This is a genomic window from Deinococcus detaillensis (assembly GCF_007280555.1).
Lineage (GTDB): Bacteria > Deinococcota > Deinococci > Deinococcales > Deinococcaceae > Deinococcus > Deinococcus detaillensis.
In genome coordinates this window covers 1-55,500 of the sequence record NZ_VKDB01000017.1, presented here as the reverse complement: position 1 = coordinate 55,500, position 55,500 = coordinate 1, and the positions used below count along the sequence as shown (strand labels likewise).

General features: G+C 61.4%; 56 protein-coding genes and 1 riboswitch (1 of these 57 only partly in view). Of the genes, 27 read left to right on the top strand and 29 right to left on the bottom strand.

Annotated elements, in window-relative coordinates; all coding sequences use genetic code 11:
- Positions 1–2,091 carry the 3' portion of an endopeptidase La gene (lon, locus tag FNU79_RS13880; protein ID WP_143721404.1) on the top strand. 354 nt of this gene lie to the left of the window's left edge, so only the last 2,091 of its 2,445 coding nucleotides appear in the window; its start codon lies beyond the left edge, outside the window; the stop codon is at positions 2,089–2,091.
- A 127-nt stretch (positions 2,092–2,218) separates the two neighbouring features.
- On the opposite strand, the gene FNU79_RS13875 is transcribed toward lon, so the two are convergent.
- Genes FNU79_RS13875 through FNU79_RS13865 form a run of 3 tightly spaced genes read right to left on the bottom strand, consistent with a single transcriptional unit; the run spans position 2,219 to position 3,996 of the window.
- Positions 2,219–3,109: a ribokinase gene (locus FNU79_RS13875; protein WP_143721403.1), complete on the bottom strand. Its 891-nt coding sequence runs from the start codon at positions 3,107–3,109 to the stop codon at positions 2,219–2,221.
- A complete protein-coding gene (locus FNU79_RS13870; protein ID WP_143721402.1) occupies positions 3,106–3,645 on the bottom strand; it encodes a nucleoside deaminase in 540 nt (179 codons plus the stop codon). Before FNU79_RS13870 ends, FNU79_RS13875 begins: the two co-directional genes overlap by 4 nt.
- A gap of 9 nt (positions 3,646–3,654) precedes the next feature.
- Positions 3,655–3,996, bottom strand: a complete 342-nt coding sequence (locus FNU79_RS13865) for a hypothetical protein (protein WP_143721401.1) — start codon at positions 3,994–3,996, stop codon at positions 3,655–3,657.
- Between the two features lie 130 nt (positions 3,997–4,126).
- Between FNU79_RS13865 and FNU79_RS13860 the strand changes: the two genes are divergently transcribed.
- Positions 4,127–5,215: a pyridoxal phosphate-dependent aminotransferase gene (locus FNU79_RS13860; protein ID WP_143721400.1), complete on the top strand. Its 1,089-nt coding sequence runs from the start codon at positions 4,127–4,129 to the stop codon at positions 5,213–5,215.
- Between the two features lie 97 nt (positions 5,216–5,312).
- Here FNU79_RS13860 and FNU79_RS13855 read toward each other — a convergent pair whose 3' ends face one another.
- Positions 5,313–5,768: a hypothetical protein gene (locus FNU79_RS13855; protein ID WP_225430074.1), complete on the bottom strand. Its 456-nt coding sequence runs from the start codon at positions 5,766–5,768 to the stop codon at positions 5,313–5,315.
- A gap of 121 nt (positions 5,769–5,889) precedes the next feature.
- Between FNU79_RS13855 and FNU79_RS13850 the strand changes: the two genes are divergently transcribed.
- The 7 genes from FNU79_RS13850 to FNU79_RS13820 all read left to right on the top strand — a co-directional run bounded on the left by FNU79_RS13850 (position 5,890) and on the right by FNU79_RS13820 (position 10,993).
- A complete protein-coding gene (locus tag FNU79_RS13850; protein WP_124871528.1) occupies positions 5,890–6,534 on the top strand; it encodes a response regulator transcription factor in 645 nt (214 codons plus the stop codon).
- Positions 6,527–6,772, top strand: a complete 246-nt coding sequence (locus tag FNU79_RS13845) for a hypothetical protein (RefSeq protein WP_143721399.1) — start codon at positions 6,527–6,529, stop codon at positions 6,770–6,772. The genes FNU79_RS13850 and FNU79_RS13845 overlap by 8 nt, the downstream gene beginning before the upstream one ends.
- Positions 6,769–7,638: a serine hydrolase gene (locus FNU79_RS13840; protein ID WP_318636150.1), complete on the top strand. Its 870-nt coding sequence runs from the start codon at positions 6,769–6,771 to the stop codon at positions 7,636–7,638. Before FNU79_RS13845 ends, FNU79_RS13840 begins: the two co-directional genes overlap by 4 nt.
- A 192-nt stretch (positions 7,639–7,830) precedes the next feature.
- Positions 7,831–8,712 (top strand): c-type cytochrome, encoded by an 882-nt coding sequence (locus FNU79_RS13835; RefSeq protein ID WP_185974720.1) that lies wholly within the window; start codon positions 7,831–7,833, stop codon positions 8,710–8,712.
- Between the two features lie 55 nt (positions 8,713–8,767).
- Positions 8,768–9,421, top strand: a complete 654-nt coding sequence (locus FNU79_RS13830; protein ID WP_143721398.1) for a Rieske 2Fe-2S domain-containing protein — start codon at positions 8,768–8,770, stop codon at positions 9,419–9,421.
- Complete coding sequence (locus FNU79_RS13825) at positions 9,418–10,719, top strand: cytochrome b (RefSeq protein WP_124871537.1); 1,302 nt, start codon at positions 9,418–9,420, stop codon at positions 10,717–10,719. Before FNU79_RS13830 ends, FNU79_RS13825 begins: the two co-directional genes overlap by 4 nt.
- Before the next feature lie 79 nt (positions 10,720–10,798).
- The gene (locus tag FNU79_RS13820; protein ID WP_143721397.1) at positions 10,799–10,993 is read left to right on the top strand and encodes a hypothetical protein; all 195 of its coding nucleotides are present in this window, start codon (positions 10,799–10,801) and stop codon (positions 10,991–10,993) included.
- Between the two features lie 39 nt (positions 10,994–11,032).
- On the opposite strand, the gene uvrB is transcribed toward FNU79_RS13820, so the two are convergent.
- On the bottom strand, positions 11,033–13,048 hold the full coding sequence (gene uvrB, locus FNU79_RS13815; protein WP_143721396.1) for an excinuclease ABC subunit UvrB: 2,016 nt from the start codon (positions 13,046–13,048) through the stop codon (positions 11,033–11,035).
- A gap of 134 nt (positions 13,049–13,182) precedes the next feature.
- Between uvrB and FNU79_RS13810 the strand changes: the two genes are divergently transcribed.
- On the top strand, positions 13,183–13,782 hold the full coding sequence (locus tag FNU79_RS13810; RefSeq protein ID WP_143721395.1) for a YIP1 family protein: 600 nt from the start codon (positions 13,183–13,185) through the stop codon (positions 13,780–13,782).
- Positions 13,783–13,849: 67 nt separating this feature from the next.
- On the opposite strand, the gene FNU79_RS13805 is transcribed toward FNU79_RS13810, so the two are convergent.
- The 10 genes from FNU79_RS13805 to FNU79_RS13760 form a co-directional block, all read right to left on the bottom strand.
- Entirely contained in the window at positions 13,850–14,683 is an 834-nt protein-coding gene (locus tag FNU79_RS13805; protein WP_143721394.1) for a transglutaminase family protein, read from the bottom strand.
- Positions 14,684–14,882: 199 nt separating this feature from the next.
- Positions 14,883–15,818, bottom strand: a complete 936-nt coding sequence (locus tag FNU79_RS13800; protein WP_143721393.1) for an alpha-E domain-containing protein — start codon at positions 15,816–15,818, stop codon at positions 14,883–14,885.
- Complete coding sequence (locus FNU79_RS13795; RefSeq protein WP_143721392.1) at positions 15,818–17,689, bottom strand: circularly permuted type 2 ATP-grasp protein; 1,872 nt, start codon at positions 17,687–17,689, stop codon at positions 15,818–15,820. The genes FNU79_RS13800 and FNU79_RS13795 overlap by 1 nt, the downstream gene beginning before the upstream one ends.
- 242 nt (positions 17,690–17,931) lie before the next feature.
- Entirely contained in the window at positions 17,932–18,591 is a 660-nt protein-coding gene (locus tag FNU79_RS13790; RefSeq protein WP_124871559.1) for a response regulator transcription factor, read from the bottom strand.
- Positions 18,592–18,646: 55 nt separating this feature from the next.
- Positions 18,647–19,018 carry a hypothetical protein gene (locus tag FNU79_RS13785; protein WP_225430073.1) on the bottom strand — a complete coding sequence of 124 codons (372 nt, stop codon included), beginning with the start codon at positions 19,016–19,018 and terminating at the stop codon, positions 18,647–18,649.
- A 240-nt stretch (positions 19,019–19,258) separates the two neighbouring features.
- Positions 19,259–21,208: an ABC transporter ATP-binding protein gene (locus tag FNU79_RS13780; RefSeq protein WP_143721391.1), complete on the bottom strand. Its 1,950-nt coding sequence runs from the start codon at positions 21,206–21,208 to the stop codon at positions 19,259–19,261.
- A complete protein-coding gene (locus FNU79_RS13775; protein WP_143721390.1) occupies positions 21,205–23,025 on the bottom strand; it encodes an ABC transporter ATP-binding protein in 1,821 nt (606 codons plus the stop codon). The genes FNU79_RS13780 and FNU79_RS13775 overlap by 4 nt, the downstream gene beginning before the upstream one ends.
- A 67-nt stretch (positions 23,026–23,092) precedes the next feature.
- Entirely contained in the window at positions 23,093–23,545 is a 453-nt protein-coding gene (locus FNU79_RS13770; protein WP_143721389.1) for a hypothetical protein, read from the bottom strand.
- 206 nt (positions 23,546–23,751) lie between these two features.
- Positions 23,752–24,624: a metalloenzyme domain protein gene (locus FNU79_RS13765; protein WP_185974719.1), complete on the bottom strand. Its 873-nt coding sequence runs from the start codon at positions 24,622–24,624 to the stop codon at positions 23,752–23,754.
- A gap of 53 nt (positions 24,625–24,677) precedes the next feature.
- Positions 24,678–24,863 (bottom strand): hypothetical protein, encoded by a 186-nt coding sequence (locus FNU79_RS13760; protein ID WP_143721388.1) that lies wholly within the window; start codon positions 24,861–24,863, stop codon positions 24,678–24,680.
- A 111-nt stretch (positions 24,864–24,974) separates the two neighbouring features.
- Between FNU79_RS13760 and FNU79_RS13755 the strand changes: the two genes are divergently transcribed.
- The 3 genes from FNU79_RS13755 to FNU79_RS13745 are packed head-to-tail and all read left to right on the top strand — an operon-like array spanning position 24,975 to position 28,723.
- A complete protein-coding gene (locus FNU79_RS13755) occupies positions 24,975–26,522 on the top strand; it encodes a phytoene desaturase family protein (protein ID WP_143721387.1) in 1,548 nt (515 codons plus the stop codon).
- A 43-nt stretch (positions 26,523–26,565) separates the two neighbouring features.
- Entirely contained in the window at positions 26,566–28,083 is a 1,518-nt protein-coding gene (locus tag FNU79_RS19665) for a carotenoid biosynthesis protein (protein WP_143721386.1), read from the top strand.
- Positions 28,067–28,723 (top strand): lysophospholipid acyltransferase family protein, encoded by a 657-nt coding sequence (locus tag FNU79_RS13745; RefSeq protein ID WP_225430072.1) that lies wholly within the window; start codon positions 28,067–28,069, stop codon positions 28,721–28,723. Before FNU79_RS19665 ends, FNU79_RS13745 begins: the two co-directional genes overlap by 17 nt.
- An 89-nt stretch (positions 28,724–28,812) precedes the next feature.
- Here FNU79_RS13745 and FNU79_RS13740 read toward each other — a convergent pair whose 3' ends face one another.
- Both FNU79_RS13740 and FNU79_RS13735 read right to left on the bottom strand, forming a co-directional pair.
- Entirely contained in the window at positions 28,813–29,919 is a 1,107-nt protein-coding gene (locus FNU79_RS13740; RefSeq protein ID WP_143721385.1) for a permease prefix domain 1-containing protein, read from the bottom strand.
- Positions 29,916–30,290 carry a PadR family transcriptional regulator gene (locus FNU79_RS13735; protein ID WP_143721384.1) on the bottom strand — a complete coding sequence of 125 codons (375 nt, stop codon included), beginning with the start codon at positions 30,288–30,290 and terminating at the stop codon, positions 29,916–29,918. Before FNU79_RS13735 ends, FNU79_RS13740 begins: the two co-directional genes overlap by 4 nt.
- Positions 30,291–30,446: 156 nt before the next feature.
- Here FNU79_RS13735 and FNU79_RS13730 point away from each other — a divergent pair, with 156 nt between their 5' ends.
- Both FNU79_RS13730 and FNU79_RS13725 read left to right on the top strand, forming a co-directional pair.
- Positions 30,447–31,727 (top strand): GH39 family glycosyl hydrolase, encoded by a 1,281-nt coding sequence (locus FNU79_RS13730; RefSeq protein WP_143721383.1) that lies wholly within the window; start codon positions 30,447–30,449, stop codon positions 31,725–31,727.
- Between the two features lie 53 nt (positions 31,728–31,780).
- The gene (locus FNU79_RS13725) at positions 31,781–32,500 is read left to right on the top strand and encodes a hypothetical protein (protein WP_143721382.1); all 720 of its coding nucleotides are present in this window, start codon (positions 31,781–31,783) and stop codon (positions 32,498–32,500) included.
- 85 nt (positions 32,501–32,585) lie between these two features.
- On the opposite strand, the gene pulA is transcribed toward FNU79_RS13725, so the two are convergent.
- The gene (gene pulA / locus FNU79_RS13720; protein ID WP_143721381.1) at positions 32,586–35,936 is read right to left on the bottom strand and encodes a pullulanase-type alpha-1,6-glucosidase; all 3,351 of its coding nucleotides are present in this window, start codon (positions 35,934–35,936) and stop codon (positions 32,586–32,588) included.
- Positions 35,937–36,010: 74 nt separating this feature from the next.
- On the opposite strand from pulA, the gene FNU79_RS13715 reads away from it, so the two are divergent.
- Together FNU79_RS13715 and FNU79_RS13710 are read left to right on the top strand one after the other, a co-directional pair.
- A complete protein-coding gene (locus FNU79_RS13715) occupies positions 36,011–37,177 on the top strand; it encodes a DUF4357 domain-containing protein (RefSeq protein WP_143721380.1) in 1,167 nt (388 codons plus the stop codon).
- Positions 37,174–38,028 carry an ornithine cyclodeaminase family protein gene (locus FNU79_RS13710; protein WP_143721379.1) on the top strand — a complete coding sequence of 285 codons (855 nt, stop codon included), beginning with the start codon at positions 37,174–37,176 and terminating at the stop codon, positions 38,026–38,028. Before FNU79_RS13715 ends, FNU79_RS13710 begins: the two co-directional genes overlap by 4 nt.
- Here FNU79_RS13710 and FNU79_RS13705 read toward each other — a convergent pair.
- From FNU79_RS13705 to FNU79_RS13680, 6 genes are all read right to left on the bottom strand, one after another.
- Entirely contained in the window at positions 38,019–38,921 is a 903-nt protein-coding gene (locus tag FNU79_RS13705; protein WP_143721378.1) for a MerR family transcriptional regulator, read from the bottom strand. The two genes, FNU79_RS13710 and FNU79_RS13705, sit on opposite strands and share 10 nt — an antisense overlap.
- Positions 38,922–38,988: 67 nt before the next feature.
- Complete coding sequence (locus FNU79_RS13700; RefSeq protein ID WP_143721377.1) at positions 38,989–39,783, bottom strand: hypothetical protein; 795 nt, start codon at positions 39,781–39,783, stop codon at positions 38,989–38,991.
- Between the two features lie 102 nt (positions 39,784–39,885).
- Positions 39,886–40,410 (bottom strand): hypothetical protein, encoded by a 525-nt coding sequence (locus FNU79_RS13695; protein ID WP_143721376.1) that lies wholly within the window; start codon positions 40,408–40,410, stop codon positions 39,886–39,888.
- 33 nt (positions 40,411–40,443) lie between these two features.
- Complete coding sequence (locus FNU79_RS13690; protein WP_143721375.1) at positions 40,444–40,866, bottom strand: TA system VapC family ribonuclease toxin; 423 nt, start codon at positions 40,864–40,866, stop codon at positions 40,444–40,446.
- Positions 40,863–41,129, bottom strand: coding sequence for a hypothetical protein (locus FNU79_RS13685; RefSeq protein WP_143721374.1), 267 nt, complete (start codon positions 41,127–41,129; stop codon positions 40,863–40,865). Before FNU79_RS13685 ends, FNU79_RS13690 begins: the two co-directional genes overlap by 4 nt.
- 50 nt (positions 41,130–41,179) lie before the next feature.
- A complete protein-coding gene (locus FNU79_RS13680; protein ID WP_143721373.1) occupies positions 41,180–41,794 on the bottom strand; it encodes a DUF7079 family protein in 615 nt (204 codons plus the stop codon).
- Positions 41,795–41,932: 138 nt separating this feature from the next.
- Positions 41,933–42,040: riboswitch (TPP riboswitch) on the top strand.
- A gap of 51 nt (positions 42,041–42,091) precedes the next feature.
- On the opposite strand from FNU79_RS13680, the gene FNU79_RS13675 reads away from it, so the two are divergent.
- The 5 genes from FNU79_RS13675 to FNU79_RS13655 are packed head-to-tail and all read left to right on the top strand — an operon-like array spanning position 42,092 to position 47,050.
- Positions 42,092–42,790, top strand: a complete 699-nt coding sequence (locus tag FNU79_RS13675) for a thiaminase II/PqqC family protein (RefSeq protein WP_143721372.1) — start codon at positions 42,092–42,094, stop codon at positions 42,788–42,790.
- Between the two features lie 6 nt (positions 42,791–42,796).
- Positions 42,797–43,558 carry an ABC transporter permease gene (locus FNU79_RS13670; protein ID WP_143721371.1) on the top strand — a complete coding sequence of 254 codons (762 nt, stop codon included), beginning with the start codon at positions 42,797–42,799 and terminating at the stop codon, positions 43,556–43,558.
- Positions 43,559–43,578: 20 nt separating this feature from the next.
- The gene (locus FNU79_RS13665) at positions 43,579–44,604 is read left to right on the top strand and encodes an ABC transporter substrate-binding protein (protein WP_143721370.1); all 1,026 of its coding nucleotides are present in this window, start codon (positions 43,579–43,581) and stop codon (positions 44,602–44,604) included.
- A 49-nt stretch (positions 44,605–44,653) separates the two neighbouring features.
- Positions 44,654–45,625 (top strand): nucleoside hydrolase, encoded by a 972-nt coding sequence (locus FNU79_RS13660; protein ID WP_143721369.1) that lies wholly within the window; start codon positions 44,654–44,656, stop codon positions 45,623–45,625.
- 48 nt (positions 45,626–45,673) lie between these two features.
- A complete protein-coding gene (locus tag FNU79_RS13655; RefSeq protein ID WP_143721368.1) occupies positions 45,674–47,050 on the top strand; it encodes a sensor histidine kinase in 1,377 nt (458 codons plus the stop codon).
- A gap of 85 nt (positions 47,051–47,135) precedes the next feature.
- Here FNU79_RS13655 and FNU79_RS13650 read toward each other — a convergent pair whose 3' ends face one another.
- Positions 47,136–47,411, bottom strand: a complete 276-nt coding sequence (locus FNU79_RS13650; RefSeq protein ID WP_143721367.1) for a hypothetical protein — start codon at positions 47,409–47,411, stop codon at positions 47,136–47,138.
- Between the two features lie 24 nt (positions 47,412–47,435).
- Between FNU79_RS13650 and FNU79_RS13645 the strand changes: the two genes are divergently transcribed.
- Positions 47,436–48,806 (top strand): DUF4388 domain-containing protein, encoded by a 1,371-nt coding sequence (locus FNU79_RS13645; RefSeq protein WP_143721366.1) that lies wholly within the window; start codon positions 47,436–47,438, stop codon positions 48,804–48,806.
- Positions 48,807–48,884: 78 nt separating this feature from the next.
- On the top strand, positions 48,885–49,151 hold the full coding sequence (locus tag FNU79_RS13640; RefSeq protein WP_124871632.1) for a hypothetical protein: 267 nt from the start codon (positions 48,885–48,887) through the stop codon (positions 49,149–49,151).
- A gap of 93 nt (positions 49,152–49,244) precedes the next feature.
- On the opposite strand, the gene FNU79_RS13635 is transcribed toward FNU79_RS13640, so the two are convergent.
- Positions 49,245–49,580: an FKBP-type peptidyl-prolyl cis-trans isomerase gene (locus FNU79_RS13635; protein ID WP_124871635.1), complete on the bottom strand. Its 336-nt coding sequence runs from the start codon at positions 49,578–49,580 to the stop codon at positions 49,245–49,247.
- 73 nt (positions 49,581–49,653) lie between these two features.
- Positions 49,654–51,105 carry an MBL fold metallo-hydrolase RNA specificity domain-containing protein gene (locus tag FNU79_RS13630; protein WP_143721365.1) on the bottom strand — a complete coding sequence of 484 codons (1,452 nt, stop codon included), beginning with the start codon at positions 51,103–51,105 and terminating at the stop codon, positions 49,654–49,656.
- An 83-nt stretch (positions 51,106–51,188) separates the two neighbouring features.
- Between FNU79_RS13630 and FNU79_RS13625 the strand changes: the two genes are divergently transcribed.
- Positions 51,189–52,184, top strand: coding sequence for an isocitrate/isopropylmalate dehydrogenase family protein (locus tag FNU79_RS13625; protein WP_143721364.1), 996 nt, complete (start codon positions 51,189–51,191; stop codon positions 52,182–52,184).
- An 85-nt stretch (positions 52,185–52,269) separates the two neighbouring features.
- Positions 52,270–52,770: a hypothetical protein gene (locus tag FNU79_RS13620; protein WP_143721363.1), complete on the top strand. Its 501-nt coding sequence runs from the start codon at positions 52,270–52,272 to the stop codon at positions 52,768–52,770.
- A 21-nt stretch (positions 52,771–52,791) separates the two neighbouring features.
- Here FNU79_RS13620 and lepB read toward each other — a convergent pair whose 3' ends face one another.
- Positions 52,792–53,361 carry a signal peptidase I gene (gene lepB, locus FNU79_RS13615; protein WP_143721362.1) on the bottom strand — a complete coding sequence of 190 codons (570 nt, stop codon included), beginning with the start codon at positions 53,359–53,361 and terminating at the stop codon, positions 52,792–52,794.
- A 47-nt stretch (positions 53,362–53,408) separates the two neighbouring features.
- A complete protein-coding gene (locus FNU79_RS13610; protein ID WP_143721361.1) occupies positions 53,409–54,665 on the bottom strand; it encodes a TCR/Tet family MFS transporter in 1,257 nt (418 codons plus the stop codon).
- 103 nt (positions 54,666–54,768) lie between these two features.
- Between FNU79_RS13610 and FNU79_RS13605 the strand changes: the two genes are divergently transcribed.
- Complete coding sequence (locus FNU79_RS13605) at positions 54,769–55,491, top strand: AzlC family ABC transporter permease (RefSeq protein WP_143721360.1); 723 nt, start codon at positions 54,769–54,771, stop codon at positions 55,489–55,491.
- The last annotated feature ends 9 nt before the right edge of the window (positions 55,492–55,500 follow it).

Below are 55,500 nucleotides of genomic sequence, written 5' to 3'. Positions count from 1 at the left end.
GAGCTGCGGGTCATCATTCAGGAAACCAAATCGGCGTTCGAGGAATATCAGCGCCAGAACAAAACACTGCGGCTCGACAACTACCAGCTCGAAGGCATCAAGACCCTCAGCGACGCCGGAACGCTGGCCGACCAGATCGCCCACCACGCCACTTGGACCTTGGAAGAAAAGCAGGCCGTGCTTGACGCCGGCGCTGAGCAAGTGCGCCTGACGTTGGTACTACAGAATCTGACCCGCGACCTTGAGCGCTTCAATATGGACAAGAAAGTGGCCGGGCGCGTCAAAGAGCAGATGGACGCCAACCAGCGCGAGTATTACCTGCGCGAGCAGATGAAGGCGATTGGCAAAGAACTCGGCGGCGGCGAAGAAGGCCCCGCCGAAGTCGAAGCCCTGCGCGAGAAAATTGAGGCGGCAGGAATGCCCGACGAAGTCAAGGAAAAAGCCTTCAAGGAACTGGCCCGCTTGGAGCGCACCCCCGGCGGCAGCCCCGAAGGCACTGTTGTTAGGAATTACATCGATTGGCTGACCGACGTGCCGTGGAGCAAGCGAGACGAAGAAATTCTGGACATTGTCCGCACCCGAGATATCCTCGACGCCGATCACTACGGTCTAGACGACGTCAAAGAGCGCATCTTGGAATTCTTGGCGGTGCGTCAACTCACCCACAAACCCGATGAAGTGGACGCCGAGGGCAATAAAAAGCAGCGCACGGCGGAAGAGCGCATTGAAGATTCTGAGCTGCGTGCTCCTATTCTGTGCTTGGTTGGCCCTCCCGGTGTCGGCAAGACCTCGCTGGGCAAGAGTATCGCCCGCAGCCTGAACCGCAAGTTCGTACGGATGGCGCTGGGCGGAATGCGCGACGAAGCCGAGATTCGCGGCCACCGCCGCACCTACATCGGCTCGATGCCGGGCCGGATCATTCAGGGCATGAAAAATGCCAGCGTGGTCAACCCGATCATGCTGCTCGACGAAATCGACAAGATGTCGAGCGACTGGCGCGGCGACCCCAGCAGCGCCATGCTGGAAGTCCTTGATCCCGAGCAGAACCACACCTTCCAAGATCACTATCTGGAAGTGCCGTATGACCTCTCACAGGTGATGTTCATCACGACGGCCAACAGTCTTCAGACCATCCCGCGTCCACTGCTCGACCGCATGGAAGTCATTCAGATTCCCGGTTACACCATGCCGGAGAAGCTGCAAATCGCCAAGCGCTACCGCCTGCCGCGCCAGTTGCGTGGACACGGTTTGGAAGGCCGCATGGAAGTCACCGACGCCGCGCTGCAACGCATCATCGAGGAATACACCATGGAAGCGGGTGTGAGAAACGTGGACAGGATGCTCAGCAAGCTGGCCCGCAAAGCTGCCCGCGAGCTGCTGGAAAAACCCTGGGAAGGCGTCAAGACGGTGGACGCCGAGCAAGTGCCGGATTACCTCGGCATTCCGATGTTCAAGCCCGACCGAATGGAAAAAGAAGCCCAAGTCGGCGTGGCGCAGGGCCTCGCGTGGACTTCGGTGGGCGGCACCATGCTGGTCGTCGAAGCGCTGGCGACCCCCGGCAGCGGCAAGATCATCATGACCGGAAGCTTGGGCGACGTGATGAAGGAATCGGTGCAGGCCGCTGTCGCTTACCTGCGCAAACACGCCACTGAGTACGGCGCAGACCCTGAGTTCTACAAAAACATGGATCTGCACGTTCACTTCCCTGACGGCGCGACGCCTAAAGACGGCCCCTCGGCAGGCATCACCATTGCCACCGCCGTGATCAGCGCCATCACCGGACGCCCCGCCCGTATGGACATCGCCATGACCGGCGAGATCAGCTTGCGTGGCCGCGTCCTGCCCATCGGCGGCGTCAAAGAAAAACTGCTGGCAGCCCACCAGGGTGGCATCCGCGAAGTGATCGTGCCCAAAGACAACGAGCCGAACTTGCAGGACTTGCCCGACAGCATCCGCAACGAAATGACTATTCACACCGCTGCCAATGTGGGTGAAGTGCTGGAACGGTTGTTGCTGGCCGCCCCTGTGCAGCCGGTTTCTCCTCCTCCCACGCTGAGCAAGCCCGCCAATCAGGCCGGAGCTTCGAGCTAAAGCGCTGATCCAAACTAAATTTGCTCCCCTGTCTTCGTGGCATGGGAGCTTTTTTATGGCGCAGCATCGCGGAATTTGGTGATGTAAGAAGGCCGAGCCTATAAAGCAAGGCAAAGCCTCACCCAGCTCAGCCTGCCAAAGCTGCCTTGATCTTCGAGCGTGTAGGCATGGCCGCCTGCGCTCCCAGTTTGGTGCAGGCCAGCGCTCCGGCCACGCCCGCCGCCTTCATCGCCTCGGGCAAAGCGGAGCCGCCAGAGAGCCAAGCTGTCAGCACGCCGCAAAACGTGTCGCCCGCTCCGGTGGTGTCCACCACTTCGACTTTGTGAGCGGCCTGCTTGAGTACGCTCGTTGGCATGATTGCCAGTGACCCGCGTCCGCCTAGCGTGACGATCACCGCGCCCACACCGTGCTCCAGCAGAGAGCGGGCTGCCGATTCTTCCTGGCCTTCTGCTTTACCCGCCAGTTGGGCCAGCTCATGTTCGTTGACGATTAAATAGTCCAGCAGCGGCCACAAATCAGCGCTGAGTTCACGGCTGGGCGCGGCGTTGAGCAGCACCTGCACGCCGCTTTGTTTGGCTTTCTGAGCGGCGGCCAGCACCGTTTGGGGCGGGATTTCTTGCTGCATCAGCAGGTGCGTGAAGCTGGAAAAGTCGGCGGGCAAGTCTCCGGGACTCAAACGGGCGTTTGCGCCGCTCGCCACCGTGATGCTGTTTTCACCGTCATCTGAAATGGTAATCAGGGCAATGCCGCTGGGCACCTTCAGTTCGCGTAAATGCTGGAGGTCAACGCCCGCCGAGCCCAGCGCCTCACGCGGCACCGAGGCGAACGTGTCATCCCCCACCGCGCCGCAAAACGCCGTCGCCGCGCCTGCCCGCGCCGCTGCTACGGCTTGGTTGGCTCCCTTGCCGCCCGCTTGCACCTCGGCGTCCCCTCCCAGCACCGTTTCGCCGGGCAGCGGAGCGCGGCGCACCCGCACCAAAATGTCAGTGTTGGCGCTGCCGACCACCAGAACGCTCATTTCACGCCTGCCGTTTCCTCTGGGTAGCGCCCTCGCCACAGCGCCCATCCCTCTTCGGGAAAAGCGCGTTTGGCTTCTGGAGCAAAGAGAACTGCGCCTTCACGCTCAAGGTCGGTGTCGGGGCAAGCGATCACTTCAGTTTCTTTCATGGCCGGATGATCGGCCCAGGCAATCAGTCGTCCCGACCCGCCCCAAGCGTCGTCGGTTGCCCACACCACGCGTCCCACCTGAAGCAGCGCCGCCGCCCCGCCGCACATCAGGCACGGCTCTAAGCTGGTGTAGAGGGTCAATGTCTTGGGGTCTTCGAGCTTGCCCGCTTGAAAGAAAATGTCCATTTCGGCGTGTGACACGCTGGCGTCTCCGACGTGCTCGGCACTCTGCGCTTCGCCGACGCGGTTGCGGCCACGGTAAAGGATCTCGCCGTCTGCGCCGACCAAGACTGCGCCGACCGGCGAACTTCCAGCTTCCGATGCTTGGCGGGCCAAATTCAGGGCTTCTTGCAAATAACGGCGGTGCGGCTGTTGGTGAAAAGTCATGGCTTCAGTTTAAGAAGGTGGCGGCTCCTGCGGCTCCGTTTCTAAAGCATCGGGCAATGCCTCAGGCTTTGCGGCCAAGTCCACCACCGTCAGCGAGCGCAAGGTTTCGCCCTGATGCCAGCCGTATTCGGGCGATTCGAAGCCCAGACCCTGAGCGATGGCCTCGGCAGTGGCGTGGTCGGGTTCGCTGTCCAAGCTGAACAACAAGAATTTAGAGCCGCCGGGGGCGATCCGGCAGTACAGATCTTCACCGATCTGGATTTGTTGGGTGCGGCTGAGTTCACGCGAACGCTGCTGGGCGCGGCGCAAAACGTCACGGATTTTGACGGTATCGGTGGGAGGCAGGGCCATGTGCTTAGGGTAGCGCGGCGGCGCGGCTGTTCATGATTGCGGGCATGAGTGTGGGCGAGAGTACGGGCATCCTGGATTGACCTTGCGCTTACCGGCTGAAGTTACTGGCGCAAAGGGTTATAACCGTGTCATGACTTCTTCCCCAACGCTGCCCGCCTCCGCCCTCTCTGGCGTGCGCCAAGTGGTGCGCCGCACTCCGGCTTACCCGTTTACGCCGGTCAGCGCGGCGATCAAGCTCGATCAAAACGAAAGCGCCCTGGACTTGCCCCCCGAGCTGCGCGAGTTGGCTTTGCAGCGCCTTGCCCACACAGAATGGAACCGCTATCCCGATTTGCACGCCGACACCCTGCGGGACAAAATCGCCGAGTTTGAGGACTGGAACCCTGACGGCGTGGTGGTCACGCCCGGCAGCAACGTGCTGATCAAGCTGCTGACTGAAATGGCAGGCGTAAACCAGCGGGTGCTGAGCGTGCAGCCCAACTTCTCGGTCTACGGTCTGGAAGCCAGCATGCTCGGCGCGACCCTACTACAAGTGCCGCTGAAGCCGGATTTTTCGCTGCCGGTAGAAGGCTTGGTAACGGAGCTGCAAAAAGGCGGGCCGGGCCTTTTGTTCGTCACCCAGCCGCACGCCCCCACCGGGCACCTCGACGCCGAGAGCGACGTGAAGGCCGTTTTGGACGCTGCCGGAGACGACTGGGTCGCGGTGCTCGACGAAGCTTATTACCAGTTTGCTGGCTCGAATGGCCGCGCACTGGTCGCAGAGAGGAGCAACCGCATTTCGCTGCGTACCTTCAGCAAAGCTTGGGGGCTGGCGGGTTTGCGCCTCGGCTACGCGTTGACTTCGCCCGAACTTGCTCAGAACCTGCAAAAGTTGGTCAGCGCCTTCAATATCAATATCCTGACGCAAACGGTGGCGATGACCGCCTTAGAGCATCCCGAGTACATGCGCCAGTGGGTGGCCCAGACCGTTCAGGAACGCCAGCGAATCTTGGCCGCGCTTCGAGGTCATCCGGTGTACACAGGGCTTCCCTCGCAGGGCAATTTCTTTTTGCTCAAAACACCTGACGCCGCCGCCGCGTATCAGCATCTGCTCTCACGCGGCATCTTGGTGCGCCGCCAGGACGGAATGCCGATGCTGGAAGGCTGCTTGCGAATCGGTATCGGTACGCCCGAGCAAAACAGCGCTCTGCTGGCGGCTTTGGCAGAGGTTACAGGGTAAATTACAGGGAAAAGCTGATCCTCTAGCAGGGGGAGGGTGGGAGGTGTCAGTCACACTGTCAACGCTCCCCACCCTCCCCCTTTTTCTTGCCGCCGCTCTAACGCTGGCTGAAATCGGGAATCAATAAGGTCTTCAGCGCGTCGTTGCCATTGAAAACAGGGAAAAGTATTTTTTGAACATACGAGTTGACCACCGCGTCATGCACGCTGGGCGGCAGTTTGCTGGTCGGGTACTGGTTGTCGGTTCCAATCGGGAAATCGAGCGCCAAGCTGCCGACCAACACCAAGCCGGCGATCAGGCCGCCGAGTGCGCCCACCGCGATATGCCATGTTTCGAGCGTGGGGCCGATCAAGCGCTGCGAGAACCAGGCCACCCCGAAGCCCAAAACCAGCGCCAGCACCAAAGCTGGCCAGCCATGAAGGAAAAAGTTGCTGACAAAGCAAACCGCCACGACGCCTAAGCCCCAGGCCAAGCCCGCCAAGCCGCGTCTGGCTCCCAGCGCTGCCGCAAGGGCCAGCAGGGTTACGAGCAGGGCGTCAAACCAAGTAATCACGGCCCAAGTTTAGGGTATCTTTTCTTGCAACAGGGTCACAGGCCCGCTCGGTGCTCAGGCTTACGCTGGCTCAGTGAGGTTGCCCGCACTGCCAGAGCTGCCGCCGCCGTAGACTGCGTCCATGATTCGCGTCTTGATTGCCGATGACCATGCCCTCTTTCGCCAAGGACTCCGCAGCCTCTTAGAAAGCGAAGGAATGCGTGTGATTGGCGAGGCGGCCAACGGACGTGAGGCCATTCGCTTCGCCGCTGAAACCCATCCCGACGTCATTTTGATGGACATTCAGATGCCGGAACTCGATGGTGTGAAGGCCACCCAGAACATTCTGGAAATTGACGCCAATGCCCGCGTCATCATCATCACCATGTACCGCCAAGACCGCTACGTCTTCGAGGCGGTCAAAGCGGGCGCACGCGGCTACATTCTCAAAGACGCCGACGCGGCCACCTTGATCGACGCCATCGAGCGGGTCGCGGGGGGCGAAGCGCTGCTCGACCCCGACATGGCCCAAAATGTCTTGGACGACTTCCGTGACAAGCGTGAGGTGCTACCCAGCGGCAAACACGCTGACCTCAACGAGCGCGAGACCATGATTCTCAAGCTGCTGGCGCAGGGCTTTTCTAACCAAGAAATTGCTCTCCGGCTCGACATCTCCGAAAAAACCGTTCGCAACCGTTTGTCGGAAATCTTTACCAAGTTGCAGCTCAACAACCGCACCCAGGCCGCGCTCTACGCCATTCGGGAGGGCATCGCCAACCTTGAGTAAGCGCTCAGCCGCACCGAAAATTACGGCTACGCCGCAAACGTATGTCGCCGGATGCACCCGCACTTGGTCCATCGCTTCAGCTGAGCCGGACTTGGCTTACACCGCTCTGGAGTTTCCCGAATGCCCGGCCTGCCCGCACCACGTCACGCCCGACGGTGGCCCCGACTTTTGTACCCTCAGACTGGAGAGTGCCCTGCACCCTTTCGCGGCGCTGGCGAAGTTCAGATTGCTGCTGTGACCCCAGAGTCTATGCCCCCAGAGCAAGTTTTTATGGAGCGGCTCCGTGCCCAAGGCTACGGCGGCGAAGTCGGCTTGGTCATCAGCACGCTGGAAGGGGAGGAACTGGTCAGCTTGAACGCCGAGCGGGTTTTCCTCTCTGCCAGCACCATCAAAGTGCCGCTGCTCTTGCTGGCTTTGGAGCGGGTGCAGGCTGGACAACTCCGCCTCACCGAGCGCCACACCCTGAAACCCGCAGACCGAGTAGGCGGCGCAGGGATACTTCACGAACTCGGCGCGGGCCTTGAACTGAGCCTAGGAGACTTGCTCACCCTGATGATCATCGTCAGTGACAACACCGCCACCAATATGGTCATCGACTTGCTCGGCGTGGACGCGGTCAACGCTTGGCTCTTTGAGCGCGGCTGCCGGCAAACCCGCTTGGTGGGCAAGCTGCAACTGCCCCCAGATCAGCAGAACGCCGCCCAGCGCCTCGGTGAGCGCAACCGCACTTCGGCGGCTGAACAAGCCGGGCTGCTGCTCGGGCTGTGGCAGGGCCAGCGCCTTGAGCCGCCTGTGCGCCAATTGGCCCTTTCTATCCTGGGACGCCAGCAATACCGCGACATTTTGGGCCGCTCGCTGCTTCGACACGCTGACGACTCTCCCCGCTACCAGACCTACACCAAGAGCGGCGAACTGCTGGGCGTGCATCACGATGTGGGCCTCTTGATGCTGCCGAGGCCGCTGTGTGTGGCGCTGCTCAGTGAAGGCGGATCAGACCGGCGCGAGCATCCTGAAAACCAAGACACGCTTGTACTCTCAAATACACTTTTCCCGCTGCTGGCCGCACTCGGCGGCCTTGATCAGGGTATCAGCGGGGACATTTAGGACGCCTTATTTTTTGTACATTAAGTGGACGCTAAGTCGCGCTTTTCGGGGGTTTTCCCTTCGCTCTTGTTCGGCGGCTGGGCGCATGGTCAGCGCCTCTCAAAGAAGGCCCTCCATGATACGCTAAGGCAGATTTTAGGCTCAGTATTTAGACAAGCGCAGGGCCATTTCGCTGATGAGGGAGAACGTAACGTGGAACGGAATGACGCAGTAATGCCCTCGGTTGCGATTGTGATCGCGGCCATTTTATGGATTGTTTTGTTGTTTCTTTTCAACAAAGACACCGCCCCAGAGCCGATTAAGATTGATCCGGCCATCACCGCCGCCGCCGCCAAAGAATGGCCGACGGTCGGCAAGAAGATTTTTGAGCAGGGCAACGCGGCTACGGGAGCCACCGCCTGTGCGGGTTGTCACGGCCTGAACGGTCAAGGCGGTGTGGGGCCCAAACTCGCCGGGCAGGAAACCATCCTGCAAGACCCGGTGCTGGTACATACCCGCGTGGTCAAAGGCAAGGGAGCCATGCCAGCTTTCGCGGCCAGCCTCAAGGATAACGAAATCTACGCTGTCACCAACTACGTGCTGAACTCTTGGGGCAACAAAGCCGAACTGGTCACGCCCGCTGTGATTGCGGCGGCGGCCAGCAGCATCAGCCCAGAGCTGCTCAAGAACCGTTCGCGCTTTGTGCCGGAAGAAATCAAGTTGCCGGAAATCACGCTCGTGACTTTTATCTTGCTAACTCTGACCTACGGCATCATTGGGCTGTACAGCGTGTGGGCTGAGGGGCAGGAGTTGAAGCCCGGCATTCACAAAACCCGCAGCACCCCGCTCTCGGTGCTGGCCATGGTCTCCACCCTGATCGGCGTGGTGGTGTTCGGTATTTTGTTCGCCCGCCTGATCATCAGTGATTGGTACGGCTGGGCCGCTGATCCGGTTGTCAAACCCGACGTGACCGGCGAAGGCTTTTACGCGGCGATGGTCGTGATCTTGCTGGGCGTGGCAGCGGGCCTGTACAAGAAATACTTCATGGACAGCGAAGTGCTGGTCGAAGATTCCAGCGGTGAGTTTCCGTGGTAAATGTGGCTGCGGCGAGTTTTGAGGCAAAAGTGAACAAAGCGGTGGTGACGAACTTATGACCAAATACAGACGTGCAGACCCCGAAATTTCTCGGCGCAAGTTTATTAACGTGGCGCTCGGCACTGCCGGCGCAGTGGGCGGCCTCGGCCTCGTCACAGCGCTGGCGGGTGTGCGGCCTCCCAACCGGATCACGGCGGGCAAAGTTCCTGCCATCGAGGGAGACATCTTGGTGTACGCCGAGGGAGCCCAAAGCGGCCAGCCACTCAAAGCCAGTGACCTGACCGACAAGATCACCCGCGCTTGGCCGCAAGGCAAAGACAAAGACGGCAAGCCGGTCATCAAAAAAGATGAACCCAATAACTTGTTGATCGTCTTCAAGTTCCCGCCTGCTGAGATCGTGGCTCCCACTGACCTCAAAGGCGTGCAAGACGGCGTGGTGGCTTACAGCGGCATTTGCCAGCATCTCGGCTGCCAAGTCGGCGACAACCCCTCCAAACCTGAAACTATTTTGTGCCCTTGCCACTCCGGCGCGTATGATCCGCGTGCAGGCTGCAAGGTGATCGGTGGGCCACCGCCCAAACCGTTGCCACAATTGCCGATCAAGCTTGACGCGGGCGGCGTGATGGCGACTGGCTCACTGAACGGGCCTTACTACGGATTGACCGAGAGCGATTGGAAGTCGCTTCTCGAGGAGGCGAAGACGATATGAACCAATGGCTCGACGAGCGGCTTCACATTTCGCGTTTAAACGATAAGTTTTTGCGTAAAGCCTTCCCGGTTCACCACAGCTTTTTCTTGGGTGAAATCACGCTGTTCTCCTTAATCGTGCTGATCTTGACTGGCGCAATTTTGGCGCTGTTCTACGAACCCAGCACCATCTTGGTCAAAAACCCGATGGACCCTACCTCGGCCAACTTGGTGCCCGCCGCTTGGGCGAGCGCCATCAACATCAATGCCATGCCGTTCGGCGACATGCTGCGCCGGATGCACCACTGGATGGCCAACTTAATGATGGGCGCGGGCCTGATGCACATGATGCGGATTTATTTCACCGGCGCTTACAAAAAGCCGCGTGAGATCAATTGGTGGATTGGCCTTCTCCTGATCATCTTCACCGCCCTGACTGCCGTGACGGGTTACAGCCTGCCCTACGACAACTTCGCCTTCACCACCCTCAAAGTGGTCGTGGGTATCGCCTCCAGCATCCCCTGGATCGGCGAGTGGGTCGGCCAAGCGGCCTTTGCGGGCAAGTTCCCCGGCCCCGGGATTATCTCGCGGGTCTACGGCTACCACATCATGTTGCTGCCCGGTATTCTGCTGGCCCTGACTGGGGCGCACATGCTGCTGATGATCAAGCAAAAGCACACCCAGCCCCGCTACGCCAAAGAGCTGGCGTATAAGAAGATCGTGGGCGTGCCGCTGATTACCCAGCAGACCCCCATCATGCTGATGCTGGCGCTGATCTTTACCGGCTTGGTGATGTTGTTCGCCGCCTTCATTCCGGTTCACCCGGTTGAAGTCTTCGGGCCGCCCAGCAACCAGTCGCCCATCGTCAAGCCGGACTTTTACCTGCTGTGGGTCTTCGGCATCCTGGCGATCTTGCCGGGCAGCCTAGAGTTCAACTTGTGGGGCGGAGTCTTTAACGCCGAGTTCTTCGGTGCGCTGGTAATGCCGGGCATCATCATCGGCTTGCTGTTCGCCATTCCGCTGATTGACCGCAGCAGTGAAAACCAGTACTACGCTGAAAATCCCACCGATTATCCGGTCAGGTTGGGGCTGGGGATCGCCTTCTTCGTGATGATCGCGGTGTTCAGCGTCGCGGGCTATAGGCCAGAGCTGGTGCTGTCGGGCGTGCTCAAAGAATCCAGCGCCAACTTGATTTTGTGGATTCTGGCCATCGTGTTGCCGATCATCAGTTACTTTGCCGTTATCGGCATCGTGCGCGGCATTCGTAAGCTGCGCGAGGCCGATGAGCGCGAAATGCGTCAAGCCGCTGCTGACGACTGAGCTACTCGACTGAGCGAGCCACTCAACTGAGAAGGGCCGAACAAGTTTCCCTGTTCGGCCCTTCTCCTATGCTGTGAGGGTGAGTGAATTTGAAGTGTACTTGGCTGCCGAAGCCCGCCGTCTCAACCTCTCGCCGCTGACTTTAGATTGGGCCAGCCCCGAAGTCTTGCACGCCTACTGTCGATTGGTCGTGCGCGAGCTGGCAGCGCGGGGACTCTTGGAAGGCGAAGTAGAGATTGGCTGCCACGCGGCGGCACGGGCAACGGGAAACTGATTTCAGGCAATCGAGATATAGCTGCCCGTTACTTTTGACTCAGCGCCGCCCGCGTTTTCTGACTTTCTGGCCCGGCACGGTGGGCTGCTCGAAGTTCTTGCCCTGCAATTTGGCCTCGATGCTGCGAATTTGGTCGCGCAACGAAGCGGCCAGTTCGAAGTCCAAGTCCTCTGACGCTTGCCACATGTCCAGCTCAAGATCGGTGAGTTGAACGGTCAGGGCGTCACGGTCATTGCTCAGATCGCCGGAGGCAGGCAACTCGGCCACTTCCTCGCCGCGAATGATGTTTCTGACTCCCTTGATGATGGTCGTCGGGGTGATGCCGTGTTCCAAGTTGTAGGCGGTCTGCTTCTCGCGGCGGCGGTCGGTTTCGTCCATTGCGCTTTTCATGGCGGGGGTAATGCTGTCGCCGTACAAAATCACCTCGCCGCCGACGTTGCGGGCCGCCCGTCCGATGGTCTGAATCAGCGCCCGCTCGCTTCTCAGGAAGCCCGGCTTGTCGGCGTCCAGAATGGCGACCAGCGAGACTTCCGGCAAATCCAGTCCTTCGCGCAAAAGGTTGATGCCGATCAGCACGTCGTAGTGACCCAGCCGCAAATCCCGAATGATGACTTGGCGCTCGACCGAATCGATGTCCGAGTGCATGTAGCGGGCACGCACGCCACGCTCCAACAGGTATTCGGTGAGGTCTTCGGACATCCGCTTGGTCAGCGTGGTGATGAGCACCCGCTCGCTTTTTTCGGCGCGGCCCCGAATCATGCCCAGCAAGTCGTCGATTTGGCCCTGAATCGGGCGCACCGTCACCGGCGGGTCAACCAGTCCGGTGGGTCGAATAATCTGATCGGCGATGCTGTCGCTGACCTCACGCTCAAAGGGGCCGGGCGTGGCCGAAACGAACACGGTTTGACCCGTTTTCTCCAAAAATTCCTGAAAGTTCAGCGGGCGGTTATCCATGGCCGAGGGCAGCCGGAAGCCGTAATCGACCAGCGTTTGCTTGCGTGCCCTGTCACCGTTGGCCATTCCGCCGATTTGTGGCACTGTCACGTGTGATTCGTCAATGAACGTCACAAAATCTTCCGGGAAGTAATCCAACATGGTGAAGGGCGTTTCGCCGGGCCTGCGGCCATCCACGTGTCGCGAGTAGTTTTCAATGCCGGAGCAGTAGCCCAACACTTTCATCATTTCCAAGTCGTAGAGGGTGCGCTCTTTAAGACGCTGGGCTTCGAGTAATTTACCCACTGAGTTGAAGTATTCCAACCGCTCGTCTAACTCCTGCTGAATGGTAACAATAGAGCGCTCAACATTGCTGGCACTGGCGACATAGTGTTTGGCCGGATAGATCACGCTGGCGTCCAGATCACCGAGTTTGTCACCGGTCAACGAATGGACAATCTGAATTTTCTCGATCTCGTCCCCGAAAAGTTGAATCCGCAGCGGCTGTTCATCATAGCTGGGCCAGATTTCAATGATCTCGCCTTTGGCCCTGAAGCGTCCGGCGGAGAGTTCGATGTCATTGCGCTCATACTGCATCGAGATCAAACGGCTCAGCATCTCGTCGCGGCTCATCTGCTCGCCGACTTTCAGCAAAATGTTGAGTGCTCTGTATTCAGCGGGATCACCGAGGCCGTAAATACAGCTCACCGAGGCCACCACGATAGTGTCGCGGCGGGTCAGCAAGTTGCGGGTGGCTGAATGGCGCAGCCGCTCGATTTCTTGGTTGATGGCGGCGTCTTTTTCGATAAACAAATCTTTGCCCGGCACGTACGCTTCCGGCTGATAGTAATCGTAATACGAGATAAAAAACTCGACAGCGGCAGTCGGAAAAAACTCGCGGAACTCGGCGGCGAGTTGGGCCGTCAGGATTTTGTTGGGAGCCATGATCAGGGCTGGGCGTCCGGTTTTTTCGATGACTTGGGCCACACTGTATGTTTTACCGGTGCCCGTCGCGCCGAGGAGGGTCTGAAAGCGCAGACCGCTGTCTAGGCCGTCTACCAAGCTGCGAATGGCGGTTGGCTGATCGCCTGCGGGCGTGTACTCGGACTCGACCTTAAGCATCCCGCCAGCTTAGCGCAAATTACGGCCCAAACAGAAGGGCCAAGTCGGATTGTGCCGTCAACAATTTGAGAACGTTCAAGTTTTGCCCAAGCTCTTGACGGAACTTTGACGACCCAGCCTTCATAATTAGCAGTATGCAAAAGTCTCCCCAGATCACGGCCAGCATCCAAAATATGTTCAGCCAAAGTACAGCGGTACTCAGCCAGCCGAGCGTCGCCACTTTCGAGCGCTTTGAACAGCGGGGCGGCGTGCAGCAAGCCTACATCTACGTGATGGTCGCGGCGGTGGTATCGGCGCTGATTGCCGCTTTCTTCGCGCTCTTCCACAGTGAGGTTACTTTTTTCGGCCAGCTCTTCACGCGTCTTATTCTCGTTCCGCTGGGCTTTGCTGTTTTCACTGGAGCGGTTTATTACATCGGCAAGGCGCTTTTCAAAGGAACAGGGACCTACGCTGAAGTTGCCTACACTTTCTCACTCTTCTTTGTGCCTATGAGTATTCTGGGGACTTTGATTGGTATTATTCCCATTATCGGCTTTCTGGCTGCCATTTTGATCGCCTTGGCTAATATGTATTTCGGCTTTCTGGCGGTGCAGTCCAGCATGAATATTCGCACCAACGGCGAAGCGCTCGCGCTCTTGGTTTTATCTGGCGTGGCCTATTTCTTGGTTTCTTTGATTGTCGGCGGCTTTTTGGCCAGCCTCTTTATCGCTAGAGCTGTCCTCAGCGGCGTTTAACCCTCCTGCAAACCAAAGCCGCCGCCCTTTCAGTTAAGGCGGCGGCTTTTCGCTGAAGAGCTGCTTTTTACTGCTGCTGCTCACCGTAGACCCGCACTTCCACGTCCAAGCGGCCCTGCCCGCCGCCGTAAAAGGTGCCGCGCACGGGCGACACGTCAGGGTAATCGCGCCCGTGACCGATCTTGATGTGTTTTTCTCCGGCCAGCACGTCGTTGGTCGGATCGAAGCCCACCCAGCCCGCGCCGGGGATCAGCACTTCTGGCCAGGCATGGGTGGCGTCTGCGCCGATCATCTCGCCGCCGGAATACAGGTAGCCGCTGACGTAGCGGGCCGGGATGCCCAGCGTGCGGCAGACTCCCAGCATGGCGTGGGTAAAGTCTTGGCAAACGCCCTGCTGCAACTTGGCAAACTCCTGAATGGTGGTGCGGACGCTGGTGGCTCCGGGCTTGTAGCTGAACTGCTGAAAAAATTGGTGGGTCAAGTCGGTTAAAAAAGCCGAGAGATCATCGTTGGGGCCGGGGCGGGCCACGCCGAAGATCTCGGGCCAGTCGCCTTTGGGCACGCGCGGGCTGGCAATCAAAAACTCGGTGACTTCGCTGCGCAGATCGTCGAGGGCGCTCAGCGGCACGGGCGGCGGCACTGTCAGCGGCTTGGTGGTGACCAGCGCCTGCGCCTCAATTCGCAGCACCCGGTGGCGTTCGTGAACGTGAACGTGATGCACGATGGAGCCGAAATAATCGCGGTGGGTGGTGACGCTGCTCGCCTCCGGATCCACCAGCAAATGGAAGCTCTTGAGTTGCTGGCGGGCGCTGGCTTCTGGATGCAGGCGCACTTCGTTAAACGAATCCCAAGCGGGTTCTTTATAGGCGTATTCGGTGACGTGACGTATATCGGCGCGCATAACTCTCCGGTGAGGATACGGGAAAACGGCGGGCAAAACAGGTCATGAACCAGAACGCCGCTGGGTTGACGACTTCAAGTGGCCGGCCTGTCCGCTTGCCTGCGCCCACCTGTTCTCAAAAGAGGGGAAGCCAGTCTCCCTGACAAAACCTGTACGCTTCGCCGCGCCGGGAGCTGCGGGTTCGTGAAAGCAGAGGCATTCAAACCGTGAAATAGGCCGCGTAAATCGCGTAGCCGACGGCGTTGAAGTCGCTCAGCAAGGTGTCTAAATCGGGAGACTGCCGCTCTAAGATGTCGTCCACATTGGCGTGTTCCAAGCGGGCCATCAGCCATTTGGCCTCGCGCAGCAGCTCGGGATGAGACTTGGGATGAATGCGCTCGATCTGGGCCAAAGCGTCGTGCAAGTTCTCGCCGCAGTAGCGCACGCTGCGCGGAAAGTAACCGTTGAGCAGCAAGAACTTGGCGATGGTGCGCGGGTCGAGGCCGCCGTGTTCGCTTTTGCGGTAAGCCTCGTACGCCGAGACCGTTTTGAGCACCGCCATCCAGCGGTGGTTGTCCACGGCGGCCTGTGCGGGGGTGCTGGGGCTGCGGACGCTGTAGCGCACCTGTAGGAGCCGCAGCAAATTGTCGCCGCGCTCGAGCATTTGACCTGCCCGCATAAACGACCAGCCTTCGTCGCGCGGCAACGTGGCAAAAGCGATGCCGAAAAACATCTGCGAAGCGTCGCGGGCCGCCGAGCAGTATTCGAACAGACCGTCGCTGGCCAGCACGTCTACATTCTGGAAGCACAGATTGAGGTAAGCCAGGTTGAGTTCTTCCCACATCTCGCTGGGAATCCGGTCGCGCAGGCCTCGCGCATTTTCGCGGGCGCGGGAGAGGCTCGACGCAATACTCGACGGATTGCGGCGGTCGAAGGCTAGCCAAGCCGCCACGCTGTGGGCATCGGCGCGGCCATAGTGCTCGGCAAATCCGGCCTTTGTGCCGGAAATCTCCAACAGGGGCCGCCACTCTTCGCTGACCCGCCCGCCCGCTTCCAGGGTGGCGTAATAGTTGACGTTGAGCAGGCGGGCGGTGTTCTCGGCCCGCTCGACGTAGCGGCCAATCCAGTACAGCGATTCGGCTAAGCGCGAGAGCATTACACGTCTCCTTGCTGATCGGGTTGTTCGATGCCCGGCACGGTGGCGGGGTCGGGGACTTGATCTGAATGGGCAACCCCCACGTGGCCGCTTTGCTCGGCGAGCTGCTCGGGCAGTTCGGTTCCCGGCAAAAAGCGGTGCTGCTGGTGGGTGTCCTCGGCGGGCAGCTCGGCTGAGTTGAGGGTCAAAGCGCCCAGCGGCGGCTCGTGCTCCCCTTGCTGCGCTTGGCTTTGACTCTGAGTGCCGCCCCCGCTTTGTGACTGGCTCTGCGATTGCGACTGGCCCGCTGCGGCCTCGTCCAGAGGCGCGTTTTGCAAGTGGCGCTGGGCTGGCCCCGACGCTCCGCCCAGCGGCCAGTGCGGCTGACCCGGCGAAACGAGGCCGCCTTGCAGCGGCGCACCTTGAAACTGGCTCTGAATCTGGGCGTTCACTGGGCCGTCGTGATCCAGCACCCAGGTGTCTTTGGAGCCGCCGCCCTGCGAGGAGTTGACCACCAACGAGCCGCGCTTGAGCGCCACCCGCGTCAGGCCGCCGGGGATAATGGAAACGTCTTTTCCCACCAAAATATAAGGGCGCAAATCCACGTGAGCCGCTTCAAAGTCGCCGGAATCCGTGTAGAAGGTGGGGTGACGCGACAAGCCCACCACCGGCTGTCCGATGTAGTTGCGGGGATTTTCGCGCACCTGCACCAAGAAGTCTGCCACTTCTTGCTGGGTGGAGGCCGGGCCGATCAGCATGCCGTAGCCGCCCGCCTCGCCCACTGCCTTGATCACTAGTTCCGAGGCGTTTTCGAGGATGTATCCGAGTTGGTCTTTGTCCCAGCCCAAATAAGTGGGGACGTTGCCCAAGATGGCCTTCTCACCGAGGTAGTACTCGATCATCTGCGGCACGTAGGCGTAAACGGCTTTGTCGTCGGCCACGCCCGCGCCGATGGCGTTGGCAATGGCGACTCGTCCCTGACGGTAGACCTCCACCAGTCCCGGCACGCCCAGCGCCGAGTCGCGCCGGAAGGTCAGCGGATCGAGGAATTCATCGTCGACGCGGCGGTAGATCACGTCCACTTGGGTGCGCCCGTTGGTGGTCCGCATCCAGACGCGGCCATTGTCCACAAACAAATCGCGGCCCTCGACGAGTTCGACGCCCATCTGCTGAGCGAGGTAAGCGTGCTCAAAGTAAGCGCTGTTGTACATGCCCGGCGTCAGCAGCACCACGGTGGCTTCCGGCGCACGCGGGCTGAGCGAACTGAGAACGCGCAGCAGCTCGTTGGGGTAGTGCTGCACCGTCCGTACGCCCTGCGAATCGAACATGCCCGGATAGATGCGGGTCATGGCGGCGCGGTTGGCCAGCAGGTAGCTCACGCCGCTGGGCGAGCGCAAATTGTCTTCCAAGACCAGATAGTTGCCCTGCTCGTCGCGGATCAAATCGCTGCCGACGATGTGGGTGTACACGCCCAGCGGCACTTTGAGGCCGTGAACTTCGCGCCGGAAGTGGCTCGACGAGTACACCAACTCGCTGGGGATGATTCCTTCTTTGAGAATTTGGGCGTCGCTGTAAATGTCGCGCAAAAAGGCGTTGAGGGCCTTGACACGCTGAGTCAGGCCCGCTTCCAAAGTGGCCCACTCGCTCGCCGGGATGATGCGCGGCACCGGATCAAACGGAAAGGTGCGCTCGGTTCCGGCGCTGTCGCCGTAGACGGTAAAGGTGATGCCTTGGTTGCGAAACGCCAAGTCGAGCAGGGAGCGCCGCCGCTCGAATTCCGGGACACCGAGGCGCTCTAAATACGCTTGCACGCCCTGATAATGGGGCCTGACCGCGCCGTCCGGGGTAAACATCTCATCAAAAAAACGTTCTCCCTGCTGGTAATTTTGCATGTCCTTCCTCCCGAAACGTGCGTTCAGGATAGCGGAATGCGGCGCGGGCGGTGAAGTTCGATCCAAAGAATTTGCTCACGCTATGGGCCTTGCGGGTGCGGTGGGCCGAGTTGCACAGTAAGGAGACTAAACGTCTGGGTCACACGCAAGCCGGAAACCTGTAATCGTCAGGCTTCCGGCTCAATCTGTTGTGTAAAGGTGAAGCTCGGCGGCGTGCCGAACTCGGTATTCGGCGCTGACGCTTACGCCTGCAAGACGTAGCCGACGTTGCGGATGGTGCGAACCCTCAGGGTGCTGCCCACCGACTCCAGTTTTTTGCGCAGCTGCGAAATCCGCACTTCCACGCTGTTGGAGTTGGGCGTTTCCCAGCCGTAGAGGTGAGATTCGATGTCGGCCCGCGAAAAGACCCGCTCGGGCGTCCTCATCATCAGCTCCAGAATGCGCGACTCATGCTCGGTCAGGTTGACATGCTGCTCCTCGGCGGTGAGCGTCAAGCTACTCGTCGACAAGCTGGTGTTGCCCAGATTGACGCTGCCGCCCGAAGCGGTTCGGCGCAAGAGAGCGCTGATGCGGGCGTCGAGTTCGGGCATGGCAAACGGCTTGGTGAGGTAATCGTCGGCTCCGGCGTTGAGCCCCGCGACCCGCTCCTGCACGTGACTGCGGGCTGAGAGCACCAAAACCGGCGTCGAGCTGTACTGCCGCAGCGACTGCACCAAGTCGAGGCCGTTGCCGTCGGGCAAGTTGAGATCGAGCAAAATCAGTTGGGCGCTGTGCGTTCCCAGCCAGTTTTGGGCCTCGGCTAAGGTGGCGGCGTGAAAGACCTGATAATCCGCGCTGAGGTAATCGCGCAGCAGCGGCCCCAAATGGGGATCGTCCTCGACAATCAAAATCTGTGAGAGCATAACCACTCCTTTGGGAAGCGCGGGCGGGGGAGACGGGAAAGCAGGTCAGTGAATGTTACTTCTTGGGATCTTTTTCAGGCGCGGTTTTGAGGCCCGGCAAGGTCACGTTTTGCCCGGCACTCTGCACCGACAAGCTCAGTTTAAAGCTACCCAAGAATTTACTCAGCGTCACATTCTCGGTGTTGTCGGGGACATTGATATTGAGGAGGCCATTTTTAAGGAGGCCGTCATAGCGGGGGGCCAAGCCGCTGTAAGCATTCTTTTCAGTGCTGTCGCGGGCAAAGAGAACCACCACTGGGCCGTTGTAATCGGTCACGAGTTGCAAATTGAGTTTGCTGGCACTGACTTCACCGTAGCCGAGCTTAGTCTGCAAATCTCTGTCCCAGACAATGACTTGCAGCGCCCCTGCGCTGGCGGGCAGCAACATAGCGAAAAGGAAAATCAGGGCGGGGCGTTTCATCATCATAAATACCGACACTTTTACAGAATTTTACTCACCGCTCAGTAAGCGTTTAGACGCTGGTACAGTCTACGGTCTGGTAAGCCGTTCACCAACTTTCACGTTAGGGGGCAACGCTTGACCCCCCAACTGGGCGGCGGCGGCGCTGCTCAGCCTTAATTTAACGGGTGAACCTGACGCCGCTATGACAGGGTGAGCGCGTCAGCCTTAAAGGTTGGGAGCCAGTCCGGTCTGCTCGCCAAGGTTGGTTTCCGCGCTTTCTACTTCTGCGCTCTCCACTTCGCCACTCCACAGCGCCTGCATTTGTGCGCTGCGGGAAAGCAGCTCGCCCAACTGGCCTTGATCGACCACGCGGCCTTCGTCCAGCACGATGATCCGGTCGGCCCGCAGCAGGGCGGCGCGGCGGTGCGAGACAACCAAGCAGGTGGCGTCGGGGAGTTCGCCCGCCAAGCCCGCCCAGAGTTGGCGCTCGGTTTCGGCGTCGAGGGCGCTCGAGACGTCGTCAAAGATCAGCAGATCCGCTTGCTGCGCCAGCATCCGCGCCACAGCTGAGCGCTGGAGTTGCCCGCCCGACAATTTGACGCCCCGCGCTCCGACCTGGGTCGATAAGCCCTGCGGCAACTCGCTCAAATCCTGCTGCATGACGGCCAATTTAAGCGCCTGTGCCAGAGCGCTGCCGTCTTCGTCGGGTGCGCCCATCAGCACGTTGTCTCTCAGGCTGTCGCTGAACAGTTGCGGCAACTGCGCGGTGTAAGCGCTGCGGGGCGGCACAAAAAATGAAGCGGGATCGCTGACGACGTCCCCATTCCAAGTGATCTCGCCGCCCGCCGGAATCAGGCCCAGCAGGGCGCGAACCAAGGTGCTCTTGCCGCTGCCGATGCGTCCGGTGATCACCACGAATTCGCCGCGTTTGAGGTCAAACGAAGCGTCGAGTATGCCGCGCCCGCTGTCATGCACGGCGCTGAGGTGACGCACCTGCAAGCTCTCAAACGGCGCGGCTTCACGGCGTGGGGGCACGGCCGGCGGCCCGCCCTCCAATTGCTTGTTGTCCAGGTAGAGCGGGTGGTGGGCCACCATTTCGCTCATCGGCGCGTCTTGCAGGAGGCGCTGCATCCGCTCAAAGCTGACTCCAGTGCGGCGGTGACGGGCGATCATGTCGCCGAAGTAGCCCATCGAGCCGGTCAGGCGCGGCAGCAGGGCGAAAAACAGCACGAAATCGCCGATGGTCATCCGCCCGCCTAAAATCAGGTTTGCGCCCAGCAGCAGCACCGCGCCCACGCCGAGGTTGATCATGTTGATGTTGACGCCTTTGATCAGCTCGGTCAGCAGCACGTCTTTCAGCGCCGCCGCCTTGCGGGTTTCGCCCAAGTCGCTGAGGTGCCCCACCATCTGCGTCTCACGCGCCGAGAGCTTGACGGCGCTGACGGCCCCGAACGTTTCGCCGATAAAGTCGGTGACGCGGGCGGTGGCCTGACGCATCCGGCGGCGGTAACTGCGAATCTGCGGCGTGAGGCGCTGCACGAAAACGATGACCAGCAGCAGCGGAGCGCAGATCACCAAGGTGATGGTGGAATCGACTTGCCACATCAAGGTGATGGCAATCATGCTGTAAAGCAGGAATCCGCCTGCGTCTATCCAGGCTTCGGTGTTGGCGGCTACGTCGTCCACGTCGTCGCGGAAGCGGCTGACCGCCTCGGCGGGGGTGTCGGGGAGGCGGCGCGAACCGGAGGCCAGCAGCAGGTGGGCCAGCAAATTGCGGCGCAGTAAAGCGTCTAAGGTAAACCAAATCTTAAACCACGCCCGAACCGCGAAGTAAAACACCCCGAAGCGGGCAAAGCGGGCGGCGGCGAAGTACGCGACGGCCAGCCAAGCCGCCGTGATCGCGGTTTGCCGAACCGAGGCTGCTTGGCCCGCGCTGCCAAGCGCCCCGTTTCCTAAAGTCTGGGCCTCGCCCAAGTGCGCAAAAATTCTTGAGACAAAATAGCTGAAAATGGCGGGCAAAGTGTGAAAGCTGCTCCACGCCGCCACGTTGAAGGCAAACAGCGCAGGCTTGTAGGCAAACAAGCGGCGCATCAGCTTGAGGGTCGGGACTTCGGCAGCTGTCGGGGAGGTGGCGAGTGTTGGAGAGGCCACTTTGGAAGAAGCGGGAGCGCTCATGCCAGCACCTCACGGATTTCGGCAGCCAAATCGTCGGGCAAGTCGTCGAGTTCGCTGTACTGGGCGGCGGCCAGCAGCTTGGCGTACTGGCTGTTGGGGTCGCGGGCCAGTTGCTCACGTGCGCCAAATTCCAGCACTTTTCCCGCGCCCAGCACCAAAATGTCGTCGGCGCGGGCCACCGTGTCGAGGCGGTGGGCAATCACGACGGCGCTGCGGCTGGTCAGGAGGCGCTGCATGGCCGCCGTCAAGCGGGCCTCGGTGGCCGGATCGAGGCGGCTGCTGGGTTCGTCGAGCAAAATCACGCCGGGGTCTTGCAGCATCACGCGGGCAAAGGCCAGCAGTTGCGCTTCGCCCGCCGACAAGCTGCCGGCTGGCAAACGGGTACTCAGGCCCTCGGGCAAGCTCTCAGCCCAGCCCAGTAAGCCGACTTCGGCCAGCGCTTCCCGCACCCGCTCGTCGGGGATGTGGGCGTCGAAAAAAGTCAGGTTGTCACGCACCGAAGCTTGAAAGAGTTGCACGTCTTGAGTCACCACCGCGATTCGGCTTCTCAGCGAGGTCAGATCGGCGTCCACAGTCGACACGCCGCCCAGCTTGACGCGGCCGGAAGTCGGATCGTAGAGGCGCGACACCAAGCGGGTCAGGGTGGATTTGCCGCTGCCGGTACGTCCGAGTAAGCCCAGGGTGCGGCCCGCGCTGAGCGTGAAGGTGAGGTGGCTCAGCACGCGGGCGTCGTCCTCGCCTTCGTAAGCAAACGACACGTCCTCGAATTCCAGGGACAGTGCTCCGGCGGGCAAGTGCTGTGTGCCGGACGGCAACGCGGACGTCAGGCTCAGGATTTCACCGACCCTAAGCAAGCTGGCCCCGGCTTTTTGCACGTCTTGAAGCTGCTGGGTAAGCTGGTCAATCGGCTCTTCGACCATGCTCATGTACTGGTAGAGCAGCAGCGCCGTGCCGATGGTGATCGCGCCCGAGCCGTACAGGCCCACCGCCGCGCCGATGACGCCGACGTAGCCGAGGGTAAACATCAGCATGCTGAATTGCCAGACCGCTGTCCGCTCGACGCCCGCCGTCATCAGCCGCTGAAAATAGCCGCGCTGCACGCCCAAAAACTTGCGGAGGGTGTACTCGCCGCCGCCGAGTGAGCGCACGTCGTCTAAGCCCGACAAGCGCTCTTCAATAAAACCGAACATTTTGGCGCTGCCCTCGCGCTCGTGGCGGGTGGGTTCGATGCCGCGCCGCCGCACGTGGTTCATGCCGTAGAGCGTCAGCGCCACGAAAGCCAGCACGCCGAGGCCCAGCCAGGCTTCTTCTCTGAAAAACATCACTACACTGCCGGTCAGCAGCAAAGCCGCCCCGAAAACCCGCACCGCGAACTGCGAAAAAAAGTTGCTGAGCGCTGTGACGTCGCCGTCGATGCGCTCGATCATTTCGCCGGGGGTGCGCTCTTTGTGGTAGCTCATGTCCAGCGAGAGCAGGTGGGCCAGTAAGTCGCTGCGCAGGCGGTTGGTGGCGCTCCAACCGATGATGGCTCCCAGATAAGTTGCGCCCGCCGAGAGCAGCTGCACCACCAGGGCCACGCCGATATAGCTCAGGCTCAGGCGGGTCAGGCTGGGTAAAGCGCCCAGGCCCACTCCGTTTTTGCCGAGCGCCGCCGTCGCCGTATCGACAAAACGGGCGATCAGTTGCGGCAAAGTCAGGGTCAGCAGCACGCTGCCGATCAGCAGGGCGGCCAGCAGCAGTACACGCGGCCACATCGGCAGCAGATAAGTTCCCAGCACTCTGAGGGCTGGAGCGGAAGAAGCAGCGGGCGCAGACATCTGTTTAGACTACGCCTAGAGCGTAAATGACGCATACGCCAGATGGCGGGGGTTGGCTTGTTTGGCCTTAACGAATGCCTACCGCTACGCCGTCCATCATCAATTGCTCGTTGAGATTCTTGCCGTTTTTCCACAGCACTACGCTTTGAATCTTGCCTTTCTCCACGATTTCAGCTTGGATTCTGGCTCCTTCCGGCACGTACATGTTCAAAACGCCTGCCAAAGCGGTTCTGACCTTGACGCCGGCCAAACGGGTTTTGAGCATGACCGAGCCGTATTTGAGGATGATGTAGCCGTCGGCGTCGACTTTGTCAAAGGTAACGCCAATTTTGACTCGGTTTTTATCGCTTTGCTGCTGAACGGCTTGCCAAGTCATCGGCGAAGCGGTGTTGACGGCGGTGGTTTTGGTTGTGGCACTTTCAGCTTGGGCAGCGCCGTAAACAAGTGCAGCCGATAACAGAACGAAATAGGCCCTGCGGCGAGAACTCAAATGGAACGCAGCATGTTCATTGACAGTCATGTTTCTCCTTGGTCGAAAACCATTTCAAGTTCGGTCATTCTCACGCAACATGACGCCCAGATCACGGCAACTCGCAGAAGCGGAAGCGGTGGGTGGATGCGGCGCTCAGTCAGGAGCGGTGACTCAGCTCAAATCCGCAGGGCTGACTTTTTGAAGGTGCCTGAACGGCAAAAACAGTTTATGAAAAGGCGTCTTGCATTCCCCTGTCAGCCGCCTACCCGCTCAAGCAGCCCGAACCAACCGGCCATCACTGCTCCCGCCTGCATGATGTCGCGGGGACGGCCCAAGTCCACGCCGCTGCCCGCAAACGGCACCCGCGCGGTGGTATGCGACTTGACGCGCAAATCTTCAAAGTTGCCGTGATCGCTGCTGATGACGGCCCGCCCGCCTGCGCCGAGGACGCCGCCCAAAAAAGCGTCGAGGTGCTGCATGTAGCGCCGACCCGCCGCGCCCAGTTCCGGCGGCGCGTCCGGTTTGCCTTCGTGGCCGAGCAGGTCGCTGAGCCACAAATCCAGCACCAATAAATCGCGGTGCTGGGCTGCCCGCGCCACTTCTTCGCCCGCGTGAGCCAACTCGCTCAAGGTCTGCGTGGCTGTCCACGGTGAGCCGTAACGCAGGCCCAAGGTCGGGGAAATGCTGGGCAAGTCGGGCGGATTGAGGGCCAAGCCTGCCGCCAAAAAGCTGAACGGAAAACAGCCGTAGCGGGGGCGTTTGGCGTGAGCGGCAAAGTAACCTTGCGGATAAAAGTTGAGCAGCGCCGCGCTCAGGCCCGCCTGCTTTAAGCGTACCGGCAGCGCCGACTCACGCAGGAGGGCTTGCAGGGTGGGGCCGGGGTGGGGCCCGAAGTGTTCGCCCGCGCCGCCTTTGCCCATCCGCCGCACCGCGTCTTGTCCGGTCAGCCAGCAGCTCTGGCCGGTGCCGGACTGTGGCAGGCCCGCGACGCCTAAAGTGGTGTCGAGCGCGAGCCCAGCGTCAATGATGGGGCGCAGGGTGGGTAAGTCTTGTTCCCAGACCGAGCCGCTCGGCGCGTCTTCGGGGTGGCCCACGCCGTCTAAAGCCAGCCAGATGACGCCGCTCATGGGCCTAATCTCATCAGTGCAATCTCATCAGTGCAGTCTAGGCGCTCTGGGGCTTACTTCTTCTTCCAGCTCCAGGCGCGGAGGGCGTCTACGGCAAACCAGATGGCCAGCACGCCCAGCAGAGCGGTGGCGATCCAACTGCGTTGTTGGGCGAAGTAAATGGCAATACCGCCGCAGACCAGCGCCAACAGCACACTGAACAGCAGCACATACTTGACGGGAACGCGGCGTCCGAACATGACAAGAGCTTAACGCGCCGGCTCTGGCCCAGTTCTGACAAAGGCGTGCTGACGAACAACCGCAAGACTTCTGACCTTCTGTGCCCACACCCCTCACGGCATAATGAGCAGATGCCCGATTTTGACGTACTGGTGATGGGCGCGGGTCACAACGCCCTGGTGACAGCGGCGTATGCCGCGCAAGCGGGCCTCAAGGTCGGCGTTTTTGAACGGCGGCACATCGTCGGCGGAGCGGTGAGCACCGAAGAACTGGTGCCCGGCTACCGCTTCGACTACGGCGGCAGCGCCCACATTCTGATTCGGATGACCAAGGTGGTGCAGGAACTGGAACTTAACCGTTACGGCCTGCACTACTTGGAAGTCGATCCGATGTTTCAAGCCTCAGACGGTGAAACGCCCTGGTTCATGTACCGTGACGCCGAGCGCACCATCGACGAACTCAACCAGATTTTCCCCAAACAGGGTGACGCTTACCGTAAATTCCTAAACGACTGGACGCCGTTCGCCGATGCGGTGGCCGACCTATTCAACTCTGCCCCCGGCCCGCTGGAACTCGGTAAGATGCTGGTCAACAGCGGCAAGGGCCGCGACATGAGCAAGCAACTCGCCACCATTTTGCGCCCCTACGGCGACGTGGCCCGCGAGACGTTCAGCGAAGAACGGGTCAGAGCGCCGCTGACCTGGATGGCCGCCCAGTCCGGCCCGCCCCCGTCCGACCCGCTCAGCGCTCCCTTTTTGCTGTGGCACCCGCTGTACCACCAGGGCGGCGTGGCGCGGCCCAAAGGCGGCAGCGGCGGCCTGACCAAAGCGCTCAGGCTGGCGATTGAAGAAAACGGTGGGCAGGTGTTCGTCAACGCCCCCGTCAAGCGCATTTTGGTGGAAAACGGAAAGGCCACCGGCATTGAACTCGAAGATGGCAGCCGCTTCACGGGCCGCTCGGTGGTGGCAGGCAGCCACATCCTAACAACTGCCGCCGCTCTGCCCGATGAATATGTGCCGGAAGCGGCCAAACGGGTGCGCGTCGGCAACGGCTTCGGCATGATTTTGCGGCTGGCCCTCAATGGCAAGGTCAAATACCGCAATCACACCGAGCCGGACTCACGGGTGGCGCTGGGCCTGCTGATCAAAAACGAGCGCCAACTGATGAAGGCTTACGGCGAATACCTGGCCGGAGAACCCACCACCGACCCGCCCATCATCGCTATGAGTTTCAGCGCGGTGGACGACGCTCTGGCCCCTCCCGGCTGCGACGTGCTGTGGCTGTGGGCGCAGTATTACCCGTATGAGTTGGCGTCTGGAACGTGGGAGAGCCGGGTGGCCGAGGCCCGCGACAACATCTTGACCGCCTTCGAGCACTACGCGCCCGGCACACGCGACATGATCGTGGGCGAACTGGTTCAGACGCCGCAGTGGCTGGAAAGCAATCTGGGCCTGCACCGGGGCAACGTGATGCACTTGGAGATGTCATTCGACCAGATGTTTTCGTTCCGGCCCTGGATGCAGGCCAGCCAGTACAAATGGCCGGGCGTCAAGGGGCTGTACCTGACCGGCGCGAGTACCCACCCCGGCGGCGGCATCATGGGCGCGTCGGGAAGGAACGCGGCGCGGGTGCTGATTCACGACATGACGCGGCGCAAGGTCTGGGGGCTGGGCAAATGAAGGCGGCGGGGGTGAATGAGCGGAGCGGCTGCCCTCTGTTGCCATGACTTACCTTCAGTACCACCTCACCTTCATCTTGCCGCCGCTGCTGCTGCTGATCGCCCTGACGTGGTGGCAAACCCGTCAGGGGCAGCCGGTAGCGGGAGAGTTCCGACCTGAAAACAAATGGGCCTGGACGACTTTCTTGCTGTTTCCGCTGATTCCCATGCTGTACACGACGCCTTGGGACAACTACTTGGTGTTCAAGCAGGTCTGGAATTATCCGCCGGAGAGAGTGCTGGGCCGCCTGCTCTACGTGCCCTACGAGGAATACGCTTTCTTCGCTTTGCAGACGCTGATCACGGGGCTGTGGCTGTACTTCCTGCTGCGCCGCTCCGGCCCGCCGCGCATTTCTGCCGCGCCGCTGCTGACGCGCTGGGGCTTGGCGGGCTTGTGGCTGGGTGTGGCGTTTGCGGGCGTGGTGATGCTGAGGTTCGAGCCGACCTTCTACATGGGGCTGATCTTGGCGTGGGCCGCTCCGGTCTTGGCAGGGCTGTCGGCTTTTGGCGGCGACTTGGTGATGGGCAGGCCGCGCCTGTTTTGGCTGGCGACCATCCCGCCGACTTTGTATTTGTGGGCCACCGATCTCTTTGCCATCTCGCAGGGCATCTGGAGCATTTCGCCGCGCTACACGCTGGGTTGGAATCTGGGCGGGGTCTTGCCCGTTGAGGAAATGATCTTTTTCCTCATTACCAACTTGCTGATCGCGACGGGCCTGATGGCCTTTTTGCATCCGGTGGCGCTCACGCGGGTCAACGTTCTCAAGCGGGTGTTTCAGCCTTGGCAGGGCTTTTTGCTGCTGTACGTGCTGCTCAAAATTCCGGTTCCTTTGTGGCCGGACGGTTTCCCACTCCTCGGCACGCTGAGTACCGGGGCGCTCTTCTTGGCGGGCCTGAGTTGGGCCTGGCAAAAAGTCGGCCCTAAATCGCTGATTCTGGCGGCGCTGGCCTTTGGCGTCGGACTGGGCGTGGAAGTGCTGGGCACGCGCACCGGCTTTCCGTTTGGCAGTTACAGCTATGCGGGCGCACCGGGCCTCACCTTGCTGAGCGTGCCGCTGCTGGTGCCGCTGGGCTGGTTTGCCATGACTTTATCGGCAGCGCTGCTGACCAGGGGCCGCGCTTGGCTGGCGGGCCTGCTCTTGGTGGCGTGGGACATCGGCCTGGAGCCGCTGATGACGGCGCAGGGCTTTTGGGCTTGGAGTGACGCCAGAGCGCTGTGGGCTGGAGCGCCGATTCAGAACTTCGTGGGCTGGTGGGCGGTGGGCGCGGGGTTGGTGTGGGCCTTTGGCAAGATTGCGCCGGAACTGTATCAGGCCGCAGGCAAGGCGCAGGCCTCTCTCCCCGCTGATTTCCGCCTCGCCTACTTGATCGAAGCTGCTTTCTTGCCGTTCGGTTTGTTGCTGCTCGGCTTGCCGTTGGCGGCCCTTTTGACCGCTGTGGCGATGGGCGCGGCAGTCTGGGCAGTCCTGAGAAACAGTGCAGCCTCGGCCAAACGCGTGAGATCACATGACCAACCCACCTGACTTTTTTGAGTGGATGCTCAGAAGCACCATTCGCGCTCAGATCAGAAGCGGTCTGCGCGGCGTGTGGGTGCGCGGCGAGGTGCCGTCAGGCGCGGCGGTGCTGGCCCCTTCGCATCACTCATGGTGGGACGGATACGTGCTGCGCGAAGTGGCTTGGCAACTCGGCCAACCGTTCTGCGTGCTGATGACCGAGCGGCAACTGTCTATTTTTCCGTTTCTGCGCCTCGTCGGTGCCATTGGCGCTCACGAACTGCGGCCCGCTTTAAGAGCCTCAAAAACTGGACACTGGGTGGTTGTTTTTCCCGAAGGCCGTCTGGAACCGCTCGGCGAGGTGCGGCGCATAGAAGCGGGCGCGGCGTGGCTGGCGGGGGTTTCCGGCGCGGCGCTGATTCCGGTGGCTCTCCGGGTGGTGCTGCGCGGCCAGCCCAAGCCCGAAGCGTACCTCCGTTTTGGACAGGCCGTCGCGGGGCCAGATTTGCCGGGAGCGCTTCAAGCTGAGCTTGATCTGCTGGACGCCGAACTGCTCGGCAGCGACCCGGAGCAGCCGCTGGCGGGTTATTTGCGCTTGACCGGCGGGCCGAGTGTACGTGACGGACAACCGGACTTGGCGGCACGTTGGCTGGCCCGCCTGACGCGCTGAGCCGCAAACAATATTTGACAAATTTCAAAACGGCACCGCCCTCTGCGCAGACGCGAGAGGGTGGTCAAAGTATGGAGTTAAACGAATTTTTAAGGACGCCGCACCGACTGAGCAGGCACGACGCTATAAGCATCTGGCCCGAAATGCCCGCTGAGTTCCAGAATCAGCGCCGGGGCGGGGTGGGTGGCGTCCCAGGAGGCGACTGGGGCAGTGGCAATGGTGCGGTAAGGATCCAGTGCGGCCTGAAAATCCCTGACACTGGAATAAAGTTTGAACGGCTGCTTGACGTCACTCACTTGGAACGCAACGCTCCCTGTTTGAGCTTGGTTAATGCTACTGCCCAAGATGACGTATCCATCCTGCGGGCTGTTACTCGATCCTAGCGAAGTCCAATAGGTCAGCTTCGGGAGCACCAGCGCATACACACCACCTTTCTTAAATTGCCCGGTGAAGCCAAGTGCTTTTCCCGTACCCTCCTTCAAAGCAAAACCCCAGCTGATGCCGTCGCCTCTAAAGGCAGTGTCGCCGTCGAACGTATTGGTGTACAGATCACTCACGACCCGCTGATCATCCGTCTCAAGTTGAATGTTGGCTTTGCCAGCTCTCAAAGTGGGATTTTTCCAACCCAAAATCCGTAAATCTGCACCGGAGCTGAGGATCCCACCAATAAGCAGGTCAGTATTCAGATAAGTTTTGTTCTCTCGTACCAGAGCCGCTCCTAGCCAGTTCATGGTGTTGAGCGGATAATGGGCACGCGGCGCACCTGGCACCGTGACAACGGCATTGTCTGGTTTGCCGCTGAGTTCCCCACCCGCCTTCTCGATGGCTGCCTTCAGCTGTTCAAAATCCAAGTAGCTGGTTTCCCCAGTATTTGGGGAACTGCCGTAAATACTTTTGACCTGTGCCAACCCCTGCGGCAAGGCGGTGAGCAGGGTCGTCGCCAGCAGCAAACTCAGCGCACCCGCTTTGCCCAGTGCCGGAACGGTATGAACGCCCAGCATTCCGCCGCTGACCCGCACGGGCGTGCCGAGTTCGCGCAAGGTTTGGCGCTCGGCATCTTCGGAGCTCAGACCGCCCAGCCGGAACTCGGCCATCCGCTCGTTGATGTGCCCCTGCAATTCGGTTCGCAGTTCGCGCCGCGCCCGGCCCCACAGTCCCTGCGTGGCCGTCCTCAAATACCGCTCGGTCTGCTTCATGCTGTGCCTCCCAGTTCTGACGAACCCAGTTGCCACAACTTGCCGACTTGCTTGCTGAACGTTTCAAACTCCCGCCGCCTGGCCTCCAGTTCGCGCTCGCCGCTTTCGGTCAGGGCGTAGACCTTGACGGGGCTGCCACTGCGCGGAGCCGGCTGAAATTCGCCGCGCACGAATCCGGCTTTTTCCAAGCGGTGCAGCGCCGGATACAAGCTGCCGACTTTCAAATCGAAGTAGCCATGGGTGCGCTCCTGCGCCTGCTTGCTGATTTCCAGGCCGTATTTGGGCTGCCCCTGAATGATGCTCAGCAAAATGAGGTCGAGGTGGCCGCGCAGCAAATTGGCGTCGGGCGAGTTAGGTACGGAACTGGACATAAGCGGAATCTCCTTTGATCGGAACGTGATATCGAAACGCTCTATCGTGTTTCTATACATTGCGCCGCGCCGCCAGAAAAGTCAAGGCGTACAAACTCGCCTGATTTAGCTGTGTTTACGCTACTGTGCCTATACCGCTGTGCTTATAGTTGGGTCATGTTGCTCAATGCTCGACTCTCCGCGCTGCTTGCTCTTTCGCTGGGCCTCGCCGCTGCCGCGCCCGCCACACTGGTGCTGGGCAGCGGCACGCCGATGCCGCTGCCGCCCAGCGTGATCGGCGGTTTCAATTACGGCAACTGGATGCCGGTGGTGGAAGCCAAAAAAGACCTGCGGAGCGTGGCCCCGACTCTCCTGCGCTTTCCCGGCGGCAACGTAGGCGACGAGAATGACCTGACGGCGGCCAGTTTGGTGCCGCTCAAATCCAACTTGGAACTGCTGACCACCGGCCCGACCCCGCCTGCCCTGATGGTGCAGACCCGCGTGTTCGGCGGCAAGCCGGGAGCCAAAAACCAACCTCAAGACGCTGCTCAAGCCGCCAAGGACGCGCAGGCCGCCAATCTCAAGGTGGCGTACTGGGAGATCGGCAACGAACCTGATTTGTATTCGGTCAATCGTGGCGACGTGACTTGGACGCCTCAGCGCTACTGCGCCACCTTCCGGGCGCAGCGTCAGGCCATTTTGCAGGTCGACCCGTCCGCCAAGTTCGCGGGGCCAGCAGTGTCGAATACCGGCGATAAAGCCGCCAGCTTTCTGGAGCAGTTTGTCAAGGGCTGCGGTGACATCGTGGACTTGCTGACTTGGCACGAATACCCCACCGACGGCCTGTCCAGCGACGCGGACGCGCTGGCCAGCGTTTCAGTGATTGACCGCGACGTGAAGCGCTTTCGGGCGCTGATGGACAGCCAGAGCGGCAACCCGCTGGGCTACACCCGCCGCACGCCGCTGGGCGTCACCGAATACAGCTTGTCGTACGTGTCGGGTCGCCCGCGCCACCTGAGTGACCAAGTCGGAGCGCTGTGGGCCGCTGAAGCCACCTTGCGGCTGGCCGAGAATGGCGCGTCGGTGGCCGCTTACTTTGCGCTGCAAGCCACCGGCGGGCACGGCTTGGTGGACTTGGCGGGCATCCCGAGGCCCACCCTCTACGCCTTCCAGCAGCTTCACGCTTTTACCGGAAGCGGGCTGCCCATCAGCAGCGACAACCCGGCCCTCTGGACCCACGCGGCGCAGGACGGACCACTGTTGACCGTGCTGGTGACGAATACCGCCGCTGAGGCGCACTCGCTCACCGCCGCGCTGCCGGGCTATCAGCTCGTCGGCGGTAAGACCTTTACCCAAAAAACAGTGGACGACGAAAACGAAATGATCCGTCTGCCGCTGTCCGCCACTCTGGATTTGCCCGCTCTCTCACTGACCCGGCTGGTCTACAAAAAGCAGTAAAGACTTGGGCGATTCGTCAGCTTCGGCTCAGTTTAGAAGATCAGGCTGAGGCTATGAAACTCCTCTGGCTTTCTCTGCTGGCCGCTGCCTCGCTCGCCGCCGCCTCGCCTACCACCGCACAGGGCTATGAGATGAAATCTTATGTCAGGTTCTTGGGCTTTGAGCCTGCCGCCTTCTGGTGCGATGCACCGGGCCGGGTGCTGGCCGTGACCCAGCCCAAGGGCACCGGTGGCGCGGCCCAACCGGTCACTCAGCCGGTCAAGTTGCTGGAATGGGCGGGCAGTGATTACAGCGTTCAGGATTATCAGCTCGGCCCCAGCGACGCGGGCGCAGGCAATCTCTACACCGCACTCACCCCCTCGGCTATGCCGGTGCGCGATGCACCGACCTTCTTCATCCATTCGAGTAACGTGGAAAACGCCCGTGATCCCCAGTACCGCATGACCCATATTCTTGAGTTTAAAGTTCCCTCCGGAACCTTCCGGTGCCGCTACAAGCCGCAGGCGGCCTTCGTCGGAGCCACGGCCCTGCACAGCGTCACCATCTGGGAGCATCAGGGTAAGGTGACGTATGCCAGCACCAATCACAACGGCACGCCGGGAGTGTACCTGACGGGTGGCCAGCACAGCGGCAACGAATACCGCTGGTACAAAAGCGGCTACACCTACCTGGTCAAGTTGAGTTTTGAAAACTCCTCTCTGATCGTCCTGCGCGGCAACACCGTGCTGAGTAACGAGAGTTTCCAGGCGTACAGCGTGAGCGTCAGGAAATAAGTTCAACGCCCAGACACCGCTGAGCCGAATTCAGCTTGGTGGCAAGGCGCTTGGTCAGCCTTGCCGCCAACTCACCTTGCTCCGATCACTTCCCGACGAATACCGCCGTCGTCAGCCCCGGCACGCTCACCGTGTCGCCGCTGGCGGTGCTCTGCTTCACCGCCGCGTCCGAACTGGCTTTCAGGACTGGATGCAAGTCCAGCTTGAGCGGCGTCAGGCTGGCGTCTTTGAGGGTGTAGACCGCATTGCTGGCATTGAACACCACCAGCACGCTCTTGTACGGCGCAGTCCCGCCGCTGAGCTTCATCACGATGATGCCGGGCGTCTGCGCGGGGCCAGCGTTCAGGAAGCTCAGTTGATTTTGCACAGCCTGAGCGGTGGGCAGTCGGAACAGTGGGCTGGAATTGCGGATGCTCAGCAGTTCACGCAAGTTGTCTGAGGCCCGCGTCCGGTCAGCCGCCGTCACCTTGAGGGCCGCATTGGAGAGCAGCGGGCGGTAGATGTTCCACTGGTCTTTGTTTTTCTCGGCGATGGGTAGGCCGCGCCCGAAGCCGTTGTCGGCTCCCGTCCAAGCGATTTCGTTAAACCAGTCGCCACTGTTGTAGCTGTCGGTGTCAAAGCTTTTTGAGCGCAAGAGTTCGTCGCCCGCGTGGATGAACGGCATGCCCTGACCCAGCAGCACCAAGCTGTAGGCCAGATTCTGCATCCTGACCCGCTCAGCGGTGGTGGCACTCAGGGGCGCTTTGAGAAGCACCGCGTCCCACAGCGTCTGGTTGTCGTGTGCCGAGACATAGTTGATGGTCTCGCGGGGGCTGGCCGCGTAGCCGGTGGGCGCGTCGCCGTAAGGAACCTGCGCTCCGGTCACGGTTTTGCCCGTATTGTCCACGAACTTGAAGTCGCGCAAGTTGCCGCTGAGAGCCACTTTGATCTGATCGGTGAGTTTGAGAAGTTTCGCCTTGTCTGTGTTCTGCGGCTGGCCGTTGGGCAGGGTCAACAACCCCGTCGCGAAGCCCTGATCTTGCAGCCCGCCGAACGGATTGCCGCCGCGCACCGCGTCCCGAATCCGGTCGTTGAAGGTGCCGATGCCCTGCCCGTACAAATTGACCTGGGTGGCGTTGACGCCGCGTGCGTTCCCAGCCACCTCACCGAAGTCCCAGCCCTCGCCGTAGAGGTAGATCTGCTTGCCGTCCACGTCGTCTTTGGCCAGCGTCAAAGCGTCCAGCGCGGCGCGGGCGGCCTGCATGTCGCTGACCAGATGGTGGCCCATCAAGTCGAAGCGGAAGCCGTCCACCCTGTACTGTTTGGCCTCCAGCACCAGCGTATCGATCATCAGGCGGCGCATCATGGTGTGTTCGGTGGCGGTGTTGGAGCAGCAAGTCGAGTTGGCGACCACGCCGTTGACGTCGAGGCGGTGGTAATAGCCCGGCACGACCTTATCCAGCACGCTCTTATCGGCCTCGCCGCTGGCGGCGGTGTGGTTGAACACCACGTCCTGCACGACGCGCAGGCCCGCCGCGTTGAGCGCCATGACCATTGAGCGGTACTCCTTGGTGCGCTGATCAGGGTTAACCGCGTAAGTACCTTCCGGCGTCATGTAGTGGTAGGGGTCGTAACCCCAGTTGAAGCCGTCCTGATCTCTGACGGCGCTGACGGCGGCCTGTTGCTCCTCGCTGGCGGGCGGGAGCTTGGAGAGGTCGCCGGGGCTTTTCCAACTTGCTTTGTCTTTGGGCAGCGAGGCGATGTCGAAGGTCGGCAGCAGGTGAACGGCCTTGAGGCCCGCGTCGGCCAGAGCCTTGAGGTGCTTCATTCCGTCGCTGTTCGGCTGGGTGAACGCCAGATAGGTGCCGCGCTCAGCGGCGGGAACGGTGACGTCGGCCACGCTGAAATCGCGCAGGTGGAGTTCGTAGAAATTCAAGTCGCCCACCGAGTTCAGTAGCGGCTTCTTGAGGGTGTCCCAGCCTGCCGGTTTCTGTGCTGTATCGCTGAGATCGGTCACGAGCGATTGTTGCCCGTCGGCGGTCAGGCCAATAGAGTACGGGTCGGACACGACATTGGTTTCCACTTTGCCCGTGGTAGGCGCGTAGACCGTGACCTGATAGCGGTAGGGGGCATTCTTCCAGCCCGCGTCGCCGGTCACGCTCCAACTGCCCTTGTCTCCGGCTTTCATCGCAACAGTTTTGGTCTGACCGCCCACCGTCACCAGCACCTTGACGTCCTGCGCGGTGGGTGCCCAGACCGTCAGCGTCGGAATGCTGCCCGCCCAGGTCACGCCCAGTGGCCCGGTGTAACCAAACAAGTCGTCCAGTGCGCCCCAGAGTTGCACGCCCGTTGCGTCTATCAGCTTGTCGTCCAGGCCAGTGCTGCTGATCGCCAGTTGCCCGCGCAGGGCCGCCGCCACCTTGCCCGCATCCTCGGGGCGTAGCTTGACCACCGCATAATTGGCCAGATACGGGTACTTGGTTTTGAGGACCGCGCTGAGTTGGTCGCCCGCATCTGAGCGCACCAGGGGCAAGTTCTCGCCGCCAGTGACGCCCGCCGGGGTCAGCTTGAGGTCACCCGCTGTGCTGGAATAGAGGTTGAGCAATGCACCGTTCGCCAAGAGCGTGGGCTTGACGGCGAGGGTGTCGCGGGTCAGCCAGATCGCCTGCTGCTGGCTGAGGTCGCCCACGGGCCGCACGCTGGTGTCGGGCCGGGCAGTATTGACCGCTGGGCTACCGCTGATAATCCAGGCTTGATTGCCGCTGCTGGCGGGCAAGCTCTGGTCGGGGCCGGGGTCTTTGTCGTCGCCTTTGTGGATGATGAAGTTCAATTTGGTCCAGCCTTCCACAGTGGGCACGTCCCAGTACACCCCGAAATCATTTTTGCCGGTCTGCGCCAGCGGTTTGGTCCACTCGGTCGGGGCTTTCGCGCCGTCCCAGACGTGCAGTCCCCAGCCGTCGTACTTGCCGTCGGGGCGGTAATAGTTGATGCGGGCGTTACCAGCCGGAATGGTGGCTGCGGCAGCCGTGGGCGCGGGTGCTGGCGCGGCTTGAGCAATGACCGCCTGAGTCGCGTCCACGGTGAACGGCCCGGCCTTGGTGTAAGCCACGTTGGCACTGCCCGACTTGAGCCACAACTCATGGCCCAGTCCCAGATTCATGAACAGGTCTTTGTCCGCGTCCTTTTTGTCGCCGGAATGGACGATCAGGCCCAGCTTGACGGGGTTAGGCTTGAGCGGCACATCCCAGTAGACGCCGAAGTCGTCTTTGCCCGCAATCTTGAGGGGTTTGTCCCAGGTCACCGTAGCGCTGGTGTCTTCCCAGACGTGCAGGCCCCAGGCGTCGTACTGGGTGTCGGAACGCTGGTAGTGAATGCGGACGGTATTGGCGGGGAGAGCGCTCTGGGCGGCAGCCGAAACCGCCAGCGCGAACGTCAGGAGCGTCGCAAGTCGTTGCATGATAGGGGAGAGTCTAGAGGATCGGGCACCGGAAATTGCAAGAGAATCCGGGTCTTCCGTTAAACTTTTGAGACATGTCCGCCAAACACAGCAAAACCGTTCATGGGCGTATAGCTCAGGTCGTTCAGAATATTCAGCACTGGCTGGCGCTGCACCCCAATCCGGGTGAGGCGGTGGTGCGGCAGACTATCGTGCTACCGCTCCTGCAAGCGGCGGGCTTCGACATCTGGAATCCGGCGGAGGTGATTCCCGAGGAAACCGACAAGGGCGGCTTTCGGCCCGATTTGCTGGTGGTGGTGGGTCAGCATCAATTCGTGCTTGAACTCAAAGGGATGAATGTGGGCCTGCACGACAAGGATTATCAGCAGGTCGCCTCCTACGCAGGAGGCAAGGGTATCCGCTGGGCGCTGCTGACAGATGGCCGGGTGTGGGTGGTCATTGACGAGCACATGCAAGGCCCATATTCAGAGCGCATCGTCTTGAAACTCGAATTGGTTCAGAAAGCTGCTGGGGTGTTCGCCGATGATCTCTCTGCCGTGCTGGACGCGGCAAGCTGGATGAGCGGTGCGTTTGAGACTCGGCTCTTGGAAGTCCAGCAGACTCAGCAAAAGCGGCGCGACGACGCTCAAATTCACTCGCAAAAGCGTCCGATTGTCGAAAATGTTCAAAAAAAGTATGGGATAGACACCTTTGAAAATGCGGCTGAGGCAGCGGTCAAAATGGGCTTGACCACTGAGGCCGAGCGCGACGTGCTGCTGGGCGCGGTGCAGAGTCAGCTGCCCAGTCCAGCCACGGTGGAACCCAAGAAGTTAGAAACTGAAGAAAGCAAGTGGCGGCCCAAGGCACAGCCCAGCAAGGTCGCCAAGTTCTCTGTGCCCAAGTCAGATGCGCCTACCCTGCCTGCGCTAAGCGAAATTGCCTTCCGTTACCGGCCCGGACAAGCAGATGCTCAGGCAGTTTATCTTCCCGAACTGGGTAAGTGGGTGATCCAGGCAGGCAGCATTACCACCGCTGAGGTCAAGGAGTACGCCATATCTGTAGTCAAACGCCGTCAAACCATGTTGGAAGCGGGTGAAGTTCTTCTGCTAGAAGACGGGCGGCTGCGTTATCTCAAGAATGTGGAGTACACCTCGCCAAGCACAGCGGCAGACGATATTTCTGGCGCTTCTAAAAACGGTTGGATCGTCTGGATGGACGAGCAGGGCCGCCCCGCTCAATATCACCGGCCCCCAAAGGGATGAAGCTTCTCACCGACGCCGACGTTTACCGCTTTCCCGTTGCCCAGGCGGTAAAGTCCATGCGGACTGCTTTGCTGTTGCACGCTTCCGGACACCTGACCGCCCCGCCGCGTCTGAGAGCCGCTGGACTGACTTTCACGGTGGGCGAGACGCCGGACGCTTTCGGCTTCCGAGCTTACCCCAACGTGGAAACGCCGCTGGAGGAGCAACTGGTGGCCGTCTGGAACGCTCAGGGGCAGGTGGAGGGTGTGATTGTGGGAAGCGCCCTGGGGCCGCTGCGAACATCAGCGTTGGGCGCGGTGGCAACGGATGTGCTGTCTCGCCCCGAAGCTTCGAGGTTGGGCCTGATCGGCAGCGGCATTCAGGCGAAGGCGCACGCTCTGGCCGTCGCCACCGTGCGCCCGCTCTCGCGTATTTTGATTTACAGTCGTGACGCGGTCCACCGAGAGAAGCTGGCGGCGGAATTGATGGCGTTGGGTCTGCCCGCCAAAGCCACCGCAAGTGCCGAGCAGGTCTGTACTGAGAGCGAGTTGCTGACCCTGGCGACCAGCAGCGCCAAGCCTGTCATTCGGGCCGAGTGGGTGCGTCCCGGCACGCACGTCTGCACATTGGGGCCGAAGGAAAAAGAACGTCACGAGTTTCCGCCGGAACTGGCCGAGCGCTGTGCCCTGATCGTCACAGACAGCCCGGCGCAATTGGGGGCCCTCTCCGGCGCGGCAGTACGGGCGCTCGGCGGGTATGTCCAGAACCCGCCGTCCCGCCGACCAGAGGACATCACCCTCTTCCTGTCGGTGGGGTTGGCGGGCACGGAGGTGGTGCTGGCGCAAGAACTCCTGCGGTTCGCTCAGCCCTGACCCTCGGGCACGAACGGCCAGGCCACATCGGCCACCAAATCATTCGGGCCAGCCATGTTCCAGTCCTGATTGTAGACTTCACGCGGCGCGAACTGGCTGCACTCGCCGAGCTGCTGGGCGTATGAGAGCGCCGCGTCATAAGCCTTGAGAATCTGGGGAAACTCGAATTGCGCTTTGGTCAGGGTGACGTAGGCTTCATGGTGGGCGCTCTCGTCACGCAGGGCGAACTCGCCTTCCGCTGCCAGTTCACCGCTGTACGGAAAGCAGATCTCCACCGGGCCGTCGCTGTCGTTGTTGACTTCACCGTGATAGACGGCGAACATCGGCCCGGCCATCTGTGCACCCTGCTGCTCTACAAAGGCAAGCACGCGGCCCGAATCTTCGAAGAAGGCCTTGAGATCATTTACAAAGACCCGGCGGGTGATAGAGACGACGCGCCGCTGAGGTACGAAGCGCTGCTGAAGGGTGAAGCTGCTGTCGGCTGACTGATCTATGTGCATGGCAGTCTGGGTCATATCGAGGCTCCTTTGATCGGTACTGTCTTGATCTTTGAAGACTTGGCTCAGTAGGTACTCGGCCAGTTCGCGCCGCTGCGTATGGGCGGCTTCCACGCCTTGCCACAGATGCTCAAACCGTTTCCGGCGCTCAGCGCTCGGGGCGTCCAGCACTTCGGCAATGGCACTCAGCGGCAAGTCGAGCTGACGCAGCAAGCTGATCTGCCTGGCTCGCTCAAGCTGCGCGGGGTCGTAATAGCGGTAGCCGCTCTCGGCGTCGATCCAGGCCGGTGGAAGCAAGCCGAGTGAGTCGTAGAGCCGCAGCGCTTTGATGCTCAGGCGGCTGAGCTGCGAGAACGCTCCAATCGTCATGCTGCTGCGGGTTGGCGTGTTCGGCATCCTTAACCCTCCGGAGGTAAGAGCAGTTTGCAGCCTGCCCCAGGGGACGAGTCAAGCGCCGGGCATTTCAGACACTGGCCAGCCAGACCCAGGCCAGCAACGCCGCGCCGCCGATCAGCAGCCAGCTCGGAGTGCGCGGCACGCTCAGCGGCTCGCCTGGGGGCGGTAGACGCCGCAGCCGGGGCAGCACGAAGTTGACCCACACCAGCAAAATGCCCGACCCGAAGCTGGCCGCGCCCGCCGAGGCCAGCGTCAAGAAGAGGTCGCGGGTGCCTGCCAGTGTCGCCAGCATTGCCACCAGACCCACCAGTAAGTAGGGGATCAGGGTGAGACGCCGCGTCCAGTTGCACCGCTCCCCAGCATCATCTGGCAGGTGTGCGGAGAGGGTGAGTGCCGCGTGAACCATCGCCCGGTACGCCAGAAACGCGCCGAGCAGGGTCGAGCCGGTGCGCCAGAGCAGTTCCAGCGGCAGATCCCGCAGCGCCGCGTCTATGTCTCCGAACGGTGCGAACGACAGCGCCAGCAAGTAGCCCGCCGCCGCGAAGAGGCCAGTGTGACCCAGCAACCACCAGAAATACCAGGCCGTGCCAATGGTCGGCGTGCGGCGCAGCGCGGTCAGACCGACCACCCCCTGCGCGGCGCTGGCGAGCGGCCCGGCCAGCGCGATCAATCGGCGGCCCAGCTCGCCCACGCTCTGCTCGTCGTAATTCATCACGGCGCTGCCAATCGAAACCTGACTTGCGCCGAGGGCCAGCGCCAGCCCGGCGTGCCCCAGACCCTCGTGAATCAGGCTGCCGAGCAGGCCTACCAGCAGCGAAACGGCTATCAGGGTTGGCGTGTCCGGGCGGTCAGAGGGGCGCATACCGTTCTCCTTGGACCCACCTGGACGGGGCCGAATGAGGTGAGCTGGGCGGTTTCTGGGCTCAGTATGCACCCAGCCAGAAGGCGGTCACTCGGTCTACTCTTACGGAAACAGCCGCCCGCGTGATTCGGGCCGCAATTGGTTAAACCATTTCATCGGCACCGCCAGTTCGCCCACCACCTCGTCCTCGCCGCGCGTGGCCCACACGCCGTAATCCATTCGGCGCAGCGGTCCCAGCACGTCGCCGTTGGCGCGGGCGGCCTGCTCGACTTCCCGCCTGGCAGCGCCAAACAAAGCCGAGTCCATAAACTCCCGCTTGGTCAGCGTCAAGAACGCTTCGCGGTGTTCGGGGTCGGTGCGCTGGGTCAGTCCGTTCGGCACGTTCAGTTCGCCCTGATACGGCACGCAGACTTCCACCGGGCCGTCGCTCTCCTCAGTCACGGGGCTGTGGTAGATGATGGCCACTGGGCCGAGCTGCTCTAGGCCTTGCTCGGTCAGGACAGTGGGGAGGGCGAGGCTGGCTCCATTCACGAAGTTGTCCAAATGGGCTGGGCGCAGGCGGTTAATGGCGCACAGCAAGGTGCGGGCAGGCAAAAAGCGGTACTGGACGCGGGAAGGAGCAGTCATGCCGCGAGGATAGCGGATTGAGCTTCCAGCGGTTCAGTCCAGCACTTCCAGCTTGAGGCCCGCGCCTGCAAAACGGGCAAATCCCCGGTCAGCCGTGACTAAGGTAAGGCCGCGTTCTAATGCCAGCGCCGCCAAGTAAGCGTCATTGAGCTCATTGCCAGTCAGATTGAGATTCAGTGTTAGGGCCCGCCAGCGCTTGAGGCCCGCCTTGCCGAGTTCGGCGTGTTGATAATTGGGCAGGGCGTGAAGATCAGCCAGAAAAAGAAAGACGTCTTCAGCAGGGGTATGAAACGTCCTTGTTGAAATGCGGGCTACCGCCACTTCATTCAAACCGCAGGAGTAAATGGCCTCTCCCGCTTCAGTTTTTTGCTTGAGCCACTCAACACTCCGGCGATGCTGCGGGGAGGTGATTTGAAAAGCGTAGAGCAAAATATTGGTATCTAGCAAATAATTCACTGAATCGGCGTTTCTTCTTCAAGAAGAAGGCCCATTTTGGCGATTTGCTCGCTGTCATCGTTGATGAGTGCTTTAAGTTGTTCGGGGGTGAAATCAAAAGGCACGTCAGAAGAAAAGGTGTGAAGCTTGAACGCCATTTTCTCTTCTACAAGCTGAGCTTTTAAGCCGGCTTCAACCATCTGGGTAAGGGTGATTCCGCGCCGCAGGGCTTCCATCTTGGCGCGGCGGTGCAGGTCATCGTCTATTCGCAGGGTGGTTTGCATAGCTTAGTCTATCAGACAGAAAGACAGCAATCTGTCTTTTATCCCCTCTCTCAAGCCAAAGAGATGAGCGCCAGCACGGCTTGGCCGCTGCGCTCCAGGTTCTCGCTCTTCAGCAGCAGCGGGCGCAAGGTGGGCTCCAAGTCGGCCCAGACGGTTGTGAGAGTTGCGGCACTGGCCGGGCAAGTGGGCAGCGGCGGCAGTTCAGGCCAGAAGTAAGCGCGGGCCATCCCATGCCAGACGGCGGCCCGCGCTGAGCGCTCAGCGTCGGGGAGAGCCAGCAAACCACTCCGCAGCCGCATGGCCGCCGCGTAAGCAGGCTCCACTTCGCGGCTCCAGACCCGCTGCATCAGTGCTGAGAGTGACCAGCGCCTTAGCCGGTGCCGGACGGCCCGCCGACGCACGATCCGCTGCTCCAAGAAGTCCGACTCAAAGTAGGCCCACTCACCAGCCACCAGAGTCAGATTGAACAGCAGGGCGGGCGTCACCTCCTCGTGCCAGATTTCACCGAGCGCGTCCTCGTCCAGGCCGGATTCAGCCAAGCGGTGGGCGATCAGCGGCAAACTGGGACGGGTGTCGGTGTCCAAAAACAGTTCGCCCAACGCGTCCCAGACGCGGCGGCGCACGGCGAGTTGGGCGGGGGTAAAGGGCGCGTGGGGCAGAGGCATCGGCTGAGGTCTAGTCTGGCGCAGCGCAGCTGGATTGTGAACGGGCTGCTTATCCAGTGGCGCTCAGTCACCACTCGCTGTGCCTTCACTGACCAGTCCTGCTGGTTTAATTGCCTCGCTCCGGCTGTGCTAGCGTGACCGTGTCACCGGGGGTGCTCGGGCTGCCAAGTGGAGCCCGGGCTGAGATCAAACCCTTGGAACCTGACGCGGGTAACGCCGCCGGAGGGAGCGTGACGACAACTTCGCCATTGCCGCGCTGCGCGTTGTCCATGCCCCTTCCCAGAGCTGGGGAGGCTTATGCAAAAGACCACCATTGAATGGACTGGAAGTTCCTTTTTATCCGCACTGCTCGGCCCCGATTTGCAGGCCAAACGCCAAGCTCTCATCGAGCATCCGCTCTGGCGAGCCATAGAAAGTGGTCAGGCCAGCTTGGGCCACCTGCAAGTCTTTGCCCTGCAAGACGCTTGGCTGGTGCAGCACTCACCTCAACTCGAAGCGCTGCTGCTGGCTCACGCGCCCGACGAAGCGGCCCACCGGACGCTGAGCGCCAAGCACGACCCCAAAGCGGTCTTTGCCGGACAGGGCAGCTTGCAGCATTTCGGCGCGGGCATCAGCCTGACACCCTCCGACTTCGAGCACATTATCACGCTGGCCGGTTGCCTGACGCTGACCAGTCATTTTTATTACGCGCTGCTGCGGCACGGCTTTGTGGGCATGCTCGCCAGCCTCAGCGCCAGCGAGAGCGTGTTCATCGCCATTTGCCAGCGGGTCGGGCCAGCTTTGCAGCGCCACTATCACCTCACCGACGAGCAGGTGGCTTTCTTTCCGCTGCACGACCACTTGGAAGAAAGCGTCAACGGCGGCGAGGCGGCCCTGCTGGAGCGGCTGTGCCAGACCCCTGCCGAAGTGGAAGCGCTGAAACTGGTGGTTTCGCAAACCTACGACTGCGAGAAATTGTTTTACGACACGGTCTGGCAAGCCGGCTTAAGGACTTAATTCCCTGTGAAGTGGACTGGGCTGCTGCCCGCCGTGGGTCTGGGCCTCGCCGCCGCCGCGCTGATTGAAGCCGCCTCGCGGCTGGGCTGGGTCGCGCCCAACTTGCTTCCTGCGCCGAGTCAGGTCTGGGCGGCGCTGCGGCTCAACGCCGACATCTTGGCAATGCACACCCTGCAAACATTAGCCGAAACCCTGCTGGGCCTGCTGCTGGCGCTGATTTTGGGGCTGGGCTGTGCGCTGACGCTGCGGCGCTCCGCCGGGCTGCGCCGCACCCTGCTGCCTTGGCTGGTGGTCTCGCAGACCATTCCACTGATCGCGCTCGCGCCGCTGCTGCTGGTGTGGATGGGCTTCGGGCTGCTGCCCAAGCTGGTGATGGTCACGCTGTTCTGCTTTTTTCCCATCACGGTGTCCACGCTCGGCGGCCTGATGCAGCCCAATCCCCAGCTCGAAGACCTGTTCCGCAGCTACGGCGCTTCGGCCTCACAGCGTGACGCTTTGCTGCGCTTTCCGGCGGCTCTGCCTGCTTTCTTCGCGGGCCTGCGCCTGTCGGCCAGCTACGCCGTGACCGCCGCCATCGTGGGCGAGTACGTCGGCGGCTACGCCGGGCTGGGCATCCTGATTCAGACCAGTGCCAACGCCCGCGCCACTGCGCTGGTTTTTGCAGCCATCGCCCTGACCGCCCTGTTCAGCGTGCTGCTGGTGGGCCTCGTCTCGCTGCTGGAACGCGCCGCTCTGCGGGGCCGTCCGCCACTGTCCGACCAATCCTGAAGCTCAAAAAGGAACACACCATGACCCTGATCCGCAAAACGTTGGCGCTGGCCCTCGGCCTGAGCCTTTCACTCGGCCAAGCCCAGACTGCCAAGGCCCAGACCACCCCGCCCCTCTTGCCGGTGACGTTGGCGCTCGATTGGACGCCCAACGTCAACCACATCGGCATTTACGTGGCGCAGCAGCGCGGCTGGTACAAAGCGGCGGGTGTGCAGCTCACTGTCTTACCCTACGCCTCCACCTCGCCGGAAGTGCTGGTCACGGCGGGCCGCGCCGATGTGGGCATTTCCGGCGCGGAAAGCGTGACCGCCTCAGCCGCCTCGCCCAATCCGGTGATCAGTATCGCGGCTATTCTGGCCAAAAATACCGCTGCCTTCGCGGTGCTCAAGAGTTCGGCGGTGGTGCGGCCCAAGCAACTCGACGGCAAGATTTACGCGGCCTTCGGTGCGCCGTACGAAACCCCGATCATTCAGCGCCTGATTCGCAACGACGGCGGGCAGGGCCAGTTCAAAAGCCCGGTGCTGAGCGCGGGTGGTTTGCCCGCCCTGCTGTCCAAGCGGGCCGATTTCATGTGGATTTTTGAAGGCACCGAAGGCGTGGAAGCGCGGCTGGCCGGCACGCCGCTGCGGACCTTTTCGCTGACCGCCTACGGCGTGCCGGATTACTACACGCCGGTTCTGGTAGCTGATCCGGCGCGGCTGGCGGCCAACACGCCCAAGCTGCGGGCCTTTCTGGCGGCCACCGCACGCGGCTACGCCTACGCCGAGCGCCACCCCGCCGAGGCTGCCGCACTGATGCTGGGGGCCGTTCCCAAGGGCACCTTTCCTGATCCGAAGGTGCTGACCGAGGGAACGGCCTGGCTCTCCAACCATCAGGCGTACGCCCAGTCCGGCCAGCCGTGGGGCCAGCAGACTTTGAAGATGTGGACGGCGTATCCGGCCTTTTTGCTGAAGGCGGGCGCGATCCGGACGCCGGAGGGCAAAGCGGTGAAGCGGCTCGATTTTGACAGCTTGTTTACCAATAAGCTGCTGCCGCAGGTGAAATAACGGGAGCCGGACATAACGGGAGCCGGGCGGCGCTGTGCCATCATTTGGCATGACGCCGCCCCCTGCTGCTCCCCGCCCGGTCATTCTCGACGGCGACCCTGGCCACGACGACGCCATCAACATTTTGCTGGCCTGCTCAAGCCCCGAGCTGGAGGTGCTGGGCGTCACCACGACCTACGGCAATGTGGGCCTGGAGCGCACCACCCACAACGCGCTGGTGGTGCGCGAACTCATCAATCAGACTTCGGGCGCAGATTTCCCGATTTATGCTGGCGCTGACCGCCCGCTCGTCGTCCCGCGCCTGAGTGCCGAGTCGGTTCACGGCGCAAGCGGGCTCGACGGCCCCGATCTGCCCACGCCCAAGCGGGGAGCCGAAGCGCTGCACGCCGCTGAGTTCATCATCCATGCGGTTCGTCAGCGGCCCCACCAAGTCACTTTGCTGCCGACTGGCCCCCTCACCAATCTGGCGCTGGCCCTGCGCCTCGCGCCCGATATCGCGCCGCTGATCCGCGAAGTCGTCTGGATGGGCGGCAGCTTGGACACTGGCAACTGGACGCCCAGCGCTGAGTTCAACGCCCTGTGTGACCCGCACGCCGCCCGGATCGTCTTTGAGTGCGCCGCTGAAACGGGCCTCAAGCTGACCATGTTCGGCCTGAATGCCACCCATCAAGCGGTTGCCAATCCGGCGCGGGTGGCGGCTTTCCGGCAGCTCGGCACCAAAGTGGGCGAGTTCACCGCTGTGCTGCTGGAATTTTTTGCCGAGCACCACCTTGAGCGCTACGGCTGGGACGGCGGAGCGCTCCACGACCCGATGACGGCGGCGTATTTGATTGAGCCCGATCTGTTTGAGGTTCAGGCCATGCGGGTAGATATTGACATTTCGGATGGCCTCAGCGCAGGCCGGACGGTGTGCGACGTGTGGCGCGTGACCGGCCAGCCCCCGAACGCAGACGTGGCCCTCAAGGTGGACGCCGACGGCTTTTTCAATTTGTTGGTGGAAAGGATCGCCCGTTACCGCTGACCGGCCCGCCGTGAGGCGCGTCTCACCGTTTCCCCCTAGACTTGGCGCGTGACCGACTCGGCCCGATTGCGTTTTTTGCACACCCTGCGCTTCCGGCTGGCGCTGCTGTATACCCTGCTGGCGCTGCTGGTGGTGGGGCTGGTCAGTGCGCTGATTACCGCCAAGCTGCTCAGCGACCTCGACACTCAGTTTCAGGCCCGCCTCGATGAACGCGCTGACCGACTCGCTGAGGCCTTCGGCAGTGGCAGTAGCGGCCTGGGCAAGCCCGCCACCCCCAGCGGCGGTTACGCCATGGTCGTGGACAGCGGCGGCAAAGTGACATATGCCAACGCGGGTGTAAAGGTTTACGAAAACTCGCCGTTTCCCTTCGGGGGCAAAACAGAGGTGCTGATTCAAGATTTGCTGGTTCGCACCGCCACCCGTGAGCTGAGAGGCTACGGCGACGGCAAGAGCTTTATCTGGGTCGGCCTGCCTGAAGACGCGCTGGTTCAGGCCCGCCAAAGCGCCTGGCGGCTGCTGTGGATAGCTGTTTTGACCGCGCCGGCTTTGATGATGCTGCTCGGCTGGTTGGTGGGCCGCCGCGCTCTGGGCGGGTTGGGCCGCGCCGCTCAATTGGCTGACCGCATTGATCCGGCCCAAACGGTCATGCCGCTTCCGCTCCCACAGCAGCAAGACGAGGTCTACCGTCTGCTGACCGCCATCAACCGCCTCTTGGCCCGCATCGAAATGCAGCAGGGCCGCGAAAAGCAGCTTCTGGGGCAGATTGTTCACGAACTCGGCGCTCCGCTGACTGTGCTGCGGGCTTCTCTCAGTCAGGCCACCCAGCGCACCGGAGACGCCGACGTGGCCCGCGCCGCGCTGGTCGCTGACGAATTGACCTTCACCACCCAAGATTTGATGCAACTGGCACGCGGTCAGCTCGAAATGAAATTGGTCTGGCATTTCATTCCGGCTGGCACCTTGCAGGGCCGCCTAGACCGCTTGGTGGCGGGCACGACCTTCAGCGGCGACTGGCAAAGCGGCATGGTGCTGTGCGACCCTGACCGGCTGACTCAGGCACTGCGCAATTTGCTGGCCAATGCGCGGCGGGCGGCGGGAGCGGCAGGCTGGGTGGAGATCGACCTCAGCGAAACGCCGCAGCAGGTGCGCTTCACTGTGCGCGACTCTGGACCCGGCCTTCCCTCCGAGCTGGGCGAGAGCATTTTCGATCCGTTCGTCAGCGGCTCGGGCAGCAGTGGGCTGGGCCTCAGCGTCTCGCGCCAAATTGCCCAGGCGCACGGCGGCGAGCTGAGCGGTGGCAATCATCCGCAGGGCGGCGCGGCCTTTAGCCTGACTCTTCCGGGGCCAGAACTGGGCGACGACTTTGGAGATGAAGACAGCGCCGAGTGGGAAGAGGAGGGGAGCAGCAAAGCAAAGCCCAATTAAACCAGAATCCACTCAAATCGGAGCCCAGCCAAACCAAAATCTAAACGGGCACGCCTTCACAAAAGCTTAACATTGTCAGGTGGCCTTACCAAAAGCGTAAATCCAGTAAGCGGCCAGTTGAGCGGCTGGTGGGTGATTGAGCGCCCTTATTCATCAAGCGTTTTTGCTGAAGGGCAGCGCTGTTTGTCAGCTGAACAAAAGTCATTTTGCGTGTCGGGCTTGTCATTGCCATGTAAGGCGTTTTTTTTATACTGAATCTCAGACCTTGCTCACGCGCTGGGAAGCCTGCTGCCGCCCATTCCCAGCCGCGTTTTCTAAAACCGCCTTCACTCTGGCAAGTTTCCCTTTTGCCGTTTGCCACTGCTCTACAATCCAATCTCAAGAAGTGAGGGCTGCTGTGCTTCAAGTCAGCGACTTCGTTTCCCCCCAACTTAGTGTCGGCGGCCCCGCCAAAGGAGGTGAAGTTATCCTTGCCCGTGTAGAAACCAAAAAATTCTTGCTGCTGCTGACCCAGCAAGCGCCGCAGCTCGAAAAAGATTTACGGCGGTACAGCCGTGAGTCGGTCAAGTGGCGCATCGAAACGACGGGCAGTGTGGCCGCCGTGATGAGCGCTTACGAGAGCTTCCCGCCGGATTTGGTGGTGCTCGATCCCGCTTTGCTCGAGGGCAGCGTCGAGAGCTTGCTCGAACATGCCAAGCGCAACTGGCCGCGCACCTTCTTTTTGCTGCTCTCTGACCGGCCCGAAGCCGACTTTCAAGCGGTCTTCGAGCGCTTTGGCAGCTTGCCGATCATCGCGCCCGAAAGCGCTTTGAGCGTCAGCAAAGCCATCGAAAAAGAAATGGTCGGCCTGGTCAACGGCACCCTGCGCGGCCTGATGCTCTCCAGCTTTTTGCAGATGATGGAGTGGGAAGCCAAAAGCGTTTCGATTCATGTTTCTGCGGCGGAGAAGTGGGGCCGCATCCATTTGTACAAGGGCAAGTTTGTCAGCGCTTATGTTCACCGCCAAGAACTCAGCAACAAACAAGCCGCCATTGAAATCATGATGTGGGACAACATTTCAATTGCGGTGGAGCGCTCCTACCACAACCACAATAACCAGCCCACTTTGCCGCTGTCTTCTTTGCTGATGGACGCGATGGTTAAAAAAGACGAAGAAGCGATGGCTCCCGCCCCGCCAGAACAGAACAATGAGCCAGATGCAGATGCAGAGGCAACCAGCAATCTGGATATCTTCAGCGAAGACGCCTTTGACGATCCTCCCGAATTTGAATTCGACGACGCCATTGCCGTTTCTGAAGAAATCGACGAAGACGAAATGGGCCTTTATATTATTCAGACTTCCGTGCCCAGCTCTATTTCCGTGCCGAGTAAGGAAATTGAAAAGAAACTCCTTGGCAAACCCAACAGCCGTGACATCCTGGTGGGCGACATTTTATCGATTGACGGTGCGGTGGCGGCGGCCCTGGTGGATTACAGCAGCGGCATGGCGCTGGACATGGTCGGCAGCGGCATCGACTTGGAACTGGCCGGAGCCGGAACCACCGAAGTGGTCAGGGCGCAAAAGCGCTCGATGGAACTGCTCGGCATTGAGGGCCAGATTGAAGACATGATGGTGACTCTGGAGCAGCAGTACCACCTGCTGTATATCTTGCCGGGAACCACTTTGTTTTTGTATGTGGTGCTGCGCAAAGAGCAGGCCAATCTGGCAATGGCCCGTTACAAACTCAAGGCGGCGGCGGCGCAGCTCCAGCTCTGAGTTGATACGGCCTCTGGGTTGACTCGGCCTTTAGCGTCCGCACACCCCACTTTCCCTGCGGCGTGCTGCAATACAGCCATGACCGGACATACCAGCGACGAGCAGTTTGACCGCGCTCCCGAAACACGCGGCACCGATTCGGAGAGCGCCACCAAGACCCCCAACCAAAACCGGGGCGTGATTCAGGACTCACCGGGCAACCCCGATCTGGGCTTTGAGAGTGACGCGGGCGGCGAGGGCAACCTGACCGACGCCGAGATGCCGGAAGGCTGGACACCGCCCGCAGACCCCGAAATTCCGCGCGATTACCCGGTGTCTCCTGACGACGCCTCAAGCGACATGTAGACCCCCGACCAATCAGTCTCCGATCTACAGACGACAAGCAAACGCCGCCGAAGCTTCTCCAAGCATTCGGCGGCGTTGTATTTGGGTGGCAATTTAGCGGGCGTCCACCAGTTCCACGTCAAAGATCAGGGTGGCGTTGGGCGGAATGACTCCACCTGCGCCGCGTGCGCCGTAGCCCAGGCTGGGCGGAATGGTCAGCTTGGCTTTGTCGCCGACATTCATCTGCGAGATGCCGTCGTCCCAGCCCTGAATGACCTGGCCCACGCCGAGCTGAAACTCAATCGGCTCGCCCCTATCGCGGCTGCTGTCGAACTTGGTGCCGTTTTCCAGCGTGCCGGTGTAATGCACTTTGACCATCTGGCCCTTTTTGGCGGGTGCGCCGTTGCCTTCGTGGTACTTGTCGATCTGGAGTTCAGTGGGATTCGTCATGCTCCAGAGCCTAACAAACCCCCGGCATCCAAACCTGAGATAAAGCTGAAGGATTGGTCTTATTCTGCCAGCACTACTCTGCTTGGCCCACCCCTCTGCTCACCTCGTCCACCTCACCTGGCGGTTTGCCTCCGGCGAAATGGGTCTGCTCCAAGTTAACTGCGCCGCGCCTCGGCACCCGGTCGGCAACTCGGCCCCGCTCGGCCAGAACCGGCAGAAATTCGTCCATCACCTGCGCCTCGCCGTGAACCAGCCAGATGTGGGCCTGGCCGGTGGTGTCCAGCCAGCTCAGCAAGTCGTCCTGGTCGGCGTGGGCCGAGAAGCCGCCGATGGTATGCACGTGGGCCCTGACCGCCACGTCTTCGCCCAACACCTGCACCTGCTCCGCGCCCGCCACGATGCGCCCGCCGAGGCTGCTGGGCGACTGGTAACTGACGATCACCAGGCTGGTGCTGGGCTTCCAGAGCTGGTGCTTGAGGTGGTGCTGGATGCGCCCGCCGGACATCATGCCGTTGCCCGCGATGATGATGGCCGCGCCGTCATAGCGGTTGATGCGCTGCGACTCGGCGCTGCTGGTCACGACGTGCAGGGTGGAAGGCTTGAACGGGTCTTGGCCGCTCTTAAGGGCTTCGCGGACTTTGGGAATGAGTTCGTCACCGAATTCGAAGTATTCATGGGTGGCCCGCGCCGCCATCGGAGAATCGAGAAAGATCGGCACACGCGGCACGTCTCCAGCGTCCATCAGAGTTTTGAGGTAATACAAGATCGCCTGCGCCCGCTCGATGGCAAAGCTGGGAATCAGGATTTTGCCGCCGAGCCGCACGCTGCTGTTGAGCACGTCTCTGAACTCGGCCAGCGTCTCTGCCAGGGGGCGGTGGGTGCGGTTGGCGTAGGTGGTTTCGATCAGCACCGCGTCGGCTTCCGGCGGCGGCGTGAAGTCTTGCTGGAGGCCGCTTTCGCGGTTGCCAAGGTCGCCGGAGCAGATCACCCGGCCTTCTGCGGAGTCCAGAATCAGGTAAGCGCTGCCGAGGATATGCCCGGCCCGCTCGGCCCGCACTTTGACCTGTCCCACCGCGAGGGTCTGGCCGAATTCCAGCAGGGGGCGCATCAGCGCGACGGTTCGGTGAACGTCTTCCTCGTCGTAGAGGGGCTGCGGCACGTCCGCCTCACGGTTCATCCGGCGTGCCCTGCGGACATCCTGCTTATAGCCTTCCACCTGCAAGCGGGCGCTGTCGAGCAGCACGGTTTCGGCCAGCTTGAGGGTCGGCGGAGTGCAGTAGATCGGGCCTTTATAGCCGCGCCGCACCAGCAGCGGCAGCCGCCCGACGTGATCGAGGTGGGCGTGGGTCAGCAGCACCGCCGAGAGGTCGCCCGCCTCAAAGGGAAAGGCTTCGCGGTTGCGGGCCTCCAAGTGCTCGTCGCCCTGAAACAGGCCGCAGTCGACGAGGAGTTGCTGGCCGCCGAGCGTGAGCAGATGACAGCTGCCGGTGACGGTTCCGGCTGCGCCCAGACTTTGCAGATTCATGGGGCATTGTAGGCTCTGGTCCCTCACCCAGAAACACCCCGCGAGCCTGCGCCCTGGCCCCCATCCCCTAAACTGAACCCATTATGGCTAAATACCGCATTGCACTGATTGAAGGCGACGGCATAGGACACGAAGTGATTCCGGCAGCCCGCCGCGTGCTGGACGCCGCTGGCTTCGACGCCGAGTACATCGACGCCGAAGCAGGCTACGAATATTTCCTCGATCACGGTACGTCCACCCCCCAGGCCACCTACGACGCGGTGGAAAACACCCACGCGACTTTGTTCGGCGCGGCCACCAGCCCCACCGACAAGCCGGACGGCTTCAAGGGCGCGATTCGCCACCTGCGCCAGAAGTACGGATTGTACGCCAATGTGCGCCCCACCAAAACCCGCCCGGTGCCGGGGTCGTATGACAACGTGGACTTGGTGATCGTCCGCGAGAACACCCAGGGCCTGTATGTCGAGCAGGAACGCCGCTACGGCGATACCGCCATTGCCGACACCGTGATCACCAAAGACGCCAGCCTCGCCATCGGCAAATTTGCCGCCAACCTCGCCATGCAGCGCCGCAAGAAACTCATGGTGGTGCACAAGGCCAACGTGCTGCCGGTCACGCAGGGCCTGTTCCTGAACACCATCTTGGACGAAGTTAAAGGCATGGACGACCTCAGCACCAGCACCATGATCGTGGACAACGCCGCCATGCAGCTTGTCCGCAACCCTGCCCAGTTCGACGTGCTGGTCATGACCAACATGTTCGGTGACATCCTCTCCGACCTCGCGGCGGGTCTGGTGGGCGGTCTGGGCATCGCCGCCAGCGGCAACATTGGCGACAAATTCGGCATCTTCGAATCGGTTCACGGCTCGGCCCCCGACATCGCCGGGCAGGGTGTTGCCAACCCCACCGCCACCGTGCTGGCCGCCGTGCTGATGCTCCAGCACTTGGGCGAAACCGAAATTGCCACGCGCCTCGATAACGCTGTCAACAAAATCTTGCAAGAAGGCCCTCGCACCCGCGACCTCGGCGGCACAGCAGGCACCGAAGAATTTACCAAAGCGCTGATTGCTTCCCTGTAAACCAGACGCCGTGAAGTGGGACGTGCCGCCTCAGCTTGGCGCACGTCCCACTTCTTCGTGTTCGGCTTGTCTCTATCATGTCGGCATGGCAGATTTAGACGGACGCATCGGCGGCATCACGGCGGGCTACGACATTCACGCCAAATGGCAGGGCGAGCGCCTTCACGGACGCATCGGCGGCACCTTCAACGGCAAAGACATTGATGTGCGCCTCAGCGGTGATCAGGTCAACGGCAGAATCGGCGGCCATTTCGGGGGCTTCGATGCCGACGGCGAGGTGAGTGATACGCACGTGCAGGTGCGCCTCGGCGGGCGCATTGACGGCGACGACGTGCGCCTGGACATCAGCGGCAACCGCGTACAGGGCCGCTTCTCGGGAAAATTGAGTGGCAAAGACCTAGACCTGAGACTCGACGGCCAGCACCTGACCGGACGCATCGGCGGCCACCTGGACGGCAAGGATGTCAATCTCCAGATCGGTAACGTGCCGCTGGGCCTTGCTGCACTGGCGGCGGCCTGCGCCTACAAAGCGCTGGAAGATGAGCAAAACGACGCGGCGGCGGCCAGTTCGGGTGGCTCAAGCTGAAGCGCCGAGGTAGGCTGGCCCTTATCGCCCGCCCACCCGGCCCGGTGGCCACAAACTGATGTTTGCCGTGCCCGCCACGTCTTTCACGCTGACTGGCCCGTAAAAACGCGAGTCCACACTTTCAGCGAGTTGGCGGTTGTCGCCCAGCACGTAGACCGCTCCCGGCGGCACTCGGCTTGGCGCTTCGTCTTGGGCTGCTCCTCCGCTGACGTAGGGTTCAGCTACTTTTTGCCCGTTGACCCGCAGTTGCCCGCCCCTGATTTCTACCGTGTCGCCCGGCACCCCCACCACCCGCTTGATGTTGTAGGAACGGTGACGAACTTCCCAGACGCCCAAAATGCTCAGCGTCTCCCAAGCGTACTCGCTGTCTGGCGGGGCTTTGAAAATGACGATATCGCCGCGCCGGTAGGGGAGGCTGGTCAGGTGCCAAGCGTAGCCCCAGCGCGGAGACTTGAGCAGCAGCATGGCCTGACCCGTCTGCAAGGTGGGGTTCATGCTGCTGCCGTCTACGCGGGCAAGGGTCAGGCCGAAAGTGGAGATCAGCCACAGCACCAGCAGCGGTAAAATGGCTTCGCGCCACACGCGGTTCATCGGGGCTGAGTGTAGGGCACGCGGATGAGCGGCGGGGCCAGCGCCGTTCAGACGGTTTTGACTTCAATAGCTTCTATCACCGTAGGCCCGGCAGCGGGAGGCAGTTTGCGTAGCGCCGCCCACGCCAGCCCCAGTCCGATCACCGAAAAGACCGCGCCCATCATAAACGCGGCTCCCGGAAAGCGCACTCCCGAGCCGCCGCCGTTGAAGTAAGCAAAGACCCAGGTGGCGAGCAGCGGCCCCACCACGCCCACCAAACTGTTGACGGCGGTGAGTGCGCCCTGCACTTTGCCCTGCTCGGATTCGCTGACCTGGCGGCTGATGATGCCCTGCAAGGTGGGGCCAGCCAGCCCGCCGAGTGCGCCGAAGATCAGCGAGACATACAGCAGCAGCGAGGTTTTGGCAAACGCCAGCACCAGCATTTCCAGTGTTCCCATCGCCAGCCCCAGCAAAATGGCCCGCCGCTCGCCCAGCCAGCGCACCGAGACACTGATGAAGCCGCCCTGCACGATGGCGGTCATCAGGCCAAACGCCGCCAGCGCCACGCCGTTTTGCAGCGGTGTCCAGCCCAGCACGCCCTCGGTGTACAGCACCCAGGTCGAAAAGATGACTTGCCCGGCCATGCCCAGCACGATCAGAGCGGCGGCCATGTTGAGAATCACCGGATACTGGGCCAGCGCGGCCAGAGGCGTGAAGGGGTTGAGATTTTTGCGGCTCAGCCTCGCGCCGCGTGAGGCAGGCGGCAGCGATTCCGGCAAGACGAAGTAGCCGTAAAACATGTTGAGCAGGGCCAGCCCCGCCGCGAACATGAACGGCACGCGCAGGCCGTAATCGCCCAGTAAGCCGCCCAGCGCCGGCCCCAAGATAAAGCCGACGCCAAAGGTCGCGCCCAGCTTGCCGAAATTCTTGGCGCGGTCTTCGGGCGCGGAAACGTCGGCAATGTAAGCGTTGGCGACTGTCAGGCTGGCCCCGGTAATGCCCGCCAGGACGCGGCCCACAAACAGCCACCACAGCGTCGGCGCAAACGCCAGCAGCAGATAATCCAGCCCCATGCCCAAGAGGCTCAGCAGCAGCACCGGGCGGCGGCCATACCGGTCAGATAGGACGCCCAAAATCGGCGCAAAGATAAACTGCATCACGGCGTAGACGGCAGTAAAAATGCCGATATACCGCGCCCCCGCCGCCGCCGAACCCGACAATTCCTTGACCAGCAGCGGCAACACCGGAATAATCAGCCCGATGCCCATGATGTCAACTAGGGCGGTAATCAAAATAAAAACCAGGGCAGCTTGGGGTCGGCGCATTTCCTTAAGCTATCAAGCTCTGGTCGGGGCCAACTAAGCCAAATGGCTCAGAAGCGGCGGGTGTTTCTGGACTTCACGCTCCAAAACCGGCAGGCTAGCGGGTGTGAAACCGTCTGCCGCTTCCTTTTCCCTCTCGCCCTCCTTTTGGCGTGGGCTCCGGGCATTCTTGCCGCTGGTGCCGGGCATCTTGCCGTTTAGCTTGGTGACGGGAGTGGCTGCCGTGCAAGCCGGCTTTTCGCCAGTGCAGTCGATTTTCTTCTCGATCATCGGCTTCGCGGGGTCGGCGCAACTGATCGCCTCGCAGATGTTTAAGAGCGGCACCCCCACCATTTTGATTTTGCTGAGCGCTCTGGTGGTCAATTTGCGCTTTGCCATTTATTCGGCCGCCATGTTGCCGGTGCTCAGCCGCGCTTCAAAGCTGTGGCGCTGGCCGCTCGCCTACGTGCTGACCGATCAGAACTTTGCGGTGATGGCCGCGCGGCCCGCAGATGAGCCCAACCCGGTGCAGTATTACGCGGGCGCGTCGGCAGTGATGTGGCTGACCTGGCAACTCGGCACCGTGGCCGGGGCGCTGCTGGGCGCGGGCATTCCCGCCGCTTGGCCGCTGGACTTCGCCGTGCCGCTCAGCTTCATCGCCCTGCTGGTGCCGGTGCTGAGAACCCGTCCGCAACTGCTGGCGGCGCTGGTATCGGGCGCGGTGGCGGTGGCGGCCCACGGCTTGCCTTACCGCATGAACTTGATGGTGGGCGCGGCCTGCGGCATCGCGGCGGGGTTGTATGTCCAAAACCTCAGGGCCAAGTCAATCGACGAAGACGTACAGGCGTGACCATCTGGA

Bases quoted from the DNA above. Each gene is read 5' to 3' on its own strand.
- FNU79_RS13875 (WP_143721403.1), bottom strand. From the start codon at position 3,109: ATGAGCGTTCTGGTGGTCGGCAGCGCCAACACTGACATTTTGGTGCGG.
- FNU79_RS13870 (WP_143721402.1), bottom strand. From the start codon at position 3,645: ATGACTTTTCACCAACAGCCGCACCGCCGTTATTTGCAAGAAGCCCTG.
- FNU79_RS13865 (WP_143721401.1), bottom strand. From the start codon at position 3,996: ATGGCCCTGCCTCCCACCGATACCGTCAAAATCCGTGACGTTTTGCGC.
- FNU79_RS13860 (WP_143721400.1), top strand. From the start codon at position 4,127: ATGACTTCTTCCCCAACGCTGCCCGCCTCCGCCCTCTCTGGCGTGCGC.
- FNU79_RS13850 (WP_124871528.1), top strand. From the start codon at position 5,890: ATGATTCGCGTCTTGATTGCCGATGACCATGCCCTCTTTCGCCAAGGA.
- FNU79_RS13830 (WP_143721398.1), top strand. From the start codon at position 8,768: ATGACCAAATACAGACGTGCAGACCCCGAAATTTCTCGGCGCAAGTTT.
- FNU79_RS13825 (WP_124871537.1), top strand. From the start codon at position 9,418: ATGAACCAATGGCTCGACGAGCGGCTTCACATTTCGCGTTTAAACGAT.
- uvrB (WP_143721396.1), bottom strand. From the start codon at position 13,048: ATGCTTAAGGTCGAGTCCGAGTACACGCCCGCAGGCGATCAGCCAACC.
- FNU79_RS13810 (WP_143721395.1), top strand. From the start codon at position 13,183: ATGCAAAAGTCTCCCCAGATCACGGCCAGCATCCAAAATATGTTCAGC.
- FNU79_RS13805 (WP_143721394.1), bottom strand. From the start codon at position 14,683: ATGCGCGCCGATATACGTCACGTCACCGAATACGCCTATAAAGAACCC.
- FNU79_RS13800 (WP_143721393.1), bottom strand. From the start codon at position 15,818: ATGCTCTCGCGCTTAGCCGAATCGCTGTACTGGATTGGCCGCTACGTC.
- FNU79_RS13795 (WP_143721392.1), bottom strand. From the start codon at position 17,689: ATGCAAAATTACCAGCAGGGAGAACGTTTTTTTGATGAGATGTTTACC.
- FNU79_RS13790 (WP_124871559.1), bottom strand. From the start codon at position 18,591: ATGCTCTCACAGATTTTGATTGTCGAGGACGATCCCCATTTGGGGCCG.
- FNU79_RS13785 (WP_225430073.1), bottom strand. From the start codon at position 19,018: ATGTTGCTGCCCGCCAGCGCAGGGGCGCTGCAAGTCATTGTCTGGGAC.
- FNU79_RS13780 (WP_143721391.1), bottom strand. From the start codon at position 21,208: ATGAGCGCTCCCGCTTCTTCCAAAGTGGCCTCTCCAACACTCGCCACC.
- FNU79_RS13775 (WP_143721390.1), bottom strand. From the start codon at position 23,025: ATGTCTGCGCCCGCTGCTTCTTCCGCTCCAGCCCTCAGAGTGCTGGGA.
- FNU79_RS13770 (WP_143721389.1), bottom strand. From the start codon at position 23,545: ATGACTGTCAATGAACATGCTGCGTTCCATTTGAGTTCTCGCCGCAGG.
- FNU79_RS13765 (WP_185974719.1), bottom strand. From the start codon at position 24,624: ATGAGCGGCGTCATCTGGCTGGCTTTAGACGGCGTGGGCCACCCCGAA.
- FNU79_RS13760 (WP_143721388.1), bottom strand. From the start codon at position 24,863: ATGTTCGGACGCCGCGTTCCCGTCAAGTATGTGCTGCTGTTCAGTGTG.
- FNU79_RS13755 (WP_143721387.1), top strand. From the start codon at position 24,975: ATGCCCGATTTTGACGTACTGGTGATGGGCGCGGGTCACAACGCCCTG.
- FNU79_RS19665 (WP_143721386.1), top strand. From the start codon at position 26,566: ATGACTTACCTTCAGTACCACCTCACCTTCATCTTGCCGCCGCTGCTG.
- FNU79_RS13745 (WP_225430072.1), top strand. From the start codon at position 28,067: ATGACCAACCCACCTGACTTTTTTGAGTGGATGCTCAGAAGCACCATT.
- FNU79_RS13740 (WP_143721385.1), bottom strand. From the start codon at position 29,919: ATGAAGCAGACCGAGCGGTATTTGAGGACGGCCACGCAGGGACTGTGG.
- FNU79_RS13735 (WP_143721384.1), bottom strand. From the start codon at position 30,290: ATGTCCAGTTCCGTACCTAACTCGCCCGACGCCAATTTGCTGCGCGGC.
- FNU79_RS13730 (WP_143721383.1), top strand. From the start codon at position 30,447: ATGTTGCTCAATGCTCGACTCTCCGCGCTGCTTGCTCTTTCGCTGGGC.
- FNU79_RS13725 (WP_143721382.1), top strand. From the start codon at position 31,781: ATGAAACTCCTCTGGCTTTCTCTGCTGGCCGCTGCCTCGCTCGCCGCC.
- pulA (WP_143721381.1), bottom strand. From the start codon at position 35,936: ATGCAACGACTTGCGACGCTCCTGACGTTCGCGCTGGCGGTTTCGGCT.
- FNU79_RS13715 (WP_143721380.1), top strand. From the start codon at position 36,011: ATGTCCGCCAAACACAGCAAAACCGTTCATGGGCGTATAGCTCAGGTC.
- FNU79_RS13710 (WP_143721379.1), top strand. From the start codon at position 37,174: ATGAAGCTTCTCACCGACGCCGACGTTTACCGCTTTCCCGTTGCCCAG.
- FNU79_RS13705 (WP_143721378.1), bottom strand. From the start codon at position 38,921: ATGCCGAACACGCCAACCCGCAGCAGCATGACGATTGGAGCGTTCTCG.
- FNU79_RS13700 (WP_143721377.1), bottom strand. From the start codon at position 39,783: ATGCGCCCCTCTGACCGCCCGGACACGCCAACCCTGATAGCCGTTTCG.
- FNU79_RS13695 (WP_143721376.1), bottom strand. From the start codon at position 40,410: ATGACTGCTCCTTCCCGCGTCCAGTACCGCTTTTTGCCTGCCCGCACC.
- FNU79_RS13685 (WP_143721374.1), bottom strand. From the start codon at position 41,129: ATGCAAACCACCCTGCGAATAGACGATGACCTGCACCGCCGCGCCAAG.
- FNU79_RS13680 (WP_143721373.1), bottom strand. From the start codon at position 41,794: ATGCCTCTGCCCCACGCGCCCTTTACCCCCGCCCAACTCGCCGTGCGC.
- FNU79_RS13675 (WP_143721372.1), top strand. From the start codon at position 42,092: ATGCAAAAGACCACCATTGAATGGACTGGAAGTTCCTTTTTATCCGCA.
- FNU79_RS13665 (WP_143721370.1), top strand. From the start codon at position 43,579: ATGACCCTGATCCGCAAAACGTTGGCGCTGGCCCTCGGCCTGAGCCTT.
- FNU79_RS13660 (WP_143721369.1), top strand. From the start codon at position 44,654: ATGACGCCGCCCCCTGCTGCTCCCCGCCCGGTCATTCTCGACGGCGAC.
- FNU79_RS13640 (WP_124871632.1), top strand. From the start codon at position 48,885: ATGACCGGACATACCAGCGACGAGCAGTTTGACCGCGCTCCCGAAACA.
- FNU79_RS13635 (WP_124871635.1), bottom strand. From the start codon at position 49,580: ATGACGAATCCCACTGAACTCCAGATCGACAAGTACCACGAAGGCAAC.
- FNU79_RS13630 (WP_143721365.1), bottom strand. From the start codon at position 51,105: ATGAATCTGCAAAGTCTGGGCGCAGCCGGAACCGTCACCGGCAGCTGT.
- FNU79_RS13625 (WP_143721364.1), top strand. From the start codon at position 51,189: ATGGCTAAATACCGCATTGCACTGATTGAAGGCGACGGCATAGGACAC.
- FNU79_RS13620 (WP_143721363.1), top strand. From the start codon at position 52,270: ATGGCAGATTTAGACGGACGCATCGGCGGCATCACGGCGGGCTACGAC.
- lepB (WP_143721362.1), bottom strand. From the start codon at position 53,361: ATGAACCGCGTGTGGCGCGAAGCCATTTTACCGCTGCTGGTGCTGTGG.
- FNU79_RS13610 (WP_143721361.1), bottom strand. From the start codon at position 54,665: ATGCGCCGACCCCAAGCTGCCCTGGTTTTTATTTTGATTACCGCCCTA.